General features: G+C 72.8%; 54 protein-coding genes and 2 pseudogenes (2 of these 56 cut by a window edge). 19 read left to right on the forward strand and 37 right to left on the reverse strand.

Going from position 1 to position 55,273, the window contains the following annotated elements; genetic code table 11:
* The 12 genes from ACF1BE_RS22205 to ACF1BE_RS22260 form a co-directional block, all read right to left on the reverse strand.
* A protein-coding gene (locus tag ACF1BE_RS22205) for a gas vesicle protein K (RefSeq protein ID WP_121786037.1) crosses the window boundary here: on the reverse strand, positions 1-38 show its 5' end (the start). Its footprint begins 265 nt before the window's first position; 38 of the gene's 303 nt are visible here — the first part of the coding sequence; its start codon is at positions 36-38; the stop codon falls past the left edge of the window.
* Positions 35-223 carry a gas vesicle protein gene (locus tag ACF1BE_RS22210; RefSeq protein WP_121786038.1) on the reverse strand — a complete coding sequence of 63 codons (189 nt, stop codon included), beginning with the start codon at positions 221-223 and terminating at the stop codon, positions 35-37. Before ACF1BE_RS22210 ends, ACF1BE_RS22205 begins: the two co-directional genes overlap by 4 nt.
* Positions 220-999 carry a GvpL/GvpF family gas vesicle protein gene (locus ACF1BE_RS22215; protein ID WP_392200737.1) on the reverse strand — a complete coding sequence of 260 codons (780 nt, stop codon included), beginning with the start codon at positions 997-999 and terminating at the stop codon, positions 220-222. Before ACF1BE_RS22215 ends, ACF1BE_RS22210 begins: the two co-directional genes overlap by 4 nt.
* Positions 996-1,331 carry a gas vesicle protein gene (locus ACF1BE_RS22220; protein ID WP_392200738.1) on the reverse strand — a complete coding sequence of 112 codons (336 nt, stop codon included), beginning with the start codon at positions 1,329-1,331 and terminating at the stop codon, positions 996-998. The genes ACF1BE_RS22215 and ACF1BE_RS22220 overlap by 4 nt, the downstream gene beginning before the upstream one ends.
* On the reverse strand, positions 1,328-2,533 hold the full coding sequence (locus ACF1BE_RS22225) for an SRPBCC family protein (protein WP_392200739.1): 1,206 nt from the start codon (positions 2,531-2,533) through the stop codon (positions 1,328-1,330). Before ACF1BE_RS22225 ends, ACF1BE_RS22220 begins: the two co-directional genes overlap by 4 nt.
* Positions 2,530-3,267: a DNA primase gene (locus tag ACF1BE_RS22230; protein ID WP_392200740.1), complete on the reverse strand. Its 738-nt coding sequence runs from the start codon at positions 3,265-3,267 to the stop codon at positions 2,530-2,532. Before ACF1BE_RS22230 ends, ACF1BE_RS22225 begins: the two co-directional genes overlap by 4 nt.
* A 1-nt stretch (position 3,268) precedes the next feature.
* Complete coding sequence (locus ACF1BE_RS22235) at positions 3,269-3,526, reverse strand: gas vesicle protein GvpG (RefSeq protein WP_392200741.1); 258 nt, start codon at positions 3,524-3,526, stop codon at positions 3,269-3,271.
* Positions 3,527-3,557: 31 nt separating this feature from the next.
* A complete protein-coding gene (locus ACF1BE_RS22240; RefSeq protein ID WP_392200742.1) occupies positions 3,558-4,328 on the reverse strand; it encodes a GvpL/GvpF family gas vesicle protein in 771 nt (256 codons plus the stop codon).
* The gene (locus ACF1BE_RS22245; protein ID WP_392200743.1) at positions 4,325-4,747 is read right to left on the reverse strand and encodes a gas vesicle structural protein GvpA; all 423 of its coding nucleotides are present in this window, start codon (positions 4,745-4,747) and stop codon (positions 4,325-4,327) included. Before ACF1BE_RS22245 ends, ACF1BE_RS22240 begins: the two co-directional genes overlap by 4 nt.
* 77 nt (positions 4,748-4,824) lie before the next feature.
* The gene (locus ACF1BE_RS22250) at positions 4,825-5,211 is read right to left on the reverse strand and encodes a gas vesicle protein (protein WP_392200744.1); all 387 of its coding nucleotides are present in this window, start codon (positions 5,209-5,211) and stop codon (positions 4,825-4,827) included.
* Between the two features lie 183 nt (positions 5,212-5,394).
* Positions 5,395-7,242, reverse strand: a complete 1,848-nt coding sequence (locus ACF1BE_RS22255) for a transketolase (RefSeq protein WP_392200745.1) — start codon at positions 7,240-7,242, stop codon at positions 5,395-5,397.
* Positions 7,243-7,291: 49 nt separating this feature from the next.
* The gene (locus ACF1BE_RS22260) at positions 7,292-7,579 is read right to left on the reverse strand and encodes a hypothetical protein (RefSeq protein ID WP_392200746.1); all 288 of its coding nucleotides are present in this window, start codon (positions 7,577-7,579) and stop codon (positions 7,292-7,294) included.
* Positions 7,580-7,865: 286 nt separating this feature from the next.
* Here ACF1BE_RS22260 and ACF1BE_RS22265 point away from each other — a divergent pair.
* Positions 7,866-8,336: pseudogene (locus tag ACF1BE_RS22265) on the forward strand (LLM class flavin-dependent oxidoreductase); the annotation flags it as partial.
* Between the two features lie 165 nt (positions 8,337-8,501).
* Here the strand turns inward: ACF1BE_RS22265 and ACF1BE_RS22270 are convergent.
* From ACF1BE_RS22270 to ACF1BE_RS22320, 11 genes are all read right to left on the reverse strand, one after another.
* On the reverse strand, positions 8,502-8,945 hold the full coding sequence (locus tag ACF1BE_RS22270; protein ID WP_392200747.1) for a phage holin family protein: 444 nt from the start codon (positions 8,943-8,945) through the stop codon (positions 8,502-8,504).
* A gap of 193 nt (positions 8,946-9,138) precedes the next feature.
* On the reverse strand, positions 9,139-9,693 hold the full coding sequence (locus tag ACF1BE_RS22275) for a GNAT family N-acetyltransferase (RefSeq protein WP_392200748.1): 555 nt from the start codon (positions 9,691-9,693) through the stop codon (positions 9,139-9,141).
* A 17-nt stretch (positions 9,694-9,710) separates the two neighbouring features.
* Complete coding sequence (locus tag ACF1BE_RS22280; RefSeq protein ID WP_392200749.1) at positions 9,711-9,944, reverse strand: hypothetical protein; 234 nt, start codon at positions 9,942-9,944, stop codon at positions 9,711-9,713.
* Between the two features lie 91 nt (positions 9,945-10,035).
* Positions 10,036-10,959 (reverse strand): LD-carboxypeptidase, encoded by a 924-nt coding sequence (locus ACF1BE_RS22285; RefSeq protein WP_392200750.1) that lies wholly within the window; start codon positions 10,957-10,959, stop codon positions 10,036-10,038.
* A complete protein-coding gene (locus ACF1BE_RS22290) occupies positions 10,956-12,911 on the reverse strand; it encodes an LpqB family beta-propeller domain-containing protein (protein WP_392200751.1) in 1,956 nt (651 codons plus the stop codon). Before ACF1BE_RS22290 ends, ACF1BE_RS22285 begins: the two co-directional genes overlap by 4 nt.
* 15 nt (positions 12,912-12,926) lie before the next feature.
* Positions 12,927-14,231, reverse strand: a complete 1,305-nt coding sequence (locus tag ACF1BE_RS22295; RefSeq protein WP_392200752.1) for a M20/M25/M40 family metallo-hydrolase — start codon at positions 14,229-14,231, stop codon at positions 12,927-12,929.
* Positions 14,224-15,057: a M55 family metallopeptidase gene (locus tag ACF1BE_RS22300; protein WP_392200753.1), complete on the reverse strand. Its 834-nt coding sequence runs from the start codon at positions 15,055-15,057 to the stop codon at positions 14,224-14,226. The genes ACF1BE_RS22295 and ACF1BE_RS22300 overlap by 8 nt, the downstream gene beginning before the upstream one ends.
* 83 nt (positions 15,058-15,140) lie before the next feature.
* Positions 15,141-15,860 carry a class I SAM-dependent methyltransferase gene (locus ACF1BE_RS22305; protein WP_392200754.1) on the reverse strand — a complete coding sequence of 240 codons (720 nt, stop codon included), beginning with the start codon at positions 15,858-15,860 and terminating at the stop codon, positions 15,141-15,143.
* A gap of 140 nt (positions 15,861-16,000) precedes the next feature.
* Positions 16,001-18,493 (reverse strand): SpoIIE family protein phosphatase, encoded by a 2,493-nt coding sequence (locus tag ACF1BE_RS22310; protein WP_392200755.1) that lies wholly within the window; start codon positions 18,491-18,493, stop codon positions 16,001-16,003.
* 153 nt (positions 18,494-18,646) lie between these two features.
* Complete coding sequence (locus ACF1BE_RS22315) at positions 18,647-21,082, reverse strand: MFS transporter (protein ID WP_392200756.1); 2,436 nt, start codon at positions 21,080-21,082, stop codon at positions 18,647-18,649.
* 152 nt (positions 21,083-21,234) lie between these two features.
* Positions 21,235-21,678: an SRPBCC family protein gene (locus tag ACF1BE_RS22320; protein ID WP_392200843.1), complete on the reverse strand. Its 444-nt coding sequence runs from the start codon at positions 21,676-21,678 to the stop codon at positions 21,235-21,237.
* 133 nt (positions 21,679-21,811) lie between these two features.
* Here ACF1BE_RS22320 and ACF1BE_RS22325 point away from each other — a divergent pair, with 133 nt between their 5' ends.
* The 4 genes and pseudogenes from ACF1BE_RS22325 to ACF1BE_RS22340 all read left to right on the forward strand — a co-directional run bounded on the left by ACF1BE_RS22325 (position 21,812) and on the right by ACF1BE_RS22340 (position 25,503).
* Positions 21,812-22,873: an Rv2578c family radical SAM protein gene (locus tag ACF1BE_RS22325; protein ID WP_392200757.1), complete on the forward strand. Its 1,062-nt coding sequence runs from the start codon at positions 21,812-21,814 to the stop codon at positions 22,871-22,873.
* A gap of 148 nt (positions 22,874-23,021) precedes the next feature.
* Positions 23,022-24,584, forward strand: coding sequence for an alpha/beta hydrolase (locus ACF1BE_RS22330; RefSeq protein WP_392200758.1), 1,563 nt, complete (start codon positions 23,022-23,024; stop codon positions 24,582-24,584).
* A 221-nt stretch (positions 24,585-24,805) separates the two neighbouring features.
* Positions 24,806-24,985: pseudogene (locus tag ACF1BE_RS22335) on the forward strand (RidA family protein); the annotation flags it as partial.
* Positions 24,985-25,503, forward strand: coding sequence for a GNAT family N-acetyltransferase (locus ACF1BE_RS22340; protein ID WP_392200759.1), 519 nt, complete (start codon positions 24,985-24,987; stop codon positions 25,501-25,503). The pseudogene ACF1BE_RS22335 and the gene ACF1BE_RS22340, both read left to right, overlap by 1 nt.
* A gap of 16 nt (positions 25,504-25,519) precedes the next feature.
* On the opposite strand, the gene ACF1BE_RS22345 is transcribed toward ACF1BE_RS22340, so the two are convergent.
* Positions 25,520-26,101: an adenylosuccinate lyase gene (locus tag ACF1BE_RS22345; protein ID WP_392200760.1), complete on the reverse strand. Its 582-nt coding sequence runs from the start codon at positions 26,099-26,101 to the stop codon at positions 25,520-25,522.
* Positions 26,102-26,489: 388 nt separating this feature from the next.
* Here ACF1BE_RS22345 and ACF1BE_RS22350 point away from each other — a divergent pair, with 388 nt between their 5' ends.
* The 9 genes from ACF1BE_RS22350 to pssA all read left to right on the forward strand — a co-directional run bounded on the left by ACF1BE_RS22350 (position 26,490) and on the right by pssA (position 37,466).
* Complete coding sequence (locus tag ACF1BE_RS22350) at positions 26,490-28,304, forward strand: 3-hydroxyacyl-CoA dehydrogenase family protein (RefSeq protein WP_392200761.1); 1,815 nt, start codon at positions 26,490-26,492, stop codon at positions 28,302-28,304.
* A gap of 184 nt (positions 28,305-28,488) precedes the next feature.
* The gene (locus ACF1BE_RS22355; RefSeq protein ID WP_392200762.1) at positions 28,489-29,307 is read left to right on the forward strand and encodes a TetR family transcriptional regulator; all 819 of its coding nucleotides are present in this window, start codon (positions 28,489-28,491) and stop codon (positions 29,305-29,307) included.
* 434 nt (positions 29,308-29,741) lie between these two features.
* Positions 29,742-31,079 (forward strand): crotonyl-CoA carboxylase/reductase, encoded by a 1,338-nt coding sequence (ccrA, locus tag ACF1BE_RS22360; RefSeq protein WP_392200844.1) that lies wholly within the window; start codon positions 29,742-29,744, stop codon positions 31,077-31,079.
* A gap of 9 nt (positions 31,080-31,088) precedes the next feature.
* Complete coding sequence (locus ACF1BE_RS22365) at positions 31,089-33,116, forward strand: protein meaA (RefSeq protein WP_392200763.1); 2,028 nt, start codon at positions 31,089-31,091, stop codon at positions 33,114-33,116.
* On the forward strand, positions 33,113-34,072 hold the full coding sequence (locus ACF1BE_RS22370) for a CoA ester lyase (RefSeq protein ID WP_373908102.1): 960 nt from the start codon (positions 33,113-33,115) through the stop codon (positions 34,070-34,072). Before ACF1BE_RS22365 ends, ACF1BE_RS22370 begins: the two co-directional genes overlap by 4 nt.
* A 5-nt stretch (positions 34,073-34,077) precedes the next feature.
* Positions 34,078-34,590 carry a MaoC family dehydratase gene (locus ACF1BE_RS22375; protein WP_392200764.1) on the forward strand — a complete coding sequence of 171 codons (513 nt, stop codon included), beginning with the start codon at positions 34,078-34,080 and terminating at the stop codon, positions 34,588-34,590.
* 3 nt (positions 34,591-34,593) lie between these two features.
* A complete protein-coding gene (locus ACF1BE_RS22380) occupies positions 34,594-35,799 on the forward strand; it encodes an acyl-CoA dehydrogenase family protein (protein WP_121786066.1) in 1,206 nt (401 codons plus the stop codon).
* A gap of 169 nt (positions 35,800-35,968) precedes the next feature.
* Positions 35,969-36,625 carry a phosphatidylserine decarboxylase gene (locus ACF1BE_RS22385; RefSeq protein WP_361996607.1) on the forward strand — a complete coding sequence of 219 codons (657 nt, stop codon included), beginning with the start codon at positions 35,969-35,971 and terminating at the stop codon, positions 36,623-36,625.
* A 22-nt stretch (positions 36,626-36,647) separates the two neighbouring features.
* On the forward strand, positions 36,648-37,466 hold the full coding sequence (pssA, locus tag ACF1BE_RS22390) for a CDP-diacylglycerol--serine O-phosphatidyltransferase (RefSeq protein ID WP_373908241.1): 819 nt from the start codon (positions 36,648-36,650) through the stop codon (positions 37,464-37,466).
* 369 nt (positions 37,467-37,835) lie between these two features.
* Here the strand turns inward: pssA and ACF1BE_RS22395 are convergent, their stop codons facing one another.
* On the reverse strand, positions 37,836-38,987 hold the full coding sequence (locus ACF1BE_RS22395; RefSeq protein ID WP_392200765.1) for a glycerate kinase: 1,152 nt from the start codon (positions 38,985-38,987) through the stop codon (positions 37,836-37,838).
* 151 nt (positions 38,988-39,138) lie between these two features.
* Between ACF1BE_RS22395 and ACF1BE_RS22400 the strand changes: the two genes are divergently transcribed.
* The 3 genes from ACF1BE_RS22400 to ACF1BE_RS22410 all read left to right on the forward strand — a co-directional run bounded on the left by ACF1BE_RS22400 (position 39,139) and on the right by ACF1BE_RS22410 (position 41,587).
* Positions 39,139-40,212, forward strand: a complete 1,074-nt coding sequence (locus ACF1BE_RS22400) for an ADP-ribosylglycohydrolase family protein (RefSeq protein WP_392200766.1) — start codon at positions 39,139-39,141, stop codon at positions 40,210-40,212.
* A gap of 28 nt (positions 40,213-40,240) precedes the next feature.
* Positions 40,241-40,735 (forward strand): NUDIX domain-containing protein, encoded by a 495-nt coding sequence (locus ACF1BE_RS22405; RefSeq protein ID WP_392200767.1) that lies wholly within the window; start codon positions 40,241-40,243, stop codon positions 40,733-40,735.
* A 66-nt stretch (positions 40,736-40,801) separates the two neighbouring features.
* Positions 40,802-41,587, forward strand: a complete 786-nt coding sequence (locus tag ACF1BE_RS22410) for an NAD-dependent deacetylase (RefSeq protein ID WP_392200768.1) — start codon at positions 40,802-40,804, stop codon at positions 41,585-41,587.
* A gap of 64 nt (positions 41,588-41,651) precedes the next feature.
* Here the strand turns inward: ACF1BE_RS22410 and ACF1BE_RS22415 are convergent, their stop codons facing one another.
* From ACF1BE_RS22415 to ACF1BE_RS22460, 10 genes are all read right to left on the reverse strand, one after another.
* Positions 41,652-42,143: a methylated-DNA--[protein]-cysteine S-methyltransferase gene (locus ACF1BE_RS22415; RefSeq protein ID WP_392200769.1), complete on the reverse strand. Its 492-nt coding sequence runs from the start codon at positions 42,141-42,143 to the stop codon at positions 41,652-41,654.
* 9 nt (positions 42,144-42,152) lie between these two features.
* Positions 42,153-43,631 carry an AlkA N-terminal domain-containing protein gene (locus ACF1BE_RS22420; RefSeq protein WP_392200770.1) on the reverse strand — a complete coding sequence of 493 codons (1,479 nt, stop codon included), beginning with the start codon at positions 43,629-43,631 and terminating at the stop codon, positions 42,153-42,155.
* A 163-nt stretch (positions 43,632-43,794) separates the two neighbouring features.
* Entirely contained in the window at positions 43,795-44,601 is an 807-nt protein-coding gene (locus ACF1BE_RS22425) for a methylenetetrahydrofolate reductase (protein ID WP_392200845.1), read from the reverse strand.
* A 192-nt stretch (positions 44,602-44,793) separates the two neighbouring features.
* Positions 44,794-45,246, reverse strand: coding sequence for a hypothetical protein (locus tag ACF1BE_RS22430; RefSeq protein WP_392200771.1), 453 nt, complete (start codon positions 45,244-45,246; stop codon positions 44,794-44,796).
* 406 nt (positions 45,247-45,652) lie between these two features.
* Complete coding sequence (locus tag ACF1BE_RS22435; RefSeq protein WP_037661814.1) at positions 45,653-45,823, reverse strand: hypothetical protein; 171 nt, start codon at positions 45,821-45,823, stop codon at positions 45,653-45,655.
* A 63-nt stretch (positions 45,824-45,886) separates the two neighbouring features.
* Positions 45,887-46,438, reverse strand: a complete 552-nt coding sequence (locus tag ACF1BE_RS22440) for a hypothetical protein (RefSeq protein ID WP_392200772.1) — start codon at positions 46,436-46,438, stop codon at positions 45,887-45,889.
* A 73-nt stretch (positions 46,439-46,511) separates the two neighbouring features.
* The gene (locus ACF1BE_RS22445) at positions 46,512-47,024 is read right to left on the reverse strand and encodes an O-acetyl-ADP-ribose deacetylase (protein WP_392200773.1); all 513 of its coding nucleotides are present in this window, start codon (positions 47,022-47,024) and stop codon (positions 46,512-46,514) included.
* Positions 47,021-48,430: a phytoene desaturase family protein gene (locus ACF1BE_RS22450; protein WP_392200774.1), complete on the reverse strand. Its 1,410-nt coding sequence runs from the start codon at positions 48,428-48,430 to the stop codon at positions 47,021-47,023. Before ACF1BE_RS22450 ends, ACF1BE_RS22445 begins: the two co-directional genes overlap by 4 nt.
* Positions 48,431-48,525: 95 nt before the next feature.
* Positions 48,526-49,371 (reverse strand): inositol monophosphatase family protein, encoded by an 846-nt coding sequence (locus ACF1BE_RS22455; RefSeq protein WP_392200775.1) that lies wholly within the window; start codon positions 49,369-49,371, stop codon positions 48,526-48,528.
* 108 nt (positions 49,372-49,479) lie between these two features.
* Entirely contained in the window at positions 49,480-51,387 is a 1,908-nt protein-coding gene (locus ACF1BE_RS22460) for a gamma-glutamyltransferase family protein (protein WP_392200776.1), read from the reverse strand.
* Positions 51,388-51,546: 159 nt separating this feature from the next.
* Here ACF1BE_RS22460 and ACF1BE_RS22465 point away from each other — a divergent pair, with 159 nt between their 5' ends.
* Both ACF1BE_RS22465 and ACF1BE_RS22470 read left to right on the forward strand, forming a co-directional pair.
* The gene (locus ACF1BE_RS22465; RefSeq protein ID WP_392200777.1) at positions 51,547-52,611 is read left to right on the forward strand and encodes a biotin/lipoate A/B protein ligase family protein; all 1,065 of its coding nucleotides are present in this window, start codon (positions 51,547-51,549) and stop codon (positions 52,609-52,611) included.
* A gap of 197 nt (positions 52,612-52,808) precedes the next feature.
* A complete protein-coding gene (locus ACF1BE_RS22470) occupies positions 52,809-53,477 on the forward strand; it encodes a hypothetical protein (protein WP_392200778.1) in 669 nt (222 codons plus the stop codon).
* A gap of 33 nt (positions 53,478-53,510) precedes the next feature.
* Here ACF1BE_RS22470 and ACF1BE_RS22475 read toward each other — a convergent pair whose 3' ends face one another.
* Both ACF1BE_RS22475 and ACF1BE_RS22480 read right to left on the reverse strand, forming a co-directional pair.
* Positions 53,511-54,059 (reverse strand): FHA domain-containing protein, encoded by a 549-nt coding sequence (locus ACF1BE_RS22475; protein ID WP_392200779.1) that lies wholly within the window; start codon positions 54,057-54,059, stop codon positions 53,511-53,513.
* A protein-coding gene (locus tag ACF1BE_RS22480; protein WP_392200780.1) for an AAA family ATPase crosses the window boundary here: on the reverse strand, positions 54,034-55,273 show its 3' portion. The gene runs 776 nt beyond the window's last position; the window shows 1,240 of its 2,016 coding nt (coding positions 777-2,016); its start codon lies beyond the right edge, outside the window; its stop codon occupies positions 54,034-54,036. The genes ACF1BE_RS22475 and ACF1BE_RS22480 overlap by 26 nt, the downstream gene beginning before the upstream one ends.

Consider the following 55,273-nt stretch of genomic DNA (forward strand, 5'->3'; position numbering starts at 1 on the left):
CGCTTGCGCCGCGGGCCCTCGGCCGGGCTCTCGGTCATGTGAGTTCCTCGAAGGGCGACGGGACCTGCTCGTTCACGGAGCTGATCAGGGCGTTGAGGTCGATGCGGACGAGATCGACGTCCGCGATGCGCAGCGTGATGTCGCCGGTGAGGACGACCCCGCCGGCCAGCAGTCGGTCCAGGAGGTCGACCAGGGCGATCTCGCGGCGTTCGACTACGGTCACCGCACCTCCTCCGCCGCCGCGTCCTCTCCGGTGAACGAGTACGCGGCCCAGGGGCCGGTGAGTTCCACACGGATCCCGGGTGCCTCGTCCTTCGTACGGTCGACCAGTTCCACGAATTCCTCGGAGTGGGCGCGCGGCACCAGGTAGGCCGCGTTGAGCACATTGCGCCCCGCGGCGCCGGAGAGAGCCGCGTTCTGCGGGGGGTGCATCCGGTGATCCTCGGCGGGGCCGGAGAGGCGCTCGTGCAGGGACCGTGCGAACGCCTCGGCCCGCTGCCACCGGTCCTCCTGCGCGTGACTGTGCTCACGCCGGCGGCGCAGGTAGTCCCGTCCGCTCGAAGGCTTCGCCGCGGCGGCGGAAGCCGGCTCGGCTGCCGGCTCCTCCTCCAGGTACACCTTCACCCCCCACTCGACCCGGCCGTCCAGGCGGTCGAGCAGACGCCGGAAGCTGTCCTCACGGGTCTCGATCATCGTGCGCAGGGCGCTGTCGTCCCGGAAGACCGTCGCGAGCCGCAGCGGCAGCGGGGTGGTGACCGTGGTGAGCGCGTCGATCACGCCCTGGTGGGCGCGGGCGGTCGCGGACAGCCAGTCCAGGTCCTCCAGGCGGGCCTTGAGCGCCTCCTCGGAGAAGTCGGCCTCCGAGACCGTACTGACGACCGCGACCAGCCCGTGGTGGCGCACGAGCGCCGGCGGGGCGCCCCCGATGCCCGTCAGCTGGGCCTGTAGGGGCGTCCCGAAGGGGCGGCAGACGGCGTAGACGTACCGCAGTCCGGTCATGGTGCCTCCTTCGGCGCGTGGCCCGACTCCAGCTCCTCCAGCCGGGCAAGGCGTTCTCTCAGCTCGGCGTTCTCCCGGGCCAGCTCGTCCCGGCGGGCGCGGGAGGACAGGGCCGGATCCGTCTCCCACCAGTCGATGCCCATTTCCTTGGCCTTGTCCACCGAGGCGACGATCAGCCGCAGCTTGATGGTGAGCAGTTCGATGTCGAGCAGGTTGATCCTGATGTCACCCGCGATGACGATTCCTTTGTCGAGCACGCGCTCGAGGATGTCGGCGAGGTTGGCCCCCGAGCCCTGGCCATAGGGCTCGGGGAGACGGCCGGGCATCGTCATCGACGGCCCCGGCTCTCGGCGTACTCGGGTTCCTCTTCCTCTTCCTCTTCTTCCTCGTCCTCGTACGCGTCCTCCGCGGGCTCCTCCTCGTCCTCCGCGGGCTCCTCGTCCTCGGCGGCCTCCTCGTCCTCGTACGGGCCCTCTTCCTCGTCCTCGTACGCCTCGGCCTCGTCCTCGTAGCCCTCTTCGTCGCCTTCCTGGGCCTCGTCGTCCTCCTGGTCCTCCGCCTCGGCCTCGGGCTCCCCGGAGTCCTCGTCCTCGGCGTCCTCGGACTCCTCAGCGCCCTCGGCGTCCTCGTCGTTCTCGGCGCCCTCGGCGTCCTCGTCGTTCTCGGACTCCTCCTCGGCGACGGCGTCCTCGTGGCTCTTGACCACCTCGCCGTCGCGTATCTCACCGCGCCAGCCGTCCTCCGCCTCGCCCTTGAGGGTGATGAAGCGGGCGAAGTTCTTCAGGTCCAGCCTGGCCCGGCGGCCCTGGGCGCGCCAGATGTTGCCGGTCTTCTCGAAGAGGCCGACCGGGTAGTACTCCATGACCAGCAGCACCCGGGTGAGGTTCTCCTCCAGCCGGTGGAAGGAGACCACACCCTTGGTGGTGCCCTTGGCGCCCTCCGACGTCCACTGGATGCGGTAGTCCGGCACCTGCTCGGTCGTCTTCGCCTTCCAGCTGCGGCTGGACCAGAAGACCTTGGCCTGCCAGTCGGACTGGGTGTCGTCGGAGCGGCCGGCGCTCTTGACGCCCTTGGCGAAGGTGGAGAAGTCCTGGTACTGCGTCCACTGGTCGTAGGCGGTGCGCAGTGGCACGCCGACATCGACCGACTCCATGATGACGACCGGCTTCTTGCCCGCGCCGCCCTTCTTGCCCTTGCCGCCCCCCAGGTTCTTGACGGCGTCCATCACGTTCTCCTTGACACGGGAGGCGCCCACCTCCAGCGCCGAGCGCACGGGCCCCTTGCCCTCGGCGAGTTTGCGCCCGCCGTCGAGTGCCAGCTTGGCGAAGCCCGGGCTGTTGCCCTCGGCGATGTCGTTGAGCTTGCCGGTGGTCTCACCGAGCTTCCGGCCGAGGCCGGTCAGCAGCCGGGTGGCCTGCGCGGACAGATACTCCTGGGCCTCCTCCTTCAGCCGGTCGGCGGCCTCGCTGTGGGCGAGGGCGCTCAGCGGACTGTTCTTGGCCGCGGAAGTGGCCGATCCGCCGGTCTCCGTCATCGGTCATCGCCGCCCTTCGACTGCCGGGAGGTCGCGCGCCGGGCGGTCCGGCCGGCCGAACCGGTCTTCTTCGCGGCCGTCTTGCCGGCCGCGCCCGTCTTCTTGGCCGCGGGCTTCTTCGCGGGAGCCGCCTTCTTGGCCGGAGCCGTCTTCTTGGCCGCGGCCTTCTTGGCGGGAGCCTGCTTGGCAGGAGCCTTCCTGGCGGGAGCCTTCTTCGCCGGCCTCTCCTCCGGCTCCTCCTCCGGCTCCTCGTCCTCCTCCGGCTCCTCGTCCTCCTCCGGCTCCTCCTCGCCCGCCTCCTCGTCCGGCTCCTCCTCGTCCGGCTCCTCGTCCTCCGGCTCGGCGGACTCGTCCGCGGACTCTTCGTAGTCCTCGTCCTCCTCGTCGTCCGCCTCGTCGTCGGAGCCACCCGGGGTCACGCCGGCCAGCTGGTCGCGCACCTGGGCGGTGCGGCCGTGCAGCCGGTCGGCGAGCGCGTTGATCTGCCGCTCGGCCAGTGCCCCGGTGGCGGCCTTGCCGACGCCCCGCATGTCCTGGCGCAGCTGGTCCCCGATCTCCTTGAACTGGGGGTTGTTCTGGAGCTGCTGGCTCACCACGTCCGCGAGCATCTTCGGACTGAGGTTGAGCTTCTTCCCGGCCACGAAGGAACCGACGGCGAGCGCCATCTTCAGTTTCTTCGTCCGTCCGAGGAAGTATCCGGCCCCTACGGCGAGGCCCAGTGCCGTTCGGTTCATGTCACGTCCCGTTGCCAGTGGTGTCGCCGGAGCGCACGGTGGTCTCCAGCCGGTCGAGCAGTTCGTCCTCGCGTCGGTCGAACTCCTCCTCGGTGATCTCGCCCGCCTCGAGCTGTTCTTCGAGGCGGGCGAGCTCGGCCCGTACGGTGGCAGGGTCGTAGTAGATCCGTTCCGCCTCCTGGAGCACCTGTCTGACGGCCCACGCGCTGCCGCGCACGGGCGCGAACGGGAGCATCAGCACCTCGCTGATCAGTCCCATGGTGTTCTCCTCTCCGTCCGGGCCGGGGGCGCTACTGCGCTCCGGCGCCCGCGCCGGCCGTACTGCCGGCCGACTGGGCGGGGCCGGGTTCGACGAAGCTGTAGGGCGGCAGCGGTCCGTTGACCCGCAGCTCCAGATGGGCGTGGTTCTCACGGACCTGCTCGACGACGGCCAGGAAGCGCTCGGCCGAGTCCCGCGCCACCAGGAACGACACGTTCAGCAGCCAGCCGGTGGACTCGGGGCCCACGCTGACCGCGGCGGCGGCCGGTGCCAGCTGGCTCTGCACCTCGCCCGCGTCCACGGCCTCCTTGGCCTTGACTGCGGACGCGACCATCTCACCGAGGCGGATCTTGTCGTCGTAGCTGCCGCCGCCGGACCGGCGGTTGGCCTCCGCGAGGGCGCGCAGGTCCGCGTTCTCGGCCATCACCAGGTGCAGGACGGCCTCCTCGATGTGGGTGGCCTTGACGTTGTACTCGACCTTGCCGTCCAGCTCCCGCAGCCGCTCCTGGTAGTGCTCGGCCCGCTCGGTGAGTACCTGGGTGACGGAGTCGTCGTCGTCGGCGACGCTGCCGAAGCGCATGGGCAGGATGCAGCCGCCCGCTCCGGTCTCGGCCAGCACGTTCTGGTGCGCGAGCAGGTCCCTGCGCTTGGGGCGCAGGTCCTCGGGGGCGTCGCTGACCACGGCGGTGAGCTCACCGGCCGTGAGGAGGCGCACCGGGCGGGCCGGCTGGCCGACGCCGGTCATGCCCTCGGGTAGCGCGGGGTGGGACCGTGCGGTGATCCCGTAGACGTAGGTGCTCACTCCTGCTCCTCCTTCCGGCGCGCCGTAGCCTTACGGGCACGCGGCCGGGACTGGGTCTCCCCTTCCTCGCGCGCCTGCTTGAAGGCGTCGGATATGGTCTCCGCGGCACCGGACAGCGCCCCCTTGGACTTGCCGCGGGCGCCGGACTCGGTGACCTCGCCGACGATCTCGGGCAGGCCCGGGCTCTTGTTCGGGCCGGACTCCAGGTCGAGGCGGTTACAGGCCTCGGCGAAGCGCAGATAGGTGTCGACGCTGGCCACGACGACCCGGACGTCGATCTTCAGGATCTCGATGCCGACCAGAGAGACGCGGACGAACGCGTCGATCACGAGGCCCCGGTCCAGGACCAGTTCGAGTACGTCGTAGAGGCCGCTGCTGCCGCCTCCGCCTCCGGTCTGTTGTGCCGGAACAACAGTCATGCCGGCGATTCCTCCTCGCATGTAGTCGGTCGCGGCCTAGTAGGCCGCGGTGTGTGCGGGCGGGCAGGGGCGGTGACTCACCGGCCGCCGCGCGCGTCGGCCCTGCCGCGTTCGTACCGGCGGACGCGCCGGTAGCCGGTGAGCTGCCCCTGCGGGTCCAGTTCGACCTGGTAGCTGCCCATCAGGCTCATCGTGTCGGGGACCCTCGACAGTTCGAGGACCTCGACCTCCAGCGACCACCCGTCCTCCGTCTGCTCGAACGAGGACACCGACTCGGGTTCGAGACCGGTGAGTTCGGCGAGCTGGGCGCGCGCCTGACGCAGCACCTCCATGAGGGCCGGGCGGCGGTCGCCCGCCGCGTGCCTTCCTGTGTTCTCCTGTGGCTCCCGTGACTCCTGTGATTCCTCGGAGTCGTGCGTTTCCCGCGATTTTTGTGACTGTGATGTGTTCTCTGTGTTCGACATGGCCACCTCTCCCTGCGTGTGGCCGCAACACCCCTGGCCAAACCTTCAGGAGCACATGCATGCCGTCCGCGTACCGTCGCGCCTGGTCAGAGCGGGTACGTGTGTAACCCATGTAGTACGGGCGCCCCCGTCGGCCGGGGAAGAGGACCTTCCCCGGCCGCAGGGTCGGCGCGCCGCCGTCACTCAGCGCACGACCTCCTCCTCGACCAGCAGCCTGGCGGCGGCCGCGATGCCCACGGAGTCGATGCCGGCCGCGTGCAGCTGCTCGTCGGGGGCGGCGGAGCCCGGCATGGTGCGCACGGCCAGCCGGACCAGGCGGGGCACGGGCCGGCCGTCGCCGAACACCTCCGCGACGGCGTCACCGAGGCCGCCCTCGGCGTGGTGGTCCTCGACGGTGACCAGGCAGCCGGTCTCCTCGGCGGCCCGGAGCAGGGTCTCGGCGTCGACCGGCTTGACCGAGTACAGGTCGATGACCCGCACCCGGATGCCGTCCTCGGCCAGCCGGTCGGCGGCGGCCAGCGCCTCGGGCACCGTGACCCCGGCCGCGACGACGGTCAGCCGGTCGTCCTCGCTGGAGCGGAGCGTCTTGCTGCCACCCACCGGGAACTCCTCGTCGGGCCCGTAGATCACCGGGGTCTTGCCGCGGGAGGTACGCAGATAGCGGATGCCGTCGAGGCCGGCCATGGCCGCGACGAGCTTCGCGGTCTGGTTGCCGTCGCAGGGGTAGAGCACGGTCGAGCCGTACACGGACCGGAACATCGCCAGATCCTCCAGGCCCATCTGCGAGGGCCCGTCCTGCCCGATCGACACACCCGCGTGCGAGCCGACCAGGTTGATCCCGGAGCCGCTGATGGCCGCCATGCGCACGAAGTCGTGGGCCCGGGAGAGGAAGGCGGCGAACGTGGAGGCGTACGGCACCCAGCCCCGTGCGGCCATGCCGACGGCCGAGGCCACGAGCTGCTGCTCGGCGATGTAGCACTCGAAGAACCGGTCGGGGTAGGCCTTGCCGAACTCCTCGGTGCGGGTGGAGTCGCCGACCTCGCCGTCCAGGGCGACGACGTCCCCGCGGGCGGCGCCGAGCGCGGCGAGGGCCTTGCCGAAGGCATCCCGGGTGGCGACCTCCTCCCCCACGTCGAAGGACGGCAGCCGGAGCGCCTCGGTGGTGACCGAGCGCAGCGCGGCGGCGGCCGGCGGCTCGCTGACCCGGACGTGCAGCTCGCGCGGCCCGCCGAGTTCGGCGATCGCGTCCTCGGCCTCGGGCAGCGGCTTGCCGTGCAGGCCCTCGCGGTCCTCGACGGCGGCGACGCCCTTGCCCTTGAGGGTGCGGGCGAGGATCGCGGTGGGCTGCCCGGTCGTGGACAGCGCCTCACCGTACGCCCGGTCGATCTTGTCGACGTCGTGCCCGTCGATCTCGACGGTGTGCCAGCCGAACGCCTGGAAGCGGCGGGCGTAGGCGTCCAGGTCGTGACCGTGCCGGGTCGGACCGCGCTGCCCGAGCCGGTTGACGTCCACGATCGCGATCAGGTTGTCGAGGCTCTCGAAGCCGGCGTGTTCGGCGGCCTCCCACACCGAGCCCTCCGCCAGCTCGCTGTCGCCGCACAGCACCCACACCCGGTGGTCGCTGCGGTCCAGCCGCTTGCCGGCGAGGGCGATGCCGACCCCGACCGGCAGGCCCTGGCCGAGGGAGCCGGTGGCCGTCTCGACCCAGGGCAGCCGCCGCGGCGTCGGATGGCCCTCCAGCCGGCTGCCGAGCTTGCGGAAGGTGACGAGTTCGCCGTCCTCGATGGCGCCGGCCGCCTTGTACGCGGCGTACAGCAGGGGCGAGGCGTGCCCCTTGGAGAGCACGAAGCGGTCGTTCGCGGGGTGCTCGGGGCGTTCGAAGTCGTAGCGCAGATGGTTCGCGAGCAGGACGGCCACCAGATCGGCGGCGGACATCGAGGACGTGGGATGCCCGGATCCCGCGGCGGCGGACGCCCGCACGCTGTCCACACGCAGCTGCTGTCCCAGTTCGGCCAGTTCGGCGGTCTTCATGAGTCTCCTTGGTCTCGGCGTTCTGCGTTCGGCGTTCGTCGTTCGTCGTTCAGTCGGACGGGTTCGCGGGGTCGGGGGTGTCGCGGGTGTCGCGGGGGTCATGGGGCTCGGGGGTGTCGGTGCGCCTGACGGGGCCGGGGGACGGATGCGCCCGGCGGGCCTTGGCGGGCTCACCGGTCGGCTGGCTCCGGGCGGGCTCACCGCCGGGCTGGCTCCGTGCGGGCTCACCGCCGGGCTGGTTCCTGGCGGGTTCACCGCCCGGCTGGCTTTGTGCGGGCTCCGCGCCCTGCTGGTGCTTCTCGTGCGTGCGGTGGGTCCGGCCGGTCTCGCGCGTCATGGTTCGCCTCCCGGGATGTGCGGACGGCCGTTCCGGGCCGCCCGGTGGCCGCGCCGCTGACGGTGGGGCCGGGTCCCGTGCGAGCCCGCCGGACGCCCTGGCGCGGCGGTACGGCGTCCGGCTCCCGGGCCGGTGGCGCCCCTGGACGCGTTCGCGTGCGGAGCGCCTTCGGGGTGTGGCTCCTCCGAGGACTTCCGCGTAACCGGGGCCGGGGTACCCAAACGCCGGGCGGGTCACCCGTACGCCGGGCGGGAGCGCGGGCCGCGGCGGCGTTTCGCCCGGGCGGCTGGAGGAGTCGACCCAGGTGATGCGCCGGCTGTTCACCGGCGAGGGGGTCAACCGTCAAGGCGCCCACTACACGGTGGAGAACGCGCGTCTGTACACCGTCCCCGACGAGCCCGTACCGATCGACATCTCCGGCTTCGGCCCGAAGGCGACCGCGCCGGCGGCCCGCGTGGGCGACGGCTACATCACGATGATGCCGCGCAGGGAGATGGTCACCGGGTACCGCGGGGGCGGCGGGACCGGCCCCGTCAGCGGCGGCACCAAGGTCTGTTACGGCACCGACCGCGACGAGTGCGTCCGTACGGAGCACGGGCTCTGGTACAACATGCTGCTCGACCAGCATGCCGCCGCGCCGCGGGCGTTCGCCGACGCCGGGTTCGACCGGGTGTACGTGAACCAGATCGGGCAGGATCAGCGGGGGTTCTTCGACTTCCACCGCGCGAAGGTGCTGCCGCGGCTCGACCGGGACTGAGTGCCGGTGCCCGCGGACGGGGCGGGGAGCGGCGCGGGGCCTTCCGTCCCGCACACGGCTGCTCGGCGGGCACGAGACCGCCGAGGAGGAGGTCGTCGGCGGCACAGAAAACGGGTCGCCCCGGCGCCCCGCCCAGCGGGGCGCCGGGGCAGGGCCCGGAACGGGTCACGCCCGGTGGTGCGGGGTGTCGGGGTCGGTCGGGGGCTGCGACGGTGCCGGCGGGTACGGCATGCCGCCCAGGCCGCCGGGCGGGGCGCCCGGCGCGGTGCCGCCGATCACGCGGTGCGGGGCGTGCGGGGTGTGGTCTCCGTGGCCGTGACCGGGGCGTGCGGCGCCGCGCAGCACGTACGCCACCACGCCCAGCAGCGCCGCGGTGATCAGCGCGGCGGCCCAGCCGGGCAGTCCGGTCGCCAGGGCCAGGCCCACGGCGAGGGCCACGGCACCGCCCGCGTACAGGGCGGCGGCACCCGACGCGGCGTACAGCATGGCGGTGCGCCGCTGCTTGCGGGTCTGCTCGCGCAGTTCGTCCCGTACCGTCTCGCGTGCCACCTGTGCCAGTTCTTCGACAAGGTGCTTGTCCAGATGTTCCAGGTGATCAATACGGTCCATACCCTGCGGGTACCCGCCGCGCACAGCCGGTAACGCCGTGGCCCCGCGCGGTCCGGGCAGCCCCGGCCAGGCTCGTCGGCACGGAGATCCTGGGCGCCTCGCTGCGCATCTGCGCCGGCGCCCTGGAAGCCGCCGCGCGCGGCTCAACCCGCAGGGCGGCGACGGCCCCGGCCGACGGGCCGGGGCCGCGGAGTCAGACGGATGTGCGCATCTCAGCGGTGAGTGCCCAGCGTTCGTGGTCGCGCCAGGCTCCGTCGACGTGGAGCATGTCCGGGGAGAAGCCCTCCAGGCGGAAACCCGCGCCCCGGGCGAGGGCGATGGAGGCGGTGTTCCCGGGCTGGACGTTGATCTCCAGCCGGTGCAGGCCGCCCAGCGGCCCGAACGCGTACCCGAGCACCAGTTCCAGGCCCTCACGCATCAGGCCGCGCCCGGCCGCGTGCGCGAAGGCACCGTAGCCGAGGGCGCCGCACTGGAAGCCGCCCCGGACGATGTTGTTGATGTTGATGAACCCGGCGATGCCGCCGCCGTCCTTCTCGCACACCAGGAAGCCGGCCCGGGCCGGATCCTCGATCAGCCGGCCGGCGTAGTCGGCGTACGCCTCGTCGCTGTACGGCGGGAAGAGCCACGGCCGGTGCAGGTCTTTGCTCTCCCGGGCCCGTGCGGTGAACTCGGGACCGTCCGCGAGGGTGAAGCGGCGGAGGGCGACGCGGGAACCTTCGGGGAGGTGCGAGGGCGCGGTGTGCGGCATCCGGCCAGCTTAGGGTGTCACTGGCCGCGGCGACGCATGAGATAGGCCCCGCACAGCCCGCCGATGAGCCCGGTGGCGAGCAGGGCCGTCCACAGGGGCAGGGTGACCTCGGGCCCGAACAGCCGGATGCGGGTGGCGCCGGTGTTCTCGAAGACGAAGACCAGAAGGAGGACGGCCAGCGCCAGGACGGTCATGCGGACGGGCGTGGCCAGCTCGCTCCGGCCGTCGCTCTCCTTGGTGTTCCGGCTCATGCGACCAGGGTGGAACCCGGGGCGCCGGTCCGCACGTTGGGCGCCGCCGTCCGGGTGAGCCGGCCGGGCGGCGGTCGGGCGGGCGGGACGGTCAGCGCAGCGCCGGTTCGTCCAGGGTCAACGTGCCCCCGTCGGCGTCCAGTTCGGCGCTGACACCGAACGGGATCGTCAACGCGCCCGCGCAGTGGCCGAATCCGACGTTCTCCGCGACCGGGACGCCGAGTCCGCCGAGCCGGTCGGCCAGCAGGTGCCGCAGCCGGGCCTCGTCGGCGCAGCCCTCCCAGGAGCCGAGCAACACGCCGCGCAGTCCCTCCAGCCAGCCCGCGCGCAGAAGTTGGGTCAGGTACCGGTCCAGCCGGTACGTCTCCTCGCCCACGTCCTCCAGGCAGAGCAGTCCACCGCGCGCCGAGGGCCGGGCGTGCAGCGTGCCGAGTTCCGCGGCGAGCAGGCACAGACAGCCGCCGAGGGTGACACCGCGGGCCCGGCCGGGCACGAGGGCCGTGCCGCCGGAGGCGATCACCCGGACCGTCTCGGGCGCGAAGAGCGTGGCCCGCAGATGCTCCTGCGCCCGCGTGTTCTTCACGAAGTCGACGCCGGCCGCCATCGGCCCGTACAGCGTGGCCAGCCCCAGGCGGGTGGCGAAGGCCTCGTGCAGCGCGGTGACGTCGCTGAACCCGACGAGGATCTTCGGGCCGGCCGCCCGCATCGCCTCCCAGTCGAGCAGGTCGATCACGCGCTGTGCGCCGTACCCGCCCCGGGCGCAGAGCACCGCGTCCACGGCCGGGTCGCACCAGGCGTTCTGGAGGTCGGCGGCGCGGTCGGCGTCCGTGCCCGCGAGGTATCCCAACTCGGGGTGGCGGTCCAGGACATGGGGGCCGGTCACCGGATCGAGGTCCCAGCCGCGCAGCACGTCGAGTCCCGCCTGGAGCCGCTCCTCGGGCACCGGCCCGCTGGTGGCGACGACGGCCACCCGTGCGCCCGGCGCCAGCCGGCGGGGTCGGACGAGCTCGTTCACGGGGTCAGCTCCACCTTGGGCACCGGAGGTGTCGGATGCAGCTTGAACACCTGTGCGTACAGCGACAGTTCGGCTTCCAGGGCGCGGACCGTCGTCTCGGCCCGCCGGAACCCGTGTCCCTCGCCCTCGAAGGTGAGGTAGGCGTGCGGCACGCCCCGGCCGGCGATCCGGGCGAGGAGGCGTTCGCACTGGGCGGGCGGGCAGATGACGTCGTCCAGGCCCTGGAGCAGCAGGAAGGGAACGGTGAGCCGGTCGGCGTGCGCGGTCGGGGAGCGCTCGGCGTACCGGGCGGGCACCTCGGCGAGCGGGCCGATCAGGGACTCCAGGTAGCGGGACTCGAAGTCGTGGGTCTCCCCCGGGCCCCAGGCGGTGAGGTCGAGCACGGGGTACAGGACGGTCCCGCAGGCGTAGACGTCGGTCGTGGTCAGGGAGGCGGCGGCGGTCCAGCCGCCGGCGCTGCCGCCCCGGATCGCGAGCCGGGCGGGGTCGGCGGTCCCCTCGTCGGCGAGGGCGCGGGCGACGGCCGCGCAGTCCTCGACGTCGACCACGCCCCACTGCTCGCGCAGCCGCTCCCGGTAGGCCCGGCCGTATCCGGTGGAGCCGCCGTAGTTCACCTCGGCGACCCCGATGCCCCGTGAGGTGAAGTAGGCGATCGACAGATCCAGCACGAGCGGTGCCCGGCCGGTGGGGCCGCCGTGCGCCCAGATGACGAACGGCGGCAGCTCACCGTCGGGCGCGGTCCGGTGGGGGTGGTGGGGCGGGTGGATGTGGGCGTGCACCTCGCGGCCGTCCGGGCCGGGGAAGGTGCGCCGGCGGGGACGCGGGTAGTACGCCGGGTCGACGGCGTCCCGGTGCCGGGCGCCGACGGCCCGGGCGCGGCCGGTGACGGTGTCCAGCTCGATCACCTCGTAGGCGGTGTGCGGGCCGGCGCCGACCGCGATGACGCGCTCGCCGTGGGTGGCGAGGGCCGCGGTGTACTCCGTCCAGGGTCCGGCGGCGTCGACGATCTCACCGGACTCCGGGTCCAGTATGCCGAGGACGGCAGGCCCCCGGCCGTGCACCACCGCCAGCAGGCCGTTGTCGAGCGGCGCGAACCAGCGCAGCCCGAGCTGCCACAGCGGTCCGCCGAACTCCTCCTCGCGCGGGCACAGCGGGGTGCCGTCGCGGTAGATGTTCCACCAGCCGCCGCGGTCGCTCGTGTACAGCAGCCTGCCGTCCGGGGACCACTCGACCTGGGCGACGGCCTCCTCGGGTCCGCCGGCGACCGTCCGCGCGTTCTCCAGCCGGCCGTCCTCCCGCACGTCGGCGACCAGCAGTTCCGTCCCGTCCCACGGCATCCGCGGATGGTCCCAGGCCAGCCAGGCGGCCCGCCGCCCGTCGGGTGAGAGCCGGGCGCCGGTGACGAACCGGTGCCGGGCGGGCGTGAGTTCGCGGACGGCGCCGCGGTCAGCGGCGGCCGAGCCGTCCAGCGGTACGGCGGCCAGGACCCGCCGTACGTCGTCGGGGCCGTCGCCGGTGAACTCCTCCAGCACGCACCACACCTCACCGCGCGCGAGGTCCACCCGGGGCTCGGCCCAGCGCAGTCCACCGGGCACCGGGGAGGACGGGGTGAGCGGACGGGGCTCACCGCCGGGCTCGTACCGGTACAGCCGCTGGTCGGCGAGGTGCACGAAGACGATCAGCGGCCGCCCGTCGCGTTCGGCCCCGGCCCAGGGCCGGCCGCCGTACTCGATGACCCGGCTGCGCACGTTCCACGGCGCGGGCAGCACCGGCTCCTCGACGCCGTCGGTCCGGCGCCGGACCAGGGTCCGCCGGCCGCCCTCGGCGGGCCGGGGCTCGGTCCACCAGGTCTCCTCCCCGACGATGTCCACCCAGTCGGGCCGCCCGTCGTGCGCGGCGGCGAGCGCGGCGTCGACGGGAGACGGCCACGAGCCGTACGGCGCCTCGCGCATCGCGTCCTCCATCGGTCAGGCCGTCCGCAGGAAGCGGTCCAGGACACGGACACCGAAGTGCAGCGCCTCCACGGGCACCCGCTCGTCCACGCCGTGGAACAGCGCCTGGTAGTCGAGGTCCGGGGGCAGCTTCAGCGGGGTGAAGCCGTAGCCGGTGACGCCGAGCCGGGAGAACTGCTTGGCGTCCGTGCCGCCCGACATGCAGTACGGCACCACGTGCCCGCCGGGCGCGAACTCCCCCACCGCCGCCCGCATCGCGGCGTACACCGGCGTGTCCAGCGGTGCTTCGAGGGCCACCTCCCGGTGGGCGAACTCCCACCGCACGTCCGGGCCCGTCAGCTCGTCGATCGTGGCGGTGAACTCCTCCTCGAAGCCCGCCAGGAAGCGCCCGTCCACGTGGGCGACCGCCTCTCCGGGGATCACGTTGACCTTGTAACCGGCGTCCAGCATGGTCGGGTTGGCACTGTTGCGGACGGTCGCCTCGACCAGCCGGGCGGCCGGCCCGAGCTTCTCCAGCAGCCGGTCGACGTCGGTGAAGCCGGCGTCGATGCCGTACAGGGCGGCGAGCTGGGACAGGGCGGCCCGCACGGTCGGGGTGAGGCGGATCGGCCACTCGTGCTCGCCGATGCGGGTGACGGCCGCGGCGAGCCGGGTCACCGCGTTCTCCCCGTTCACCTTGGAGCCGTGCCCGGCCCGGCCGCGCGCGGTGAGCTTGAGCCAGCCGGTGCCCCGCTCCCCCACGGCGACCGGGTAGATCTCCCGTCCGGACCCGTCGTGGAAGGTGAACGCGCCGGACTCGCTGACGCCCTCCGTGCAGCCCTCGAAGAGTTCGGGGTGCCGGTCGGCGAGGAAACCGGAGCCGTCCTCGGCGCTGGCCTCCTCGTCCGCGGTGAACGCGATCACGAGGTCGCGGCGGGGCCGCACGCCCTGCCGGGCCCAGGACCGGACCACGGCGAGGATCATCGCGTCCATGTTCTTCATGTCGACGGCGCCCCGCCCCCACACGACCCCGTCGCGGACCTCGCCGGAGAACGGGTGCACGCTCCAGTCGGCGGCCTCGGCGGGCACCACGTCGAGGTGGCCGTGGACCAGGAGGGCGTCGGCGGACGGGTCGGTGCCCGCGATCCGGGTGACGACGTTGGTGCGGCCGGGGGTGCGCTCCAGCAGCAGGGGTTCCAGGCCGGCCCCGGCCAGCCGTTCGGCGGCGTACTCGGCGGCGGGCCGCTCCCGGCAGTCGCCGCCGCCGCGGTTGGTGGTGTCGATACGGATCAGGCCGGAGGTGAACTCCACGACCTCGTCCAGGGCCTGCGAATCAGCCATACTGCTCCTCCACGGCGGCGGAGACGATCGTGGTGACCGCCTTGAACGTCCTGATCCCCTCGTACATGGTGGCGCTGGTGTACGCCACCTTCCGCTCACCGGTCCGCGCCACGCCGGGGACGACGGTGGCGGCCGACGCCAGGTGTTCGGCGTCGAACTCGACGGCGATCGTGGAGGGGCCGTCCTGAGCGGGCCGGTGACGGACCGCCAGCCCGGTGGCCTCCTTGGCCGCCGCGCGGATGGCGGCGGCGGTCCGGGCCGGGGTCCGGCAGACGGCCGCGTACCGCGACACATGGTCCTTGACGGCGACCTTCAGCGCCTCGGGCGCGTATCCGAGCGCGTCCTCGCAGGTCACGTCGTCGCCGGTGACGAGGACGACCGGCACGCCGTACTCGGCGGCCACGTGCGCGTTGAGCAGGCCCTCGCCGGCGCGGACGCCGTTCAGCCACACGCCGGTGATCTGGTTGGCGAGGTAGGTGTGGGCGAGGACGCCCGCCATGCCGGCGCCCGCGTGGTAGCCGACGAACGCGATGCCGTCCACGTCACCGTGCTGGACGCCCTCCACCATGGACAGTGCCTTGTGCCGGCCGGTGAGCATCTCGGCCCGCTCGTCGAGCCGCTCCAGGAGGAGGTTGCGCATGGTCCAGTGGGCCTCGTTGACGAGCACCTGGTCGGCGCCGCCGTCGAAGAAGCCTTCCACGGCGGCGTTCACGTCGGAGGTGAACATCGTCCGGCACCGCTCCCACTGCGGCGTCCCCGGCAGCACGTCGGCGGGCCAGGTGACTCCGGTGGCCCCCTCCATGTCGGCACTGATGAGGATCTTCATGTCCCGTCACGTTACGCGCCGGGCGGCGGACAGGCTACGACCCGGGCACGGTCACGTGCCCGCCGCGGGGCCGCGGGTCCCGGTCAGGCGCCCGCGAGGACGAACCAGCGTGCCGGCAGGTCGATGCGGGTGCCGTCCGCGAGGTACTCGGTCTGCGGCAGCGTCGTCTCACCGTCGGCCAGGACGGTGAGGCCGGCCTCGGCGAGCAGGCGCGGTATCTCGTCGTCGTCGGCGTCGGCGGGCTTGAGCCCGTGGTGGAAGACGCGCTGGAGCTTGGGGGGCGGGCCGGCCGGTTCGGCCGCCGCGCGCCGCAGGACGTCCCGGGAGGCGGAGGTCAGTTCCACCACGAACGCGCGGCCCTCGGTGCCGACGAGCCGGGCGACGGCGGCGGCCACCACGGGACGGGCGGCCGGCTCGCTCTGGTGGATGACGGCCCGCATGTAGACGTTGGTGTCGCCGAGCCGCTGGTGCAGGGCGCGTACGGCGTCGGTGTCGGTGAGGTCGAGCTGCTGGAACTCGACGGTGTCGGTGTGCGCGGCGCGGCGGGCGTGCTCCACGGCGGCGTGCGAGAGGTCGACGCCGACGGCGTGCGCGAACCGGGTGGCCAGGTACTGGGTCTGGGTGCCGTTGCCGCAGCCGAGGTCGACGATAGTCCGTTTGGCGTCGGCGTACGGCAGGAGCAGTTCGCTGTGCGGTGCGGCGCTCAGGCAGGGATCGGCGTCCCATATCGCCTCGCCCCGGGTGTCAGAGGTTTCGCGCCAGTAACTTTCCCAGGCGTTGCGGTAGTTGTCCGAGACGTTCATGCGATCTCCCCACGGTTCGGTTCCGTGATCGGGATATCGCGACGGCCGGGAGCGGGGCAAGAGCCGGGAGGCCACCTTCACGAGATGTACGGGCCCCGGCCACGCCGGGAGACGCGTGTCCTGCCACGCACGCTCCCGGGTCAGGCGGTGCCGGTGGCCTGTTCGAACCAGACGGTCTTGCGGTGCCCGCTGGCGCTGGCGCCCCATTCCCGGGCCAGCCGGCTGACCACGCGCAGTCCGCGGCCGGACTCGTCGTAGGGGCCGGCGCTGATCAGGCCGGGCAGGGCGGGTTCGTCGTCGGTCACCTCGAACAGCAGGGCGTCGGTGCGGACGACCCGCAGCCCGATCGATGCGCTCCCGGCGTGCCGGACGGCATTGGTGACGACCTCGCTGACCAGCAGCTCCGCCGTTTCCACGGCGTGCGGCAGCTTCCAGCGCAGCAGCCGTTCGCGGACCAGGCGGCGGGCCCGGGCCACCTCGCGCGGGTCGGCGTCGAGCCACCACTCGGCGACGTCCTCGTCCGGGATGCCGTTGAGGCGGGCCATGAGCAGGGCGACGTCGTCCTTGCGTCCGCCGCGCGTGTTGAGGGCGCGGATGATCGTGTCGCAGGCGTCGTCCATGGAGGCGGCGGGGTGCGCGGCGGACTCGCAGAGCGCGGCCAGGCCCTCGCCGATGTCTGAGCCGCGCACCTCGACCAGGCCGTCGGTGCACAGCACCAGCCGGTCGCCGGGCGCGACCTTGACCCGGGACACCTCGAAGGGGACGCCGCCGACACCGATCGGCGCACCGGTGGGCAGGTCGAGGAGTTGGCTGCTGCCGTCCTCGGCACGGACCAGCACCGGCGGGATGTGACCGGCGTTGGCGAGGGTCAGCTCGCCGCGGATCGGGTCGTAGACGGCGTACAGGCAGGTGGCGAGGTAGGTGTCGCCGAGCCGGCGGGCCAGGTCGTCGAGGTTGCGCAGGAGTTGGGCGGGCGGGGTCTCCATGGCGGCCATGGTCTGTACGGCGGTGCGCAACTGACCCATCATCGCTGCCGAGTTCAGGCCGTGTCCCATGACGTCGCCGACGACGAGGGCGGTGCGGGAGCCGGGCAGTTTGATGCTGTCGAACCAGTCACCACCGATCCGGCCGAGCCGGGCACCGGGCAGGTAGCGGGTGGCGACGTCGCAGCCGGCCATCCGCGGGGACACCTGCGGCAGCATGCTGTCCTGGAGGGTGTCGGCGACGTTCTCCTGGTAGGTGTACATGCGGGCGTTGTCGAGCACGAGGCCCGCGCGGGCGGCGAGTTCGGCGCCGGTGGTGCGGTCCATGTCGTCGAACTGCGGCCGGTCCGGGCGGCGCAGCAGCACCATGAAGCCGAGGACGACGTTGCGCGCCTTGAGCGGGACGATCAGCAGGGACCGGCCGCCGATGAGCGGCCTGAGGTCACGCTTCTCGAACTCGCCGGCGATGCGCTCGGACAGCTCCTCGGTGACCCGCGGGACGAGCACCGGCTCACCGCTGTCCATGCAGCGGTAGAACGGGGTGTGCTCGGGGAAGGCGAACGCCTCGCCGACCGGCACGGTGTCGTCCCAGCGGCCCGGTTCGTCGTTGTGCTCGACCCAGACGCGGAACATCACGGTGCTGGCGTCCGGCGGCCCGTCCGGGAAGCCCTCGCCGGCCAGCACGGCGGCGCGCAGATGGGTGCCGGCGAAGTCCGCGAACCGGGGTACGGCGGCGCTGGTGACCTCGCGGATGGTCTCGCCGAGGTCGAGGGAGGAGCCGATGCGGGAGCTGACCTCGTTGAGGAACTCCAGCCGCTCGCGGACGGCGGCGTACTCCAGGTCCTCTTCGGCGCCGGCCGGGACACGGACCACCGGTGTCCGGCCCTGCGGTGCGACGGCCTCGGCGCGGGTGCGTCCGGCGCGGCGGGGCACGCCCCAGTACGGGGTGACGGGCACCCGCTCGAACTGGCTGAACTCCAGGACCGGATAGCCGAGTTCGAGGACCTGGGAGACGATGCGGGCGCTGAGTCCCGGGCCCATGCTGGGCAGGATCTCGGGCAGGCGCCGTTCGAGAGTCTCGTAGGCGGGCAGTTCGGTGTGGCGGGCGAAGCCGGGCGCGATGCGTTCGGCCGTCTCGTCGTCGTAGCCGCGTTCGTCGCGCAGCCGGGTGGCGTCGGCGGCGAGCACGAGCAGCCGGGAGGTGCCCGGCCCGACCAGCGGATAGGCCCACCACAGCACGTCCAGCCGCTCGCCGTCCGGGTCCTGCCGGGGCGGTACCAGGCGGGCCCGGCCCGCGGTGGGGTACCCGGTGTGGCCGCCGAGCGAGGTCTCCAGGTCCGGGCCCGGCCCGTCGTACGCCTCGTACGCGTCCGGCAGGGCGTCGGCGCCCAGGTCGCCCGCCTCGTACGCGTCCGGCATCGCGGCGGCACGCAGGTCTTCCGGCAGAGCGCCGGAGACGGGCAGCAGGTCCGTCACGGGATGCCCGACGGCCTCCTCCCGGGCCACGCCGAACAGGCGCCGGGCGCCGCTGCTCCAGTGGGACACCAGTCCGGCGCGGTCGACGACGACCACGGCCAGCGGGATCCGGCCCGCCGCGGCGTCGCCGGTGCCGCGCCCGGGGACAGTGTCCCGCTCGCTGCCACGGTCCATGGCCCAGGCCCTCTCTCCCCACGGCTGTACGCAAAACGATCTGTGCCGCCCGCCACCACGGTAAGGCGACGGCCGGTCGCGATGTGCGGCAATCCTGGAATTCGTGTCACCGGACGCACCGGCGCGCGGCCCCGTGCCGTACGCGCGCCCCCCTCAGTCCTCGTGTCCGAGCTGGAGGTCCCGTTCGGTGCGTCCGCCGCCCGCGACCTGCAACACCGTGGCGACCGGCGGGTAACCGGCGGCGATGACGGTGTACTCGCCGGAGGAGAGGTCCACGAACCGGAAGGTGCCGTCGGCTCCGGTGGTGAGGGTGTCGACGACGTTCCCGGCGGCGTCGAGCAGGGTCACGCGCGCGTCCTCCACGGCCCGTCCGCCGCTCGCCCGCACAGTGCCCTTGAGCACGGCGCCGCCCGCGAGTTCGATGTCCTGCCGGGTCTCGCGGGAGGCCTGGACGGTGACCGGGAGCGCGGCGGGCCGGAAGACGGGGGCGCTGGCGGCGAGGGTGTACTCACCGGCGACCAGCTCGGTGATGACGTAGCCGCCCTCGCGTCCGCTGCGGGTCGCGGCGACGACCTCGCCGTGCACGTTGGTCAGGGTGACGGTGGCGTCGCGGACCGGGGTGCCGTCGGCGGTGAGCACGCTGCCGGCGAGGCGTCCGGCGCCGCCGAGGACGACGTCGAGTTCGACGGGGCGTTCGCCGACGGTGACGGAGACGGCCTGCGGCTGGTGGCCGCCGGCCGCGGCGATCAGCACGTACGACCCGGAGCCGGGCGTGCCGAGCGCGTACCGTCCGTCCTCGCCGCTGGCGCCCCGTCCGATCTGCTGGCCGGCGATGTCGATGAGGGTGAGGGCGGCGCGGGGCACCACCGTGCCGTCGGGGTGCTGCACCGTGCCGCAGACCGGGATCCCGGCGGTGTACGGCGAGCGGGGCGCGGCGGGGGTCCCGCCGCCCGGAGACTGGTGGCGGGCCTGCGGGACGGGGGCGGTCACGGGCGCGGGGCCTGTTCCGGCGGCGTTGTGGGACACCAGTGGTTTCTCCTTGAGGAAGAAGGCGATCAGCAGGCCGAGGACGAGCACCGGCACGAGGTAGAGGAAGATCCGGGGCATCGCGTCGGCGTAGGCGCGGATGTAGGCGCCGCGCAGGGCCGGGGGCAGCGCGTGGACGAGCTGCGGGGTGAGGGAGTCGGGGTCGGGCAGCCCGGTGCCCGCGTGCGGGGGCAGTCGGTCGCGCAGGGCGTCGCCGAGCCGGCCGGCGAAGAGGGTGCCGAAGACGGCGGCGCCGACGCTGCCGCCGATCTGCCGGAAGTAGTTGTTGGCGCTGGTGGCGGTGCCGAGGTCGGCGGGGCGCACGGAGTTCTGCACGGCGAGGACGAGGACGGGCATCACCAGGCCGATGCCGGCGCCGAGAACGGCCATCCAGATGCTGTAGTGCAGCCGGGGCGTGCCGGTCTCCAGCCGGGACAGCAGCCACATGCCGACGGTGGAGACGGCGCATCCGAGCACGGGGAAGATCCGGTACCGGCCGGTGTGGCTGATGAGCTGTCCGCCGATGACGGAGGCGCCGACGATGCCGGCCATCATGGGCAGCATCAGCAGCCCGGACTCGGTGGCGCTGGCCCCGTCGACCATCTGGAGGAAGGTCGGCAGATAGCTGGCGGCGCCGAACAGGGCGACGCCGATCACCAGGCCGACGAGGCCGCTGGTGACGAAGACGGAGTCGCGGAACAGCCGCAGCGGGATCAGGGGTTCGGCGGCGAAGTGCTCGGCGACGAGGAAGAGGGCGGTGGAGGCGAGGGCGCCGGCGCCGAGACCGAGGATCTGCCGCGAGTCCCAGGCGTACTCGGTGCCGCCCCAGCTGGTGAGCAGGACCAGACAGGTGGAGGCGGTGGCGAGCAGAAGGGCGCCGAGCAGGTCGAGGCGGGCGCGGACCCGCGGCCGGGGCAGTCTGAGGACGGCGGTGACGACGGCCAGGGTGATCAGTCCGAAGGGGACGTTGACGTAGAAGCACCAGCGCCAGGAGAGGTGGTCGGTGAAGTAGCCGCCGAGCAGCGGGCCGGCGACGGAGGCGAGGCCGAAGACGGCGCCGATCAGGCCCATGTACCGGCCGCGTTCCCGCGGCGGCACGATGTCGGCGATGATCGCCTGCACGCCGATCATGAGGCCGCCGGCGCCGGCGCCCTGGAGCGCGCGGTAGGCGATCAGCTGGTCCATGGTCCCGGCCCGGCCGGCGAGGGCGGAGCCGAGGACGAAGACGGCGATGGCGAACTGGAAGACGCCCTTGCGGCCGACCAGGTCGCCGAGTTTGCCGTAGAGGGGCAGGCCGATGGTGGAGGTGAGCAGGTAGGCGGTGATCGCCCAGGACATCCGGTCCAGGCCGTGCAGTTCGCCGACGATCTTCGGCAGGGCGGTGGCGACGATCATCTGGTCCAGGGCGGCCAGCAGCAGCGCCAGCATGAGTCCGAGGAAGACCAGGCGGACCCGGCGGGGGGCGAGTGCGGCCGGGGGCGCGGGGGGCGGCGGGGCGGCGCTGTCCTCGCCGGCAGCCGGTGCCACGACCGGCTCGTGCTGCACCAGTGTCGTCCCGCCCACGTACCGCTCCCCTCGTCACACCTGTTCACATTGCGCGCGCAAGGCGGCAACTGCGAACAACTGCGGCGAGTTACGGCACCGCCCGGGACCGGGCGGAGATCCACCCGAACCGGTGAAGGGGTCAACACCCCTTCACCGTCCGGACCTTGGGGCTACTTCTCGACCTCGGCGGCGAGGTTGGCGAGCAGGGCGTCGTAGATCCGGCCGAGGCCCTTGGGCGCGAAGGTGCGCTCGAAGAAGCCGCCGACGCCGCCGGCGCCCTGCCAGGTGGTGGTGACGACGACCCGGGACCCGCCCTCGCCGGCCGGGGTGACGCGCCAGGTGGTGACCATGGAGGAGTTGCGGTCCTTCTCGACCAGTTCGCCGTCGGTGGGCTCGGTGACGTCCAGGAGGCAGTCGCGCACGCGCTTGCTGGTGGCCTGGAGCTTCCAGTGGACGAGGGTGCCCTCGCCGTCGCCGCCCTCGCGCACCTCGTACTCGCTGAAGTGCTCGGGCAGCAGCTTCTGCCGCGTGCCGCGGTAGTCGGCGAGGGCGTCGAACACCTTCTCCGCGTCCGCCGCGACGACCCGCTCCGTAGTGGCCTCGACCTGCGCCATTGCTTCCTCCAGGACCTGGTTGCTCGGGGTGGGGGCAAGCCAACCACCCCGGTACCCGGCCGCCCAAATCGGGGTGCGCACGATCATGGGAACAGGTGTTCTATTCTGTGGCGAGTGCTACCGAGGAGGCGTCATGCGCTGGGAGAACCTCACCGTGGAGTCCGGCCCGCCCGAGGAGTCCGCCGAGCACGGCCGGGCCGCCGACGCCGTGCTCTTCGGCGCGGACACCGTGACCACCCGTACGTTCGACACGCCCGAGTTCCGGGGAATCACCTTCCACGAGGTCCGGGCGCGCTCGGTGCTGAACCGGGTGCCGGGCGCCTCGCGCATGCCGTTCGAGTGGACGGTGAACCCCTACCGGGGCTGCACGCACGCGTGCGTCTACTGCTTCGCCCGCCGGACCCACGGCTATCTGGACCTGGACACCGGCATCGGCTTCGACACCCAGATCGTGGTCAAGGTCAACGCGCCCGAGGTGCTGCGCCGTCAGCTCGCCTCCCGCCGCTGGCAGGGCGACCACGTCGCGATGGGCACCAACGTCGACTGCTACCAGCGCGCCGAGGGCCGCTACCGGCTGATGCCGGGCATCATCTCCGCCCTCACCGACCACGCGAACCCGTTCTCCGTCCTCACCAAGGGGACCCTGATCCTGCGCGACCTCGACCTGCTGGTCCGGGCGGCCCAGGTGACGGACGTGGGCATCTCGGTCTCGGTCGGCTTCCTGGACACCGAGCTGTGGCGCACGGTGGAGCCGGGCACGCCCGCGCCCGAGCGCCGGCTGGACGTCGTACGGACCCTCGGGGAGCACGGCATCGGCTGCGGGGTGCTGATGGCGCCGGTGATTCCGTTCCTGAGCGACGCCCCGGCCCAGCTGCGGGAGACCGTACGGGCGATCGCGGCGGCCGGGGCGACCTCGGTCACGCCCCTGGTGCTGCATCTGCGGCCGGGCGCCCGGGAGTGGTTCGCGGCCTGGCTCGGCCGGCACCATCCGCACCTGGTGGCGCGGTACGAGCGGCTGTACGCCGAGGGGGCCTACGCGCCCCGCTGGTACCAGCGCCGGATCACCCGTCAGGTGCACGAGCTGGCCGAGGAGCACGGCATCGGGCCCAGCCGCGCGGGGCAGGCCCGCCGGATCCGCCCGGCGCCCGAGCAGCCCCCGGCCGGTCCGGAACCCACCCAGCTCACCCTCATGTGAGCACATCCGGGGGCGTTAGGGGGATCCCTCGGCCCAATCGGGTCAAGTATCGCCGGAACGCGTTCCCGGCGGGCCCGGCGCCGGGACGATGCGGCCAGAACCGTGAGCCTCGCGGTTCACCGACACCTTCCGTCCCGTAAGGACCCACATGAGACATCGCGCAGCCGTGCTGTGCGCGGCCGCCGCCATGTTGGCGGGCTCGGTCACCGCCGTTCCCGTCCGGGCGGCCACCGCCGCCCCGGTGCCGAAGCTCTCCTGGCAGAAGTGCGGCACCGGTGACTACCCGAGGCTCCAGTGCGCGTCCCTGAAGGTCCCGCTGGACCACGCGGACCCGTCGGGCCGGCAGCTCACCCTCGCCCTGTCCCGCGTCCCGCACACCGCCAGGACCTCGCAGGGCCCCCTGCTGGTCAATCCCGGCGGCCCCGGCGGCAGTGGTCTGACGCTCGCCGGTTTCGTCGCCTCGGCCCTGCCGGAGAGCGTGGCGTCCCGGTACGACGTCATCGGGTTCGCCCCGCGCGGGGTCGGCCCGGGCGACCCGGCCCTGACCTGCGCGCCCGGCCACTTCAGGGCGGTGCGCCCGGACACCGTACCGGCCACGCCCGCGCTGGAGCGGGCGAACCTGGGGCGGGCGCGGTCCTTCGCCGCCGCCTGCGGCCGTGCGTACGCCGGCGTGCTGCCGTACATCGACACCGTGAACACCGTCCGGGACCTGGACTCCGTCCGGCAGGCCCTGGGCGCGCCGAGGATCAGCTACTTCGGCTACTCGTACGGCACCTACCTCGGCGCGGTCTACGCGAAGCTGTACCCGGAGCGGGTCCACCGGCTGGTGCTGGACTCGGTCGTCGACCCGACCGGCGTCTGGTACGAGGACAACCTCGGCCAGGACTACGCCTTCGACGGGCGTCACCGGGCGCTGATGGCCTGGATCGCCCGGTACGACGCAACGTACGGGCTCGGCAGGGATCCCGCGAGGATCGAGGCCGAGTGGTACGCGATGCGGGCCGCCCTGGCACGGACGCCGGCCGGTGGCAGGGTCGGCGCCGCCGAGCTGGAGGACACCTTCCTCCCCGGGGGGTACTACAACGGCTACTGGCCCTACCTGGCCGAGGCGTTCGCGGCCTACGTCCACCGCAAGGACACCGGGCCGCTGGTGGAGGCGTACGAGAACTTCGCCGCCGTGGACGCCTCGGGCGACAACGGCTACAGCGTCTACACGTCCGTGCAGTGCCGGGACGCCCCCTGGCCACGCTCCTGGAACCGGTGGCGCGCCGACACCTGGCGGGTGCACGCGAAGGCACCTTTCATGGCCTGGAACAACGCCTGGTACAACGCGCCCTGCGCGTTCTGGCCGGCTGCCGCGCGGCGACCGGTGGACATCGCCAACGGCAAGCTGCCGCCCGCGCTGCTGTTCCAGGCGACCGACGACGCGGCCACCCCGTACTCCGGCGGCGTCACGGTGCACCGGCTGCTGGCCGGCTCCGGCCTGGTGGTCGAGGAGGGCGGCGGCAACCACGGCGTCACGTTGAGCGGAAACGCCTGCCTGGACCGGTACCTGGCCGCGTATCTCGCCGACGGCACGGTTCCGCGCGGCGGGGGCCCGGCCGACGCGGTCTGCGCGGCGTCGCCGGACCCGGAACCGCTCACCACGAAGGCGGCGTCGACATCGTCCCGCGGCTCGGTACTGCACGGCCTGCTGGGCTTCCGCCGTTAGGCCCTCTCGTTCGGATCATGCCGGGCTCGCGGGTCCTGGCACCGCGCCTCGCCGCGTTGTCGTCGGTTGCCATGGCTCCGCCATGGCGCCCTCCTGGTGCCTTGCGATGCACGGCACCAGGACCCGCTCCCTGATCCGGCCTGATCCGAACGAAAGACCCTAGCGGCAGTGGGGTTCCCCGGGGGTGCCGGCGACGGGACGGGACGGGCCATCATGAGGGCATGAGTGAACCGACCCGTACCGCCGCCCCCGACGGGGTCGCCCCCGCCGCCATCGAGAACCCGAGGCGCTGTCCGGCCGCCGCGGAGGCCGGCTTCGGGGACGTCGTCGAGCTGACGTACTTCGTCACGGACATGGCCCCCGTGCCGGCGGTGCGCGCGGCCCGCGCCGCGCACACCCCGTGACCGCCCTGACGGTCCGGGAGATGACCCTGGCCGACTGCGACCGCGTCTCAGAGATCCGCGTACGGGGCTGGCAGCACGCCTACCGGGGGCTCATGCCGGGGTCGTACCTCGACGGACTGGACGTCGTGGCCGACGCCGAGCGCCGCCGGGCCCGGTTCGCCGAGGGGGACGGCTCCGTGGTGAACCTGGTCGCCGAGCGGGACGGCCGGGTGCTGGGGTGGGCGGCGCACGGGCCGTACCGGGGCGGCGACGCGCCCGCCCGGGACGCCGAGTTGTACGCGCTCTACGTCGATCCGGCGCACCTCGGCGGCGGGATCGGCCGGACCCTGCTGGCCGCGTCGGTCGAGCGGTGCGCGGCGTGGCCGCGCATGCTTCTGTGGGTGCTCCGGCACAACACCTCGGCCCGCCGCTTCTACGAGCGCGCCGGGTTCCGGCCCGACGGGGCGGAGGAGCCGTTCGAGGTGGCCGGCACCGCCGTGCCGGAGGTGCGGTACGTGGCGACGCTGGGCGGCTGACCCGGCGCCGGCCCGGTCATCTGCGCTGCTGCTCCGGGATCCGGGCCAGCGCGTGCACCGCCGCCTCCGCGAGCGCCGGGTGGGCCAGGGCCTCGTTCAGCACCCGCCGGGCGCGGGCGTCGCCGAGCGCGCCGAGACCCTCCACACAGGCGAGGGCGACCCTGCGGTAGGGGTCGTGCGGGCGCAGCCGCCGCTCCAGGGTGGTGATCAGCGCGGGCACGGACTCCGGGGCGCGCAGGGTGGCCAGGAGCCGTACCGGGTGCAGGGCGTAGGCGACGCGCAGCTCGTTGGTGGCGAGGGCGGCGGCGGCCCGGGCGGTGCGCGGGTCGCCGAGCCGGGCGAGGGCGTGGGCGGCGGAGGCGCAGCGCGGCGGGTCGCGGTGGTTGAGAAGCAGCACGAGGGACTCGAAGGCGCGCCGGTCGCCGGCGAGGCCGAGGCGGAACGCGGCCAGTTCCCTGGCCCACAGGGGCTGTCCGGGCGCGGTGAGCACCTCGGCCAGTTCGGCGTGGTCCCGCGTGGCCCGCAGGCGGTCGAACGCCGCCGTGCCGCCCGACTCCTGCCGTAAGCGCTCGGTGAGCGATCGCAACTCTTCGTCCACGAGGCCAGCGTAGGCGGGTCACGGCGGGCGGGGGAGGTACATCACACAGTCGGTTTCCCCCGGAGGGCTGGCGCGCTCGTTACCCGCCGGTTAAGCTCATACGAGCGAGTCACCCTCTCGCTTATCCGCCGACGACGGTCTGGTGACGCGGCCGTCGGAGGTGTTCGGTCGGTTCGGTACGCCATGTGTACCGCAGTACGACCCGGCTCCGGGACAGGGCCGGTCGACGTTCCGCCGCTCCCGGGCGTGTGCACGCCCGCGGCACCGGCAGCACCGGGCGTGTGCGCTCGCAGCCCGGAAACACCCGCACTCCTTCCCGCACCGTGGTGCGCCCTCGGGCGCACCCGGCGCGCTCCTCGTCGTCACCCCTCATTCCTGGAGTCCCGCGATGGCCACTCCCCTGTCCCCCCAGCCCGGCACCCCCGTGTCCCCGTTCCGGACGGTCGCCGTGGTCGGCCTCGGCACCATGGGCACCGGCATCGCCGAGGTCCTCGCCAAGGCCGGCCGCGAGGTGATCGGCATCGACATCAGCGAGGCCCGCACCGCCCGGGCACTGGCCGCCCTGGAGGCCGCCACCGACCGGGCCGTGGCCCGCGGCCGGCTCACCGCCCAGGAGCGCGCCGACGCCCTGGCCCGGGTGCGCACCGCCACCGACCTCGGTGCGGCGGCCGACGCCGACCTCGTCATCGAGGTCGCCCCGGAGTCGTACGAGATCAAGCAGCAGATCTTCGGCGAACTCGACGGCATCGTCCGCCCGGAGACCGTCATCGCGACCGGGACGAACGCACTGTCCGTGACCCGGCTGGCCGCCGGCTCCGCCCGCCCCGAGCGGGTGCTCGGCCTGCACTTCTTCAACCCGGCGCCGGCGATGCGGCTGGTCGAGGTCGTCTCCTCGGTGCTCACCGCGCCGCAGGCCGTCGCCGCCGTCACCGACTTCGCCGTCGAGCTGGGCAAGGAGCCGGTCGCGGTCGGCGACCGCCCCGGTTTCGTCGCGGACGGACTGCTCTTCGGCTACCTCAACCAGGCCGCCGCGATGTACGAGGCGAAGTACGCCTCCCGTGAGGACATCGACGCCGCCATGCGGCTGGGCTGCGGCCTGCCGATGGGTCCCCTCGCCCTGCTGGACCTGATCGGCATCGACACCGCGCGGACGGTCCTGGAGGCCATGTACGCCGAGTCCCGGGACCGGCTGCACGCCCCCGCCCCCATCCTCAAGCAGCTCAGCGAGGCGGGTCTGACCGGCCGCAAGTCCGGGCGCGGCTTCTACACCTACGAGGCGCCCGGCAGCGCGACGGTGGTGCCGGACGCGACGAGCCCGGTGACGGACGGTGCGGCCACCGGGGGCCGGGCGGTCCGCTCCGTCGGTGTCGCGGGCTCCGGCACCATGGCCTCCGGCATCGCCGAGGTGTTCGCCAAGGCGGGCTACGAGGTCGTCCTGGCCGCCCGCAGCGAGGAGAAGGCCCAGGCCGCCAAGGCCCGGATCGGCAAGTCGCTGGCCCGCTCCGTCGACAAGGGCCGGCTGACCGCCGAGGCCGCCGCGCAGGTCCTGGACCGGATCACCCCGGCGGGCTCCTACGACGCCTTCGCCGACGTCGACCTGGCCGTCGAGGCGGTCGCGGAGGACCTGGAGGTCAAGCGGCAGCTGTTCGGCACGCTGGACAAGGTGTGCAAGCCGGGCGCGGTCCTGGCCACCACCACCTCCTCGCTGCCCGTCGTCGCCTGCGCCCGCGCCACCTCGCGCCCGCAGGACGTGATCGGCATGCACTTCTTCAACCCGGCGCCGGCCATGAAGCTGGTCGAGGTCGTCCGGACGGTGCTGACCGCGGACGACGTGCACGCGACGGTGCGCGAGGTGTGCGGCCGGATCAGGAAGCACGCGGTCGACTGCACGGACCGGGCGGGCTTCATCGTGAACGCGCTGCTGTTCCCGTACCTCAACAACGCGATCAAGATGGTGGAGGAGCACTACGCGTCGCTCGACGACATCGACGCGGCGATGAAGCTCGGCGGCGGCTACCCGATGGGCCCGTTCGAACTGCTGGACGTGGTCGGCCTGGACGTCTCGCTGGCCATCGAGAAGGTGCTGCACCGCGAGTTCCGCGACCCCGGCCTCGCCCCGGCCCCGCTGCTGGAGCACCTGGTGGCCGCGGGCTGCCTCGGCCGCAAGACGGGCCGCGGCTTCCGCGAGTATGCCCGCCGCTGACGGCGCAGGCGACCGGACCCGCGCGGACACGGACTGGGGCGGGCTGCTGGATCCCGGCGCGTTCGCGCCACCCGCGCGGCGCCGGGTCCCCCCGCCCTCCCGGACCGGCGGACCCCCGCCCCCCGTGGGCGGGGGAACGCCCGCACCTGCGCACCAGGCCGCGCCCATGCAGTACGTTCGGGTCATGTCGCAGTCCGCCAAGTCCTCCCGTACATCCGCTACGCCCGACGCGCCGGAGAGTGCCGCGGGCAGCCGCGCCGCCGCCCAGCGGCTCAAGATGCGCCGAGAACTGGCGGCGGCCGCCATGGAGTTGTTCGCGACCAAGGGGTACGAGGCGACCACCGTCGACGAGATCGCGGCCGCCGCCGGGGTCGCCCGCCGCACCTTCTTCCGTCACTTCCGTTCCAAGGAAGAGGCGATCTTCCCGGACCACGACGACACCCTGGTCCGCGCGGAGGCGGTGCTGAAGGCCGCCCCCGCGCACGAGCACCCGCTCGACACCGTGTGCCGCGGCATCAAGGAAGTCATGAAGATGTACGCGGCGCGGCCGGAGATCTCGGTCGCCCGCTACAAGCTCACCCGCGAAGTGCCCACCCTGCGGGAGGCCGAGATCGCCTCCGTGGCCCGTTACGAGCGGTTGTTCACCCGCTACCTGCTCGGCCACTTCGACGAGCACGCGCACGCCGACGACGCCAACGACGACCCGCTGCTGGCCGAGGTCGCCGCCTCCGCCGTGGTCACCGCCCACAACCACGTCCTGCGGCGCTGGCTGCGGGCGGGCGGCCAGGGCGACGTGGAGGCGCAGCTGGACCACGCGTTCGCGATCGTGCGCAAGACCTTCGGCAGCGGCATCGGCGCCGGCCGCGGTCCGGCCGCCCAGGCGGCCCCTTCCGCCCCGGCGGCGGTCTCCGCGCACGGCGAGGTGCTGGTGACGGTCGCCCGCACCGACGCCTCGCTGGACGAGGTCATGCGGACCATCGAGGAGGCGCTGAAAGAGCGCTGACGGTACGGACGCGCTGTGAGGACGGCCACCCTTCGGGGTGGCCGTTTTGGCATGTCAGGGGCCGTTTTCGGGGAGATTTCAGGGGCGATTCGATCGATCATCGCTCATGTGTTACGTAAAGATTTCATCTGAGAGCAAGTTCTGGCACTCAGTGCCTTGCCGCCTGACACGCGGTGTCATACGTTGAAGAGGTCCGGGCGGCCGGCGAGCAGCTACCAGACGCTCGCCGGCTGTCCCCGCAAGCCCCCTGGGCCTGCGCGCCCGGACGCCTGCGTCACAGGCAACCTCCCGCGCCACAAAGCGCTGCCACAGCACCACCGAGCCGAACCGACGGCACACCCGAAAAACCCTCAGCAGCACCCCTCGCAGCAGCACCGACGAATCCCCAGCGCTCCTCCCTCAGGGCGCTCACCGCCGGAGGCAATACCGTGACCGTGAAGGACATCCTGGACGCGATCCAGTCGAAGGACGCCACGTCCGCCGATTTCGCCGCCCTGCCGCTCCCCGAGTCGTACCGTGCGATCACCGTGCACAAGGACGAGACGGAGATGTTCGCGGGCCTCGAGACCCGCGACAAGGACCCGCGCAAGTCGATCCACCTCGACGAGGTGCCCGTCCCCGAACTGGGCCCCGGCGAGGCCCTGGTGGCCGTCATGGCCTCCTCGGTGAACTACAACTCGGTGTGGACCTCGATCTTCGAGCCGCTCTCGACGTTCGGCTTCCTGGAGCGCTACGGCAAGGTCAGCGAGCTGACCAAGCGGCACGACCTGCCCTACCACATCATCGGCTCCGACCTGGCGGGCGTCGTCCTGCGCACCGGCCCGGGCGTGAACGCCTGGAAGCCCGGCGACGAGGTCGTCGCCCACTGCCTCTCGGTCGAGCTGGAGTCCTCCGACGGCCACAACGACACGATGCTCGACCCCGAGCAGCGCATCTGGGGCTTCGAGACCAACTTCGGCGGCCTCGCCGAGGTCGCGCTGGTCAAGTCCAACCAGCTGATGCCCAAGCCGGACCACCTCAGCTGGGAGGAGGCCGCGGCCCCGGGCCTGGTCAACTCCACCGCCTACCGCCAGCTCGTCTCCCGCAACGGCGCGGCGATGAAGCAGGGCGACAACGTCCTGATCTGGGGCGCCAGCGGCGGCCTGGGCTCCTACGCCACCCAGTTCGCACTGGCCGGCGGCGCCAACCCGATCTGCGTCGTCTCCAGCGACCAGAAGGCCGACATCTGCCGCTCGATGGGCGCCGAGGCGATCATCGACCGCAATGCCGAGGGCTACAAGTTCTGGAAGGACGAGAACACCCAGGACCCGCGCGAGTGGAAGCGCTTCGGCAAGCGCATCCGCGAGCTGACCGGCGGCGAGGACATCGACATCGTCTTCGAGCACCCCGGCCGCGAGACCTTCGGCGCCAGCGTCTACGTCACCCGCAAGGGCGGCACCATCACCACCTGCGCCTCCACCTCGGGCTACATGCACCAGTACGACAACCGGTACCTGTGGATGTCCCTCAAGCGGATCATCGGCTCCCACTTCGCCAACTACCGCGAGGCCTGGGAGGCCAACCGCCTCATCGCCAAGGGCAAGATCCACCCGACCCTCTCCAAGGTCTACTCCCTCCAGGACACCGGGCAGGCCGCGTACGACGTGCACCGCAACCTGCACCAGGGCAAGGTCGGCGTGCTCTGCCTCGCCCCCGAGGAAGGCCTCGGCGTGCGCGACGAGGAGATGCGCGCCAAGCACATCGACGCCATCAACCGCTTCCGGAACATCTGAGGGCCTTAGATGACAGAGCGTCAGAAGGACCGTCCGTGGCTGATGCGGACGTACGCCGGCCACTCGACGGCCGAGGCGTCCAACGAGCTGTACCGGCGCAACCTCGCCAAGGGCCAGACCGGTCTGTCGGTGGCGTTCGACCTGCCGACGCAGACCGGCTACGACTCCGACCACATCCTCGCCCGCGGCGAGGTCGGCCGGGTGGGCGTGCCCGTCGCGCACCTCGGTGACATGCGCCGGCTGTTCCAGGACATCCCCCTGGAGCAGATGAACACCTCGATGACGATCAACGCCACCGCCATGTGGCTGCTGGCGCTCTACCAGGTCGTCGCCGAGGAGCAGGGTGCGGACATCACCAAGCTCCAGGGCACGACCCAGAACGACATCGTCAAGGAGTACCTGTCCCGGGGCACCCATGTGTTCCCGCCGGGGCCGTCGCTCCGCCTGACGACGGACATGATCGCGTACACGGTCTCCCACCTCCCCAAGTGGAACCCGATCAACATCTGCAGCTACCACCTGCAGGAGGCCGGGGCCACGCCGGTGCAGGAGATCGCGTACGCGATGTCCACCGCGATCGCCGTCCTGGACGCCGTCCGCGACTCCGGCCAGGTGCCGCAGGAGCGCATGGGCGACGTGGTGGCCCGCATCTCCTTCTTCGTGAACGCGGGCGTCCGGTTCGTCGAGGAGATGTGCAAGATGCGCGCGTTCAGCCGCATCTGGGACAAGGTCACGCGCGAGCGGTACGGCATCGAGAACGCCAAGCAGCGCCGGTTCCGGTACGGCGTCCAGGTCAACTCGCTCGGCCTGACCGAGGCGCAGCCGGAGAACAACGTCCAGCGGATCGTGCTGGAGATGCTGGCCGTGACCCTGTCGAAGGACGCACGCGCCCGTGCCGTGCAGCTGCCGGCCTGGAACGAGGCCCTCGGCCTGCCCCGCCCCTGGGACCAGCAGTGGTCGCTGCGCATCCAGCAGGTGCTCGCCTACGAGAGCGACCTGCTGGAGTACGAGGACATCTTCGAGGGCTCGAAGGTGATCGAGGCGAAGGTGGACCAGCTGGTCGGGGACACCCTCGCGGAGATCGAGCGCATCCAGGAGATGGGCGGCGCGATGGCCGCCGTGGAGTCCGGCTACCTGAAGTCGCAGCTGGTCGCCTCGCACGCCGAGCGCCGGGCGCGGATCGAGTCCGGCCAGGAGAAGATCATCGGCGTCAACATCTTCGAGAGCACCGAGCCGAACCCGCTGACCGCCGACCTGGACACCGCCATCCAGACGGTCGACCCGGCGGTCGAGGCCCGCGTCGTGGAGTCCCTGCGGCACTGGCGCGACACCCGCTACCAGCCGCCCTTCAACCACCCGCGCCCCTGCAAGGCGCTGGAGAGGCTGAAGGAGGCCGCCAAGGGCACCGGCAACCTGATGGAGGCCACCCTGGAGTGCGCCCGCGCCGGGGTCACCACCGGCGAGTGGGCGGGCGCCCTGCGCGAGGTGTTCGGCGAGTACCGGGCGCCCACCGGGGTCTCCTCCGCGCCGGTGGCCGTCTCCGCCGAGGCCGGCTCGGCGCTCGCCGGGGTCCGCGCCAAGGTGGACGCCACCGCCCGCGAGCTGGGCTGCGGCAAGCTGCGCTTCCTGGTCGGCAAGCCGGGCCTGGACGGGCACTCCAACGGGGCCGAGCAGATCGCCGTGCGGGCCCGTGACGCCGGGTTCGAGGTGGTCTACCAGGGCATCCGGCTCACCCCCGAGCAGATCGTCGACGCGGCCCTGGCGGAGGACGTCCACGCCGTGGGTCTGTCGATCCTCTCCGGCTCCCACGCCCAGCTGGTCCCGGACGTGCTCCAGCGGCTCCGTGTGGCCGGTGCCACAGATATACCCGTGATCGCAGGTGGCATCATCCCGAACGGTGACGCCGAACAGCTCAGGGCCGCCGGTGTGGCCGCGGTGTTCACCCCGAAGGACTTCGACATCACCGGAATCATCGGCCGCATCGTCGACGAGATCCGGAAAGCGAACAAGCTCGACCCCCTGGAGGTCCCCGCATGACCGTCAACCGTCTGCGTCCCCGTCGTTCCTGCCTGGCGGTCCCGGGAAGCAACCCGCGTTTCCTGGAGAAGGCGCAGGGCCTCCCGGCGGACCAGGTCTTCCTGGACCTGGAGGACGCGTGCGCGCCGCTGGCCAAGCCCGAGGCGCGGCACACCATCGTCAAGTTCCTCAACGAGGGCGACTGGACGGGCAAGACCCGGGTGGTCCGCGTCAACGACTGGACGACCGAGTGGACGTACCGCGACGTCGTCACGGTGGTCGAGGGCGCGGGCCCGAACCTCGACTGCATCATGCTGCCGAAGGTGCAGAACGCCCAGCAGGTCGTCGCGCTGGACCTGCTGCTGACGCAGATCGAGAAGACCATGGGCTTCGAGGTCGGGCGGATCGGCATCGAGGCGCAGATCGAGAACGCGCAGGGCCTGAACAACGTCAACGAGATCGCGCAGGCCTCCCCGCGCATCGAGACGATCATCTTCGGCCCGGCCGACTTCATGGCGTCGATCAACATGAAGACCCTCGTCGTGGGCGAGCAGCCGCCCGGCTATCCGGCGGACGCCTACCACTACATCCTGATGAAGATTCTGATGGCCGCCCGCGCCAACGACCTCCAGGCGATCGACGGCCCCTACCTGCAGATCCGCAACGTGGACGGCTTCCGCGAGGTCGCCGGCCGTGCCGCCGCGCTCGGCTTCGACGGCAAGTGGGTGCTGCACCCCGGCCAGGTGGACGCCGCCAACGAGGTCTTCTCGCCCTCCCAGGAGGACTACGACCACGCCGAGCTGATCCTGGACGCGTACGACTACTACACGTCCGAGGCGGGCGGCAAGAAGGGCTCGGCGATGCTCGGCGACGAGATGATCGACGAGGCCAGCCGCAAGATGGCCCTGGTCGTCTCCGGCAAGGGACGCGCCGCCGGCATGCAGCGCACCAGCAAGTTCGAGATCCCGGAGGGCTGAGCGCGATGCAGTTCGGACGCACGTACGAGGAGTTCGAGGTCGGGGCGACGTACAAGCACTGGCCGGGCAAGACGGTCACCGAGTACGACGACCACCTGTTCTGTCTCCTCACCATGAACCACCACCCGCTCCACATGGACACGAACTATGCGGAGAGCACGACGGACTTCGGCAAGAACGTCGTCGTGGGCAACTACATCTACTCCCTGCTGCTCGGCATGTCCGTCCCGGACGTCTCCGGCAAGGCGATCGCCAACCTGGAGATCGAGTCGCTCAAGCACGTCGCGCCGACCTTCCACGGCGACACGATCTACGGCGAGACGACCGTGCTCGACAAGTGGCCCTCGAAGTCGAAGAACGACCGCGGGATCGTCCACGTCGAGACCAAGGGCTACAAGCAGGACGGCACCCTCGTGTGCGTGTTCCGCCGCAAGGTGATGGTGCCGACCGAGACGTACATCAAGGAGCGCGGCGGCGAGCAGCCCGGCCGCCCGGAACCCAAGCAGCAGGAGAAGTAGGCCATGGCCCGTCTCGCCCAGACCGCCGGTCTGACCGACGTCCAGCAGGAGATCCTCTCCACCGTCCGGGACTTCGTCGACAAGGAGATCATCCCGGTCGCGACCGAGCTGGAGCACCGCGACGAGTACCCGCAAGCGATCGTGGACGGCCTGAAGGAACTCGGCCTGTTCGGACTGATGATCCCCGAGGAGTACGGGGGCCTGGGCGAGTCGCTGCTCACCTACGCGCTGTGCGTGGAGGAGATCGCCCGCGGCTGGATGTCGGTGTCCGGCATCATCAACACCCACTTCATCGTCGCGTACATGCTCAAGCAGCACGGCACGCAGGAGCAGAAGGACCACTTCCTGCCGCGCATGGCGGCCGGCGACATCCGCGGCGCGTTCTCGATGTCGGAGCCGGGACTGGGCTCGGACGTGTCGGCCATCACGTCCAAGGCGGTGAAGGACGGCGACGAGTACGTCCTGAACGGCCAGAAGATGTGGCTGACGAACGGCGGTACGTCCTCCCTCGTGGCCGTCCTCGTCCGCAGTGACGAAGGACACCCCGAGGGCACGGCACCCCACAGGTCGATGACCACCTTCCTGGTCGAGAAGGAGCCGGGCTTCGGCGAGGTCCGCCCGGGCCTCACCATCCCCGGCAAGATCGACAAGATGGGCTACAAGGGTGTCGACACCACCGAGCTGATCATGGACGGCCTGCGCGTTCCGGCCGACCGGGTGCTCGGCGGGGTCACCGGCCGAGGTTTTTACCAAATGATGGACGGCGTGGAGGTCGGCCGGGTCAACGTGGCGGCGCGTGGCTGCGGCGTCGCTCAGCGTGCCTTCGAACTGGGTGTCCGTTACGCCCAGCAGCGTCACACTTTCGGCAAGCCGATCGCCCAGCACCAGGCCATCCAGTTCAAGCTGGCGGACATGGCCACCAAGGTCGAGGCCGCGCATGCGATGATGGTCAACGCAGCGCGCAAAAAGGACTCCGGAGAGCGAAACGACCTGGAAGCGGGCATGGCGAAGTACCTGGCCTCCGAGTACTGCAAGGAGGTCGTGGAGGACGCCTTCCGGATCCACGGCGGCTACGGCTTCTCGAAGGAGTACGAGATCGAGCGCCTCTACCGCGAGGCCCCGATGCTGCTCATCGGCGAAGGTACCGCCGAGATCCAGAAAATGATCATCGGGCGCAGGCTGCTCGAAGAGTACCGCTTCCAGGGCTGAATGTCCGGGTACGGGGTGTTTTCTGCGAGAAGAAGATCACACCCCGTGAACGGGCTTCAGCCGCCGACTCGGCTGCCTGGCTTGCCCAGTTGTGGCCCACGACCGGTACGATCCCGGAAGGCCGCCGTCCCCCGTCAGAGCGCGGCATCATCCGCTACGAAGGTCATCCATGCCCCACAGCCAAACCTCTGCACACCGCGACAGCCTGGTAGGCGCACGCCTCGCGCGCGGAGCATCGCCGTGGCTTCTCCCGACCGTCGCCACCGCAGCCCTCAGCCTGGCCCGTGCCCGCCGCTCGGGCGCCGCCAAGGCCGTCGCCGTGCCCGTCACCGCGCTCGCGGCGGGCATGCTGTGGTTCTTCCGCGACCCCGAGCGCGAGATCGCCCAGGGCCGGGTCATCTCGCCCGCCGACGGTGTGGTGCAGAGCATCATGCCGTGGAAGGACGGGCGCACCCGCGTCGCGATCTTCATGAGCCCGCTCAACGTCCACGTCAACCGCGCGCCCCTCGCGGGCACCGTGACGTCGGTGGAGCACATCCCCGGCGGCTTTGTTCCGGCTTTCAACAAGGAGAGCGAGAACAACGAGCGCGTAGTCTGGCATTTCGACACCGAACTCGGCGACATCGAGATGATCCAGATCGCCGGCGCGGTGGCCCGCCGCATCGTGCCCTACATCCCCGAGGGCACGAAGGTCGAGCAGGGCGACCGTATCGGTCTGATCCGCTTCGGCTCGCGTGTCGACCTCTACCTGCCCGAGGGTGTGGAGGTCGCGGTCGAGGTCGGACAGAAGACCGTGGCTGGGGTGACTCGCATTGACCGTGATTGATCCGGAGACCCAGGCGGGCTGGGTGCCCGAGGCCGACGACGTGGACGACGACGAGGAGATGCCCCTCTCTCTCCGCCTGTCGATAGCGGACACCCTGACGCTGGGCAACGCCACCTGCGGGTTCATGGCGGTGTACTTCACCACCACCGGCATCCTGATCCCGCACCTCACCGGCAGCCAGGAGTCCGGCATGGCCCGCCACAGCGCGGCCACGGCGGTCATCCTGATGCTCTGCGCGGCGGTGTTCGACCTGTTCGACGGCCTGGTGGCGCGCAAGCTGCGCTCCTCCCCCATGGGCGCCGAGCTGGACAACCTGTCCGACCTGATCAGCTTCGGGCTCGCCCCCGCCTACTTCGTGCTCGTCTACGGCATGGTCGCCGACGACGCGCACCAGAGGGTCGCGGCGGTGGGCGCGATCGTGGTGCTGCTCGCGGTGGTGCTGAGACTGGCCCGGTTCAGCTGCGTGACGGTGAAGGACGGCACGTTCCAGGGCATGCCCTCGCCGTTCGGCGCACTGACGGTCGTCTCGATCGTGCTGCTGGAGCTGCCGTTCGTGGCGACGCTGCTGGCGATCCTGGGGACGGCGTGGCTGATGGTGAGCCGCGTGGAGTACCCGAAGCCGCGGGGCCGCCTCGCCGGCGCGGTGCTCGGCTGGATCGTGCTGTCGATGGGTCTGCTGGCCGCGTGGGCCTTCGACGCCCCGAGCGGTCAGCTGCTGCTCCAGACGGGCTGCGCGCTCCAGCTGGTCATGGGCGCGGTGATCCCGCTGTTCGCCACGGCCCGACGGGTGAACAACTTCCGCGACAACCGGCGGGAGGCGCGGGCGACGCAACTGCCGTGACGCCCCGCCGAGAGGGCCCCGGATCCGACGAGGATCCGGGGCCCTTCGCTGTGTGCGCGGGCGGTCGCCGAGGCGAGCCGCCTGAGGGCTCCGCCCCGAGCCGCCTGGGGGCTCCACCCCCAGACCCCCGCTTCGACCACCCACCCGACTCGGCCGACTGGACAGGCCCCACCACGACCGCCCCGGCGATCGCCGTGTCAGCCGGCCGATCCGGCGATCCCCTGTCAGCGCGCCGAGTCAGGTGACCCGGCCCCTGCCCCGCCCGCCGGCCGGTGCGGCGGGGAGCCCTGTCGGTCGGCCGAGCCGGGGGCAAGTCTCCTGGCGGCCGGCCGACCGAGGCCGGCGGACGCCCTGGGGCCGGGGCCGAGGTCAGCTGAGGTAGTCCTTGGCGATGTGGCTCGCGACCTGTTCCAGGATCGGGCCGGCGTCCGCCATGCAGCGGGCGACGTCCGGCTCGACGGACGTCAGGGGGTACGCCCGTTCGATGCCGGCCCGCAGCAGCGCCTGCTCCGGCAGGGCGAGCCGTCCGCACACCGCGACCACCGTCCGGCCCGCGGCCCGCGCCGCCGCGGCGACCCCCGCCGGCGCCTTCCCGTGCAGGGTCTGCTCGTCGAGCGAGCCCTCTCCGGTGATCACCAGCGAGGCCCGTTCCAGGGCGGGCGCGAAGCCCAGCACGTCCAGCATCACCTCGATGCCGGGCCGGAAGCGGGCGCCCAGGAGCAGCGCGCCGTAGCCGATGCCGCCCGCCGCCCCCGCGCCCGGTGCCGCGGCGTACTCCGCCGCCCGTGGGCCGGCCTCCGCCTCCAGCACCCCGGCGAAGCGGGCGAGGGCCGCGTCCAGTGCCGCCACGTCGTCGGGCGTGGCCCCCTTCTGCGGGCCGTACACCGCCGGTGCGCCCTGCGGCCCGGTCAGCGGATTGTCGACATCGCTGGCCAGCACCAGTTCGACCGAGGCCAGCCGGGGGTCGAGACCGGACAGGTCGGCGCGGGCCAGGCCGGCCAGGCCGCCGCCGCCCGGCGACACCGGTTCCCCCGCCCCGGTCAGGAACCGGGCGCCCAGCGCGGAGAGCATCCCCGCGCCGCCGTCCGTCGTGGCGCTGCCGCCGACGCCGAACACGATCGTCCGCGCGCCCGCGTCCAGCGCGGCCCGCAGCAGCTCCCCGGAGCCGTACGTCGAGGCGGTCAGCGGTGCGAACACACCGGCCGGGAGCCGCTGGAGCCCGCTCGCCTCGGCCATCTCCACGACCGCGGTGCCGTCGCGCAGCGCGAACGCGGCCGTCACCTCCTGGCCGAGCGGCCCGGCGACCCGCACCTCACGCCGTTCGAAACCGGCCGCGACGGCCGCGTCCACGGTGCCGTCGCCGCCGTCGGCCACGGGCAGTGCCTCGGCCCGGACGTCCGGCACGACCCGGCGCAGCCCGGCCGTCACCCGCTCGGCGACCTGCACGGCCGTCAGCGAGCCCTTGAACTTGTCCGCGGCGATGAGCACCCGACGGGTCTCGTTCCCCACAGCGTCCGCCACCTTGTCTTCCCCTTGCTCTCCGGGCCCCGCGCAAGTCGGGGCCAGTCGCGCCGCTGTGACCATAGCCGCAGGGCACCGCCGCCGTCATGCCCCGCCCGCACCGTGGGAAGCCGCCGCGCGCCGGACCCGGCAAAGTGGGTACACCCCTGCCATGAGCACCCAGCGCACCGGACCCGGCCTCGGCGACCGCATCCACGGCGGCTGGCTCGGCCGGATCGCGGGCAACATGCTCGGCAAGCCGGTGGAGCAGGGCGAGGTGTGGACCCGGGACCGCATCGACCGCTATCTGCGCCGGGCCGCCGCCCTGCCGCTGACCGACTACCTCCCCGAGCCCGCCGACCCGGCCGAGGCCGCGGTCCTGCGCCCGGAGTGGCGCGGATGCGTGCGCGGCCGGATCCACGGCAGCTGCCGGGACGACGACATCGACTACGCGATCCTGGGCCTGCACCTGCTGGAGACCCACGGTTTCGGATTCAGCACCGAGCAGGTCGGCGACCTGTGGCTGCTCAGGCTGCCGTACCTCCAGACGTTCACGGCGGAGCGGGCGGCCTACCGCAACCTCGCGAACGGGCTGAAGCCGCCGCTGACGGCGACGTACGACAACCCCTACCAGGAGTGGATCGGCGCGCTGATCCGCGCGGACGTGTACGGCTGGACCTGTCCCGGTGACCCCGTCCGGGCCGCCGGCCTGGCCCGCCGGGACGCGGTGCTGTCGCACACCGGCAACGGGGTGTACGGCGCGATGTTCGCGGCGGCGCTGATCGCGGCGGCCTTCACCGCCCCGTCCGTGCGGGACGCGCTGGAGAGCGCGCTCGCCGTGATCCCTGCGAGCAGCCGCCTCGCCCGGACCGTACGGCGGGTCGCGACCCTGCACGCGACCCGGCTGCCCTGGGAGGAGACGCTGGCCACGGTGACCGCGGAGACCGCCGGGCTCGGCTGGATCCACACCGTCCCGAACGCGGCCGTCCTCACCGCGGGGCTGCTGTACGGCGACGGCGACTTCACCCGGACCATCGCCCTGACCGTGCGCGGCGGCCTGGACACCGACTCCAACGGGGCGACGGCCGGTTCGGTGGCCGGCGTGTACACCGGGGCGGAGGCCATCGGGGCGCAGTGGCGGGATCCGCTGGAGGACACGGTCCGTAGCGCGGTGTTCGGCTTCGACGGCGTACGGATCAGTGCGCTGGCCGAGCGGACCCTGCGTCTGGCGGTGGACGGGACATAGCCGGCAGGTGGCTGGTTACCCTTCCTGGATGACCACGACTCCTGACTTCGCCACGTACATCGCAGGCCTGCCCCGGATCATCGCCGGTGCCGCCGCGCTCTTCCGGGACGCCGAGGGCCGGGTGCTGCTCGTCGAGCCCAACTACCGCGAGGGCTGGGCGCTTCCGGGCGGGACCATCGAGTCCGACGACGGGGAGACCCCGCGGCGGGGCGCGCGCCGGGAGACTCTGGAGGAGATCGGGCTCGACCGGGAACTCGGCCGGCTGCTGGCGGTGGACTGGGTGCGCGGCGTGGGCCGGCCGCCGCTGGTGGCCTACCTGTACGACGGCGGTGTGCTCACCGACACCGACCTGAAGGCGATCCGCCTCCAGGAGGAGGAGCTGCTGTCGTGGCAGCTGGTCGCGCGCGACGACCTCACCGCGTATCTGCCCGGCGCGCTCGGCCGCCGGGTGCTGGCCGCCCTGGACGTCCTCGCGGACGGCTCCGGCACGGCGGAACTGGAGAACGGCCACCGCGTGTCGTGACCGCCCGGCGGGGGTCCCCTGATATCCGTTCGCGGCGGGCGGGGAGCCCCGCCTACGCTCGGTCGCATGACCAAGCCGCTCGTCGCCGTGTTCAGCGGGGCAGGTGTCTCCACCGACTCCGGGATCCCGGACTACCGCGGGCCGAACGGCCTGTGGCGCCGGGATCCGGACGCCGAGAAGCTCGTGACGTACGAGTACTACATGGGGGATCCGGAGATCCGGCGGCGGTCGTGGCGGATGCGGCGCACGCACAGCGCGCTGCGGGCCGAGCCGAACGCGGCGCACCGGGCGGTCACCGAGCTGGAGCGGTCCGGCACCCCGGTGCGGGTCATCACGCAGAACGTCGACGGGCTGCACCAGCTGGCCGGGATGCCCGCCCGCAAGGTGCTGGAGCTGCACGGCAGCGCGCGCGGTGTCCTCTGCACGCGGTGCGGTGCGCGCGGGCCCATGGAGGACGCGATCGCGCGGGTGGCAGCGGGCGAGGACGACCCGCCCTGTCTGCGCTGCGGAGGCATCCTGAAGCCGGCGACCGTGATGTTCGGCGAGCACCTCGATCCGGTGGTGCTGGGCGACGCGGTCGCGATCAGCAAGGCCTGTGACGTCTTCGTCGCCGTCGGCACCAGCCTCCAGGTCCACCCCGCGGCCGGCCTCGCGGGCGTCGCCGCCGACCACGCGGCCCGGCTGATCATCGTCAACGCCGAACCGACGCCGTACGACGAGCGGGCCGACGAGGTGATCCGCGAACCGGTCGGGACGGCCCTTCCCCGGCTCCTGCGGCTGCTCGGCGCCGGCAGCACGGGCAGCGGTGAGCGCGGGGTCACTTCGGCCGGCTCCTGGGATACCGGCTCCTGAGGGACCGGCTCCTGGGACCCGCGTCCAGGAGACGCCGTGACGGGAGACGCCGTGTCCGCGCCGCTCAGAAGAGTGCGCTGCCCCGCTCGAAGTCCAGCAGGCGGCGCTTGCGGTCCAGGCCGCCGCCGTAACCGGTGAGGCTGCCGTCGGAACCGACCACCCGGTGGCAGGGGACGATGATGCCGACGGGGTTGCGGCCGTTGGCGAGGCCGACGGCGCGGGAGGCCCGGGGATTGCCGAGGAGGTCGGCGAGTTCGCCGTACGTACGGGTCTCGCCGTACGGGATACGGGCCAGCTGCTGCCAGACGCTGCGCTGGAACGGCGTCCCGTGCAGCCCGAGCCGGACGGTGAACCCGGTCGACTCGCCCGCGAAGTACGCGTCCAGCTGCTCCCGGGCCTCGGCGAAGACGGGCAGGGTGTCGTCGCGCGGCCCGAAGGACTCCTCGCCCGGGCGGTGCCGCTGGCCGGCCATGTACAGGCCGCACAGGGCGCCGTCGGCGTCGGCGACCAGGGTGAGCGGCCCGTAGGGGCTGTCGGTCACGGTGTGGTGGTTCATCGGATTCCTTCAGGCCGGGAGGAAGTTGATCGGGTGGGCGTCGGTCGCCCACAGGTACTGCACCGCGTACGCCCGCCAGGGCCGCCAGCCCGCCGCGCGGGCGGTGAGCGCGGCCGGGGTGGACGGCAGGCCCAGCTCCTTCGCGGCGCGGCGGATGCCGAGGTCGGTGGGGAGGAAGGCGTCGGGGTCGCCGAGGGCGCGCATGGCGATGATGTCCGCCGTCCACGGGCCGAAGCCGGGCAGCGCGAGGAGCCGGGCACGTGCCTCGGCCCAGTCGGTCTCCACTCCCAAGTGAAGGGTACCGTCCGCGAGTTGGCGGACGAGGGTGGTGAAGGTGGTGCGCCGGGTGCGGGGCATCGCCAGGGTCTCGGGGTCGACGGCGGCCAGTGCCTCCGGGGTCGGGAAGAGGTGGGTGAGCCCGCCCTCGGGGTCGTCCAGGGGTTTGCCGTGCGCGGTGACCAGGCGGGCCGCGTGGGTGCGGGCGGCTGCGGTGGACACCTGCTGCCCGAGCACGGCGCGGACGGCGAACTCGTCCTCGTCGACCGTGCGCGGCACCCGGCGGCCGGGACCCCGGTCGACCAGGGGTGCGAGCAGCGGGTCGGCGCGCAGCCGGTCGTCGACGGCGACCGGGTCGGCGTCCAGGTCGAGCATGCGGCGGCAGCGGCTGATGGCCACGGTCAGATCACGCAGGTCGCTGAGGGTGAGGCGGCAGGCGATGTGGTCGGGCCGCGGGGCGAGGGCGACGATGCCGTGCCCGTACGGCAGGCGGAGCGTGCGCCGGTAGGCGCCGTCCCGCCACTCCTCGACGCCGGGTACGGCGGTGGCGGCCAGGTGGCCGAAGAGGTTGGACGGGTTGAGGGGGGCGCGGAACGGCAGTCGCAGGGTGAGCACGCCGGGGGTGGCCGCGCCGCTGCGGGGCGCCCGGGCCCGCAGCTCGCTCGGGGACAGGGCGAAGACCTCGCGGACGGTGTCGTTGAAGGCGCGCACGGAGGAGAAGCCGGCCGCGAAGGCGATCTCCGTCATGGGCAGCGGGGTGGTCTCGACGAGCAGCCGCGCGGTCTGGGCGCGCTGGGCCCGGGCGAGGGCGAGGGGGCCGGCGCCCAGCTCGGCGAGCAGCTGCCGCTCCACCTGCCGGGTGCTGTAGCCGAGCCGGGCGGCGAGTCCGGGCACGCCTTCGCGGTCCACGACGCCGTCGGCGATCAGTCGCATGGCGCGGGCCACCAGGTCGGCACGCAGGTTCCACTCCGGGGAGCCGGGGCTGGTGTCCGGGCGGCAGCGTTTGCAGGCCCGGAACCCGGCCTGCTGGCAGGCCGCGGCGCTCGGATGGAAGGTCATGTTCTCCGGCTTGGGCGGCACGGCCGGGCAGCTGGGCCGGCAGTAGATCCGGGTGGTCAGGACGGCGGTGTAGAACCAGCCGTCGAACCGCGCATCCTTCGACCGCACGGCCTGTACGCACTGTTCCCGGTCGAGGTGCATCCCTGTCTGCATGTGTCCAGCATGGGCCACCGCACGCCCCGGTCGCTGGCGGAAATCCGACACGTACGTAGACCTGGCCAGGGACCCGGCCGACGGGATCGAGCATCCGGGCCCGTCTCGTCGCTGGGTTCGACAGGCGCCGCCGGCGCCGCGGGCCCCCGGGTGCGCAGTGGTCTCAGACGGCGTGCTCCTGGCGGAACCGGGTGATCCACTCGGCGGTGGTGCGCAGGCCGCCGAAGGTGTAGAAGTGCACCTTCACCACGCCGTGCCGCTCGGGGTCGTACCGGTCGGCCAGTGCGCGCAGGAAGCGGTCCGGGCCGGCGGTGCCCATGAGGTTGGTCAGTGAGAAGCCGTACTTGCGGGCCACGGAGGCGCCGGCGCCGACGCCGAACCGGGTGGCGTAGCCGAGCAGCCGGCGCACGCCGGCCGGGCCGGGGACTCCGATGCGGACGGGCAGGTGCACGCCGCGCGCGCGGAGGTCCTCCAGCCAGGTGAGGACCGGGTCGACGTCGAAGCCGAACTGGGTGATGACGTCGCCGGTGAACCGGTGGGCCCCGATGGCCGCCGCCTTCTCCGTGAGCGCCTTCCACAGGACACGGTCGGGGATCCCGGGGTGGCCCTCCGGGTAGCCGGTGATGCCGACGTGCCGGACGCCGTGCTGCCGCAGCTCCCCGGTGCGCAGGACGGCGAGGGCGTCCTCGTAGGGGCCCTCGGGCCGGGCGGGGTCGCCGCCGACGACGAACACGTTCCCGGCGGTGCCGTCGGCGGCCAGTCCGGCGAGGAACTCCTCCAGGGCGGGCCGGGACACCAGGCGCCGCGCGGAGATGTGCGGGACGGGCACGAACCCGAGCCGTCCTGCCGCGCGGGCGGCGGCCAGCCGGGTGGCGGTGTCCTCACCGGCGAGGAAAGTGATGTTGATACGGGTGCCTGGCGGAATGCCGTCGCGCGCCTCCTCCAGCGCGGGCGTGTCCTTGCCGGTCATCTCCAGGGAGAAGTCGTCCAGCAGGGAGGCGCCGGTGCCCTGCCCCGGGCTCCCGGTGCCGTGCGGGCAGGGGGCACCGCCCTCGGACGGGGCGGTGACGGCGGGGTTCATCGTGCTCCTCGTACGGCGTGGTCCTGGCCGGGGCCGATGATGCCACGCGGCCCGCCTGAACCGCCGCCCAGGGGGCCCGGGTCAGGCGGCGGCCGCTTCCTGCCGGGACGCCAGCGCCCAGATCACGAAGACGTCGAGCGCCATCACGGTCACCGACCAGACGGGCGCGTACGGCAGGAACAGGAACTGGGCGACGAGGCTGAGCGCGGCCAGGAACAGGCCGGTGAGGCGGGCCCAGGTCATGTCCTTGAGCAGGCCGATGCCGGTGCCGAGGACGAGGGCGCCGAGGATGATGTGGATCGTGCCCCAGCCGCTGAGCGTCATCTTGTAGACATAGCTGCCGATGCGGACGTAGACGTGGTCCCCGGCGACCGCGGCGATCCCCTGGAGGAGGGCGAGGATGCCGCTGCACACCATGAGGACTCCCGCGAACGTGACGCCGCCGGTCACCCAGCCGTCCCCGGTCCCGGGCTGCCGTGGCGGCCGCGAGCCGCCCGTGGGACCCGGTCCGGTGGGCTGCGCTGCCTGGCTCATGAGTGTGTCCTTTCCGCCTCCCCGTTCCTCCGGTGCCCGCGCGCTCGCGGGGAGCACGCGGGCACTTCGAGCGTCGGCCGCACGGCCTCCGGACGCACCTGGGACGGCGCCGTCCGGGTGAGCGGCCGTCACGCGCCCGCGCCACCGCACCACGTACGGGAAGAGGCTCGGCCGGCGTGGCGGGGCCTGCCGCGCCGGGGACTCAGGAGGGCTTGCGGTCCGGTGTCCGAACGTGGCACGCGTCGGGGGGTGATCCTGGTTCCGGTCACCACAGCACTTCACCGCGCCGTCGGCGCGGAGCAGTTGCCTGCCGTCGCCGCGACCGCAGACGCGTAGGGCCCGGCCGTCACCGGCCGGGCCCTACGCGTCTGCGGGTGGCGTGCGCCTGATGCCGCGACGCCCGTGTCTACCAGCGGTACCAGCGACCCTTACGGCCGCCGCTGTCCGCGGACCGGACCACGAAGCCCAGGAGCCACACGATCAGGACGATCACCGCGATCCACCACAGCGCCTTCAGTGCGAAACCCGCGCCGAAGAGGATCAGAGCCAGAAGAAGAACCAGAAGCAGGGGAACCATTGTTATCAACCTCCTGGCCACCGCATGCCCTTACTTCAGTCCTACAAGCACACAGAACATGAGTTATTTCTTCGCGCCAGGGGGCATACTCGCGCGCCGTGCGTTGTTCCCGCTCTTCCGCGCCGCACGCGTCACGGTTCGGGAACCATGAGCCGCGTCGGCGTGCGGGGCGGGCCGGAGCAGTTCCCGGGCCGAGCATCCGGAATCGGGGTCCTCGACCAGACACAGGCTGAAACCACGCGCGTCCCGGTGCACCTGAGCCGACATCAGGCATGCCCCTTCCGAGGATCTGATGTCGAGGTCGATGATGTCACCGCTGGTGAAGGAGTCGTCGGCGTACACGGTGTTCGCGTCGCCCAGAGGGCCGAAGAAGGCCCAGTGCCCCGTGACGGCGTCGGGGCAGGAGGTGCCTCCCAGCATGGCGTTGTGCAGCGCGGTCCCCGCCATGCGCCGGTCGGCCCCGAGGGTGAGGCGTGCTCCGGCCGCGTTCGTCCAGCCGCCCAGCGCCTCCGACTCGCGCATCGAGGCCGTCCGGCCGCCCGCATCGGCGCAAGCGGCACACGCGCCCACCAGTACGGCCGCGAGGAACACCGTTCGCTTCACCTGGGTCGCCATCCATCCCGTCGCCCATAATTTGAACACGTTCAGAATACTGGGCCGAGGGATGGGCGGAGCGACGAGCGGCGGGCTATCCGGGCAGTCGCCGGGCGAACGCCTCGTACGCCCGGTCGTCGAACAGGACGAACCTCACTTCTGCCACGCCGGTCGGCGTGTTCCGCACGGTCTCGGTCGCGATGCGCGCCGCGTCGTCCATCGGCCACCCGTACACGCCCGTGGAGATCGCCGGGAACGCGACCGTGCGGGCACCCAGCTCGTCGGCCACCCGGAGGGACTCCCGGTAGCAGGAGGCAAGCAGCGCGGGACCCTCGTCCGAGGCCCGGTACACCGGGCCGACGGTGTGGATCACCCAGCGGGCGTCGAGTTCGCCCGCCGTGGTGGCGACGGCCTGACCCGTGGGCAGGCCCCCGCCGTACCGGGAGGCCCGCAGCGCGCGGCACTCCGCCAGGATCGCGGGGCCGCCGCGGCGGTGGATGGCGCCGTCCACGCCCCCGCCGCCGAGGAGGGAGGAGTTCGCGGCGTTGACGAGGGCGTCGGCGCGCTGCCGGGTGATGTCGCCCTGGACGAGGGTGAGTACGGTCATGTCTGCCTCAGCCTGCGCCAGACGGCCTTGGCGGCGTTGTGACCCGACATGCCGTGGACGCCGGGCCCCGGCGGGGTGGCCGAGGAGCAGATGAAGACGGCCGGATGGGGGGTGTGGTACGGGAACAGGGACAGCCGGGGGCGCAGCAGCAGCTGGAGTCCGGAGGCCGCGCCGCAGGCGATGTCGCCGCCGACGTAGTTGGCGTTGTGGGCGGCCATCTCGGCGGGGCCGGCGACGGCGCGGGCGAGCACGCGGTCACGGAAGCCGGGGGCGAAGCGCTCCAACTGGCGTTCCAGGGCGTCGGTGAGGTCACCGGACCAGCCGTTCGGCACATGGCCGTAGGCCCAGAAGACGTGCTTGCCCTCGGGGGCGCGGGTGGGGTCGACGACGCTGGGCTGCACGGTGATCATGAAGGGTCGGCCGGGAGCCCGGCCCTCGCGGGAGACGGCGCGCAGGGCGGTGCCGATCTCGGCCTGGCTGGCGCCGATCTGGACGGTGCCGGCGACGCGGGCCTCGGACGCGGTCCAGGGCACCGGGCCGTCCAGCGCGTAGTCGATCTTGAAGACGCCGGGGCCGTAGCGGTAGTTCGCGTAGTGGTCGCCGAAGCCGGCGATGCGGGCGAGCGCGGTGGGCGAGGTGTCGAAGACGTAGGCGCGCGCCGGCGGCAGGTCGTCCAGGCGCTTGACCTCGTAGTCGGTGTGCACCTCGCCGCCGAGGTCCGTCAGATAGGCGGCGAGGGCGTCGGAGACGGCCTGGGAACCGCCGCGCGGCACCGGCCAGCCGCGGGCGTGGGCGGCGAGGGCGAACACCAGCCCGATGGCGCTGGTGGCCAGGCCGTTGAGCGGCGCCATCACATGGGCGACCAGGCCGGCGAAGAGGGCCTTGACCCGTTCGTCCCGGAAGCGGCGCATCAGCCAGGTGGACGGCGGCAGCCCGACCAGACCGAAGCGGGCCAGGGTGACGGGGTCGCGCGGCAGCGCGGTCAGCGGCAGGGACATGAAGTCCCGTACGAGCGTGTCCCAGTGCGCGAGGAGCGGCTCGACCAGTCTGCGGTACGGGCCCGCGTCGCGCGGTCCGAAGGAGGCGGCGGTCTCGGCCACCGACCTGGACAGCACGGACGCCGTACCGTCCAGGAACGGGTGGGCCATGGGCAGCGGGGCGTGCAGCCACTCCAGGCCGTACCGGTCGAGCGGCAGGGCACGGAACGCCGGGGAGTTGATGCCGAGGGGGTGAGCGGCCGAGCACGGGTCGTGCCGGAAGCCGGGCAGCGTCAGCTCCTCGGTGCGGGCGCCGCCGCCCACGGTGGGCCGCGCCTCGAACAGGGCCACGGAGAAGCCCCGGCGGGCCAGCTCCACGGCTGCGGTCAGTCCGTTCGGTCCCGCACCCACCACGACCGCATCGAGCATCGACGGCACCTTCGGACCCCTTCGTCAGCCGACGGCCATTCGCGAGCAGGATATGCCGGGAGCCCGCCCTCCCCCGGGCCGGGTGGCCCCGGACCTCAGGACGCCGCGCCCAGCAGGCCGGCCAGCCGGCGGGCGGTGGCGGCGTCACGGGCGGCGGTGAACGGCAGGACGTTCCCGCCGGTGACACGGAACGGCTCGCCGGTCGGCGTGACGTGCGTGCCACCCGCCTCCTCGACCAGGAGCAGGCCCGCCGCGTGGTCCCAGGCAGCCTCCCAGTCGAACACGACGGCGTCCAGCTCGCCCCGGGCGACCGCGAGGTACTCGAGGCCCGCGGATCCGCACGGGCGGGGTGCGAGGCCGTCGGTCCACAGGGCCTTCAGGGCCCGCTTCTGCTCCTCGGTGGTGAAGTCCGGGTGGGAGACGGCGACGGCGAGGTCCCGGCCGGGGGCGGACGGCCCCGCGAACAGCCGCTCGCCGTCGAGGAAGGCGCCCCGGCCGCGGACGGCGGTGGCGAGCTGGTCGCGCGCCGCCGCGTACGTCCAGGAGGCGATCACGGTGCCGCGGTGGGCGAGGGCGACCAGCGTGCAGAAGCCGTCGTCGCCGTGCACGAACTGGCGGGTGCCGTCGACCGGGTCGACGATCCAGACCGGCGCGTCGCCGCGGAGCGCCTCGTACACCGCGGGGTCGGCGTGCACCGCCTCCTCGCCGACCACCACCGAGCCGGGCAGCAGGGCACCGAGGTCGTCGGTGAGCCGCAGCTCGGCGAGACGGTCGGCGTCCGTCACCAGGTCGTGCGGGCCGCTCTTGCGGTCCACCTCGTGCTCGGCGAGGCGGCGGAAACGGGGCATGATCTCGGCCGCGGCCGCCTTGCGGACCGCCTCCTCCACGTCGGCCGAGCAGCGGGCGAGAAACTCTTCGATGGTTTCCGTCTCTTCGATCATGCCTCCATGAGAGCACGTCCCACTGACAGTCCCCGCCCCACGGGTGTGCTCCGGGTGGAATCGGGATGAAGGACGACGGACGGAGCGTGCGGGAGCCCCCGTCCCGCGTCAGCGGCCGACGGCGTAACCCTGCATGCCGCGCGGGTTCGCCGCCGCCGACAGGATGCCGGTCCCCGGGTCCCGGGCCACCGCGCACAGCCGCCCCTCCGACCAGGCGGGGCCGACGGTGACGTCGTGGCCGCGCCGCCGCAGCTCCTCGATCACCCCGGGGTCGGTGCGGGACTCGACGGTCACGCTGCCGGGGCGTCGGCCGCGCGGGTGGAAGGAGCTGGGAAAACTGTCGTTGTGCCAGTTCGGGGCGTCGATGGCGCCCTGCAGGTCGAGGCCGCCGCGGACGGGGGCGCGCAGCGCGGCGGCGAGGAGGAAGTGCAGCTGCCACTGGTCCTGCTGGTCGCCGCCGGGCGTGCCGAACGCCAGGACCGGCACGCCGTCGCGCAGCGCGAGCGACGGGGTGAGGGTGGTGCGGGGACGGCGGCCGGGGGTGAGCGAGTTGGGCAGGCCCTCCTCCAGCCAGGCCATCTGGAGGCGGGTGCCGAGCGGGAAGCCCAGCTCGGGGACGACCGGGTTGGACTGGAGCCAGCCACCGCTGGGCGTGGCCGCGATCATGTTGCCCCAGCGGTCGACGACGTCGATGTGACAGGTGTCGCCGCGGGCCACGCCGTCCGCGCCGACCTGCGGCTCACCGGACACCTGGGATCCGCCGGACAGCCGGGTCGCGCCGGACACCCGCGGCTCGTCGGAGAAGCGCGCGACCGTCGGCTCACCGGCGCCCATCGCGCCGAGACCGGGCCCGGCGGCGCCCGGCACGCGCGCGGGTAGGTGTGCGCCTGCGCCCCGGCCCGCGCCTGCCGGAGCGAGGGCGGGCAGCCGTGGGGTGCGTCCGCCGGGGCTGCCGGGCCGCAGCTCGTAGGAGGCCCTCTCGCCGACGAGTGCGCGCCGGGCCGCGTTGTATCCCTCGGACAGCAGCTCGGGGACGGGCACCTCGGCGGCGTCCCCGTACCAGGCCTCGCGGTCGGCCATGGCGAGCTTGCAGCCCTCGACCAGCAGGTGGACGTAGTCGGCGGAGCCGTAGGCGGGCAGTTCGGGCGGGAGCAGCGCCAGTTGCTGGAGCAGGACGGGGCCCTGGCTCCAGGGGCCGGCCTTGCACACGGTCCAGCCGTTCCAGTCGTACGTCACCGGTGCCTCGTAGGCCGCCGACCAGCCGGCGAGGTCGGCCTCGGTGAGGGTGCCGGTGTGGCGCTCGCCGCTGGTGTCCAGCGTGGGCCGCCCGGACTGCCGTACCAGGGCCTCGGCGACGAAGCCCGAACGCCACACCTCGCGTGCGGCGTCGATACGGGCCTCCCGGCCGCCCGCGCGGGCGGTCTCGGCCAGCAGCCGCTTCCAGGTGGCGGCGAGCGCGGGGTTGCGCAACAGCGTGCCGGGGCGGGGCGCTCGCCCGCCCGGCAGATAGACCTCCGCCGACGACGTCCACTCGGTCTCGAACAGCCGCCGTACGCTCTCGACGGTCGCGCCGACGTTCTCCACGGGTGCGTGCCCGTGTTCGGCGTACCCGATGGCGTACTCGAGCACGTCCTCGAGGGACCTGGTGCCGTGGTCGCGCAGGAGCAGCAGCCAGGCGTCGAAGGCACCGGGCACGGCGGCGGCGAGTGGTCCGGTACCCGGTACGAGGTCCAGCCCGAGGCTCCGGTAGTGGGCGACCGAGGCGCCCGCGGGGGCCACGCCCTGTCCGCACAGCACCCGCACCGCGCCGCCCGCCGGGGCGAACAGGACCGGCACCTCGCCGGCCGGCCCGTTGAGGTGCGGCTCCACGACGTGCAGCACGAACGCGCCGGCCACGGCCGCGTCGAAGGCGTTGCCGCCGCCCTCCAGAACCGCCATCGCCGACTGGGAGGCCAGCCAGTGGGTGGAGGACACCATGCCGAACGTGCCGTGGAGGGTGGGCCGGGTGGTGAACACGGGCGGGCTCCTTCGCTCGGGTGCGGCACGGCCGCCGGCGCCGGGCGCGGCTGATCCTCTACGGCTCCGCCCGGCATGCTACGGACCACGCCGCCGCCGGGGAACACCCCGGCCCGCCCGGGCGTTGATCCCACGCGGAAGGAACGGAGGCCCTGGCAAGTGCACGGTGAGTACAAGGTGCCCGGCGGCAAGCTCGTCGTCGTGGACGTGGAAGCGGCGGACGGCGTGCTGCGGGACGTGCGTGTGGCCGGGGACTTCTTCCTGGAGCCGGACGAGGCGCTGGACGCGGTGAACCGCGCGCTGGAGGGCGCGCCGGCGGACACCGACGCGGCGGGGCTGGCCGCGCGGATCGAGGCGGCCCTGCCCGCCGGGACGGTGATGTACGGCCTGTCGGCGGAGGGCGTGGCGATCGCGGTGCGCCGGGCGCTCGCGCATGCCACGGACTGGACGGACTACGACTGGCAGCTGATCCACGAGAGCCCGCAGCCGCCGGCCCTGCACATGGCCCTGGACGAGGTGCTGACCGCGGAAGTGGCCGCGGGCCGGCGCCCACCGACGCTGCGCGTGTGGGAGTGGGGCGCCCCGGCGGTGATCATCGGCAGTTTCCAGTCGCTGCGCAACGAGGTGGACGCGGAGGGCGCCGTCCGGCACGGCATCGAGGTCGTGCGGCGGATCTCCGGCGGCGGCGCGATGTTCGTGGAGCCCGGCAACACGATCACCTACTCCCTGTCGGTGCCCGAGTCCCTCGTCCAGGGCCTGTCCTTCCAGGACAGCTACGCCTATCTGGACGACTGGGTGCTGGGCGCCCTCGGCGACATGGGCATCCGTGCCTGGTACCAGCCGCTGAACGACATCGCGACCGACCAGGGCAAGATCGCGGGCGCGGCGCAGAAGCGGATCGTCGGCCCCGGCGGCGGGCCGGGGGCCGTGCTGCACCACGTGACCATGTCGTACGACATCGACGCGGACAAGATGGTGGAGGTCCTGCGGATCGGGCGGGAGAAGCTGTCCGACAAGGGCACGAGGAGCGCCCGGAAGAGAGTCGATCCGCTGCGGCGTCAGACGGGGCTGCCGCGCGAGGCGGTCATCGACCGGATGATCGACTCCTTCCGCGCGCGCTACGGCCTCGCACGGGGCAAGGTCACCGCCGAGGAACTGGCACGCGCCGAGGAGCTGGCCCGCACCAAGTTCACGTCACCGCGGTGGACGGCGAGAGTGCCGTAGGCCCGGGTCCCACGGACCACGGCAGGCGAGCGAGCGCCAGAAAAAACGGACTTAGCGGGACACCGTGGGTGGGCTGCCGTGACCGGGCGGGTACGCAGTGCGTCGGCACTTCCGCGCCACAGACAGTCATGTGACACTGTCGTCCCCCGTCCACCCTGCGGACCCCTCCGCACCCCCTCCCCCACGAGAAGTGCGCCGTGCGTTCCCTTCCTCTGCCGCTCGCCCTCACCGCGCGTCTGTCGCCGGTCGCGGTACTCGCCTGCGCCGGCTGGGCGCTGACGTCCGGACCGGCCGCGCCGCCCGCCGCCGGGCACCAGACGACGGCCCAGAAGGTGCCCGCCGGCTCCTCCTCCGCGGCGCCCTCGGCCACGGCCGCGCCGAAGACGTACACCGCCGCACCCGCCCCCTGCGCCGCCGTTCCCGTGGCGACCGTCAAGTCCCTGGTGCCGGGGGCGAAGACGGCCGGCAAGGAGATCCCGTCGACCGACACCGAGCTGCGCCGCACCTGCTCCTGGAACGCGCTCAAGGGCTACGACTACCGCTGGCTCGACGTGTCCTTCGAGATCACCGGGTCGGACCGGGAGGCGCGCGAGGAGTACGAGCAGCGGACCCGCGAGAAGAGCGGCGGCGGGGCCGTCCCCGGACTCGGGGACAGCGCCTACTCGGTGGTGAACCTCACCACCGAGGACAAGCAGCAGACCCGCGAGGGCGTGGTGCTGGCCCGGGTCGCCAACGCGCTCGTCGTCGTCACCTACAACGGCAGCGACTTCGAGACGAAGAAGGCCCCCGCCACGGACGAGATCAACAAGGGGGCCATCAAGGCGGCGAAGGCGGCGGCCGCCGCGCTGGGCAGCGGACGGGGCTGAGCAGCCGTACGCCGATGGGCGGTCCGACCATGCTCAGGCCGCCGGCCCGGTGGGTTCCTCCTCGATGCCGTGGACGACGAAGTGGACCCGCGGGCCGAGTTCGACCCGGTCGTCGTTGCGCAGGCGGACCGCGTTCCCCGGCACCAGGACGCGGTCGTTGACGCGGATGCCGTTGGTGGCGCCCTGTGGGACCTCGGTCACCCAGGCCGCTCCGTCCGCGGTGTGCACGACGGTCGCGTGCCGCTCCGAGACCGTGTCCTCACCGGCCAGGATCTCCGCCGCTTCGGGGGCCCACTCGCTGCTGCGCCCCAGCCGGAGTTCCACGCCGCGCGGCACGTCCAGATGCCGCCCACCGGCGCGGAAGGCCAGCCGCAGCACACCGCCGGGCAACCGCTGTGGCCGCCGCGCCCCGCCGACCCCGGACAGACAGCGGGGGCAGGGCGTACCGGCGGGGACGACCGCGCCGCACCCCGCGCACCGCGCCCCGACGGGTGGTGGGGGCGGAGGGGGCGGGGCGCCGGGCCGGGTGTCGGTGACGGGCTGCCACTCGTCGTCGTCATCCCAGTCGCGTACGTCCGTCAACGCCTTCTCCCTTCTTCAGGACGACCGTCGTGTCCACCCGCCCGCTGTCGGCCACCCGCACGTCCGTCACCACGACCGTGGTGCCCGGCCCCAGTTCGGACGCGGCGAACAGCTCGCGGGCCAGCGGGTTGACCAGGTGCGTCTCCAGAACCATGCCGATGCCGCGGCCGCCGTTCCAGCTGTCCCGGGTGCAGTGCTTGAGGAGTTCCGCGCGGGCGTGGTCCTCGATCCGCAGGACGAGCTGGTTGCCCTGGGCCAACTGGCGCTGGATGTTGCGGACCTGGAGGTCGAAGATCTTCTCGGCGACCTCCTCGGCGATGAAGTCGAAGACGACCACGTTGCCCCCGATCCGGTTCATCAGCTCAGGCCGTCCGATCACCCGCTCGAAGTGCTTCTTGACGTTGTCCTTGACGGTGGCCGCCAACTCCTCGTAGGGCGTGCCCGGCTGGACGATCCACTCCCGTTCCTCGGTAGCGGGGTCCGTGCGCTGCACACCGAGGTTGGAGGTGAAGATGAGCACGCACTCGCTGAAGTAGGTGGTGACGCCCTGTCCGTCCGTGAGCCTGCCGTCCTCCAGCACCTGGAGGAACTTGTCGAGGATGCCCTTGTCGGCCTTCTCGATCTCGTCGAAGAGGATGACGCGGAAGGGGTTCGCCCGCACGGCGGAAGTCAGTTCGCCGCCCGCCTCGTAACCGACGTAGCCCGGGGGCGCGCCGACGAGCCGGTCCGCGGAGTGCGCGGCCGAGAACTCGCTCATGTCGAAGCGGAGATAGGCCTGGTCGCTGTCGAAGAGGACGGAGGCCACGGCCTTCGCCAGTTCCGTCTTGCCCGTCCCGGTCGGGCCGGCGAAGAACAGCACACCGCGGGGCCGGTGTCCGGGGCTGGTCGCCTGCGCCCCGGACAGCCCGAGCGCGGCACGCTTGAGGATGTCCAGGGTCATGGCCACGGCCGCCTCCTGGCCGAGCACCCGGTTGTGGATGGACCGTTCGTTGCCGGGGTTCCGGTCCTCCCCGCGCAGGATGCGCTGCCGGATCTCGTCGCGGCTCCAGGGGTTCTTCTCGACGCCGAGCCGGTAGATCCGTACGGCGTCGGGCATGGCCGCGAACGGCAGACCGCGGGAGCGGGCGAGCTTCACGCTCTCCTCCATGGCCCGCAGGCTGAGGCCGGAGGCCGCCCGGGCGAAGGCGCCGACCGCCCGCGCCGTCTCCTCGCCG

Source organism: Streptomyces sp. NPDC014991 (genome assembly GCF_043080665.1).
Classification (GTDB): Bacteria; Actinomycetota; Actinomycetes; order Streptomycetales; family Streptomycetaceae; genus Streptomyces.

Excerpts from the sequence above, each read along its gene's own strand:
- ACF1BE_RS22365 (WP_392200763.1), top strand. The coding sequence starts at position 31,089 with ATGACAGAGCGTCAGAAGGACCGTCCGTGGCTGATGCGGACGTACGCC.
- ACF1BE_RS22330 (WP_392200758.1), top strand. The coding sequence starts at position 23,022 with ATGAGACATCGCGCAGCCGTGCTGTGCGCGGCCGCCGCCATGTTGGCG.
- ACF1BE_RS22295 (WP_392200752.1), bottom strand. The coding sequence starts at position 14,231 with ATGGCTGATTCGCAGGCCCTGGACGAGGTCGTGGAGTTCACCTCCGGC.
- ACF1BE_RS22450 (WP_392200774.1), bottom strand. The coding sequence starts at position 48,430 with ATGCTCGATGCGGTCGTGGTGGGTGCGGGACCGAACGGACTGACCGCA.
- ACF1BE_RS22370 (WP_373908102.1), top strand. The coding sequence starts at position 33,113 with ATGACCGTCAACCGTCTGCGTCCCCGTCGTTCCTGCCTGGCGGTCCCG.
- ACF1BE_RS22325 (WP_392200757.1), top strand. The coding sequence starts at position 21,812 with ATGCGCTGGGAGAACCTCACCGTGGAGTCCGGCCCGCCCGAGGAGTCC.
- ACF1BE_RS22310 (WP_392200755.1), bottom strand. The coding sequence starts at position 18,493 with ATGGACCGTGGCAGCGAGCGGGACACTGTCCCCGGGCGCGGCACCGGC.
- ACF1BE_RS22305 (WP_392200754.1), bottom strand. The coding sequence starts at position 15,860 with ATGAACGTCTCGGACAACTACCGCAACGCCTGGGAAAGTTACTGGCGC.
- ACF1BE_RS22300 (WP_392200753.1), bottom strand. The coding sequence starts at position 15,057 with ATGAAGATCCTCATCAGTGCCGACATGGAGGGGGCCACCGGAGTCACC.
- ACF1BE_RS22405 (WP_392200767.1), top strand. The coding sequence starts at position 40,241 with ATGACCACGACTCCTGACTTCGCCACGTACATCGCAGGCCTGCCCCGG.
- ACF1BE_RS22375 (WP_392200764.1), top strand. The coding sequence starts at position 34,078 with ATGCAGTTCGGACGCACGTACGAGGAGTTCGAGGTCGGGGCGACGTAC.
- ACF1BE_RS22445 (WP_392200773.1), bottom strand. The coding sequence starts at position 47,024 with ATGACCGTACTCACCCTCGTCCAGGGCGACATCACCCGGCAGCGCGCC.
- ACF1BE_RS22455 (WP_392200775.1), bottom strand. The coding sequence starts at position 49,371 with ATGATCGAAGAGACGGAAACCATCGAAGAGTTTCTCGCCCGCTGCTCG.
- ACF1BE_RS22350 (WP_392200761.1), top strand. The coding sequence starts at position 26,490 with ATGGCCACTCCCCTGTCCCCCCAGCCCGGCACCCCCGTGTCCCCGTTC.
- ACF1BE_RS22225 (WP_392200739.1), bottom strand. The coding sequence starts at position 2,533 with ATGACGGAGACCGGCGGATCGGCCACTTCCGCGGCCAAGAACAGTCCG.
- ACF1BE_RS22320 (WP_392200843.1), bottom strand. The coding sequence starts at position 21,678 with ATGGCGCAGGTCGAGGCCACTACGGAGCGGGTCGTCGCGGCGGACGCG.
- ACF1BE_RS22245 (WP_392200743.1), bottom strand. The coding sequence starts at position 4,747 with ATGACTGTTGTTCCGGCACAACAGACCGGAGGCGGAGGCGGCAGCAGC.
- ACF1BE_RS22270 (WP_392200747.1), bottom strand. The coding sequence starts at position 8,945 with ATGGACCGTATTGATCACCTGGAACATCTGGACAAGCACCTTGTCGAA.
- ACF1BE_RS22440 (WP_392200772.1), bottom strand. The coding sequence starts at position 46,438 with ATGGCGACCCAGGTGAAGCGAACGGTGTTCCTCGCGGCCGTACTGGTG.
- ACF1BE_RS22425 (WP_392200845.1), bottom strand. The coding sequence starts at position 44,601 with ATGACCGGCAAGGACACGCCCGCGCTGGAGGAGGCGCGCGACGGCATT.
- ACF1BE_RS22400 (WP_392200766.1), top strand. The coding sequence starts at position 39,139 with ATGAGCACCCAGCGCACCGGACCCGGCCTCGGCGACCGCATCCACGGC.
- ACF1BE_RS22235 (WP_392200741.1), bottom strand. The coding sequence starts at position 3,526 with ATGGGACTGATCAGCGAGGTGCTGATGCTCCCGTTCGCGCCCGTGCGC.
- ACF1BE_RS22420 (WP_392200770.1), bottom strand. The coding sequence starts at position 43,631 with ATGCAGACAGGGATGCACCTCGACCGGGAACAGTGCGTACAGGCCGTG.
- ACF1BE_RS22430 (WP_392200771.1), bottom strand. The coding sequence starts at position 45,246 with ATGAGCCAGGCAGCGCAGCCCACCGGACCGGGTCCCACGGGCGGCTCG.
- ACF1BE_RS22250 (WP_392200744.1), bottom strand. The coding sequence starts at position 5,211 with ATGTCGAACACAGAGAACACATCACAGTCACAAAAATCGCGGGAAACG.
- ACF1BE_RS22260 (WP_392200746.1), bottom strand. The coding sequence starts at position 7,579 with ATGACGCGCGAGACCGGCCGGACCCACCGCACGCACGAGAAGCACCAG.
- ACF1BE_RS22255 (WP_392200745.1), bottom strand. The coding sequence starts at position 7,242 with ATGAAGACCGCCGAACTGGCCGAACTGGGACAGCAGCTGCGTGTGGAC.
- ACF1BE_RS22415 (WP_392200769.1), bottom strand. The coding sequence starts at position 42,143 with ATGAACCACCACACCGTGACCGACAGCCCCTACGGGCCGCTCACCCTG.
- ACF1BE_RS22355 (WP_392200762.1), top strand. The coding sequence starts at position 28,489 with ATGTCGCAGTCCGCCAAGTCCTCCCGTACATCCGCTACGCCCGACGCG.
- ACF1BE_RS22215 (WP_392200737.1), bottom strand. The coding sequence starts at position 999 with ATGACCGGACTGCGGTACGTCTACGCCGTCTGCCGCCCCTTCGGGACG.
- ACF1BE_RS22230 (WP_392200740.1), bottom strand. The coding sequence starts at position 3,267 with ATGAACCGAACGGCACTGGGCCTCGCCGTAGGGGCCGGATACTTCCTC.
- ACF1BE_RS22275 (WP_392200748.1), bottom strand. The coding sequence starts at position 9,693 with ATGCCGCACACCGCGCCCTCGCACCTCCCCGAAGGTTCCCGCGTCGCC.
- ACF1BE_RS22435 (WP_037661814.1), bottom strand. The coding sequence starts at position 45,823 with ATGGTTCCCCTGCTTCTGGTTCTTCTTCTGGCTCTGATCCTCTTCGGC.
- ACF1BE_RS22280 (WP_392200749.1), bottom strand. The coding sequence starts at position 9,944 with ATGAGCCGGAACACCAAGGAGAGCGACGGCCGGAGCGAGCTGGCCACG.
- ACF1BE_RS22385 (WP_361996607.1), top strand. The coding sequence starts at position 35,969 with ATGCCCCACAGCCAAACCTCTGCACACCGCGACAGCCTGGTAGGCGCA.
- ACF1BE_RS22220 (WP_392200738.1), bottom strand. The coding sequence starts at position 1,331 with ATGACGATGCCCGGCCGTCTCCCCGAGCCCTATGGCCAGGGCTCGGGG.
- ACF1BE_RS22380 (WP_121786066.1), top strand. The coding sequence starts at position 34,594 with ATGGCCCGTCTCGCCCAGACCGCCGGTCTGACCGACGTCCAGCAGGAG.
- ACF1BE_RS22410 (WP_392200768.1), top strand. The coding sequence starts at position 40,802 with ATGACCAAGCCGCTCGTCGCCGTGTTCAGCGGGGCAGGTGTCTCCACC.
- ACF1BE_RS22290 (WP_392200751.1), bottom strand. The coding sequence starts at position 12,911 with ATGCGCGAGGCGCCGTACGGCTCGTGGCCGTCTCCCGTCGACGCCGCG.